The sequence below is a fragment of the Planococcus koreensis genome (assembly GCF_004761975.1).
GTDB classification, from domain to species: Bacteria; Bacillota; Bacilli; order Bacillales_A; family Planococcaceae; genus Planococcus; species Planococcus koreensis.
Genome location: NZ_RQII01000024.1, coordinates 1 through 44,789 on the forward strand (window position 1 = coordinate 1; position 44,789 = coordinate 44,789).

Sequence of the window (44,789 nt, forward strand, 5' to 3'; positions counted from 1 at the left end):
TGTCTCGCAAGCAAGTAAGATCCCTCAAAGACGATGAGGTAGATAGGTTCGGAGTGGAAGCGTGGCGACACGTGCAGCTGACGAATACTAATCGATCGAGGACTTAACCAAAACAACCGTGGGCACGGATTGCCCGTTTCGTTTCAATGTCGTGTATCCAGTTTTGAGGGCGCAAGCACTCAAGCAAAAAATAGTCCAGTGATGATGGCAAAGAGGCCACACCCGTTCCCATCCCGAACACGGAAGTTAAGCTCTTTTGCGCCGATGGTAGTTGGGGGTTTCCCCCTGTGAGAGTAGGACGTCGCTGGTCTGTATTTTTTTTTTGGTCCCGTGGTGTAGCGGTTAACATGCCTGCCTGTCACGCAGGAGATCGCCGGTTCGATCCCGGTCGGGACCGTATTTTTTTCCGAATGAACACAGCCAATGGGCTGTGTTTATTTTTTTTGGTTGGATTAAGCAAACGGCAGAACTTGAATCTGTCTATGGGAGGAAACTTTATGAGAAGAGGAATCAGTTTTGAAATTCCGAACGACTACGGCCGTTTTCTTGGAGATGTCCTGCAACCTATAGAAATCAACGCGTTCCATTGGAAGATTGGCATCGGCGAATCGTATAAGACAGTTAACGATAAACTAGATGGGATGCTTTTCCCAGACAGCCAAGAATCCATTTCAGGGACAGAACTGAAAACCACGTTGGAATCCAACGATTATTATGTTATTTTTGCTGATTTGCAGGCATATCCAAGTAAAGAAATTTCCAGCATCGAAACCTATGAAGAATTTATGGAAAGCGATTGCGAACTGGTTCTGCTCGTGGTGGATTGCAGCTATGTCACCATTTACTGCAAAAATCAGGAGGCAATCATCTCCCTGCAAAAAAATGCCTTAAATAACGGTTTTACCGATATCGAATATATAACCGATGAAAACGATTCAAGAACAAGGCTATCTGTTTGGTAAGAGTGACAGCTTTAAAGCCCTATGTAAGTATTCGATACAGCATTTAACGTAAAAGAGAGCATGAGAGACACACTGGAAAGTGGATTTTTTGATTTCCTGCAGTTTCTTCGCTAAACTATGTAAAGACTCAATAGAGGTGACGGATAAAATGAACTATACAATAGAAGTGAACTCTCCAGAAGAAACGATGGCATTCGCTGAAAAACTGGCCCTTCTCCTGCAGCCGCAGGATCTTCTGACGCTTGAAGGCAGCCTCGGCGCTGGAAAAACCACATTCACCAAAGGCATCGCAAAAGGGCTTGGCATCAAACGCATGGTCAACAGCCCAACATTCACCATTCTAAAACAATACGAAGGCAAGCTGGAACTGAACCATATCGACGCTTACCGCTTAGAAGACAGCCATGAAGACATCGGCTTCGATGAATTGTTCTCAGGCGACGCCGTATCAGTCGTAGAATGGGCGCAATTCATCAGCGAATACTTGCCGCAAGACCGTTTGGACATCATCATCACGCGCAAGTCGGAAGAGGCGCGCGAAATCGCCCTTCACCCAAAAGGCCGGCGCTATGAAACTTTATGCAAGGAGCTAAACTTATGATTTATCTAGGCATCGACACTTCAAACTATCCCCTAGCGATTGCTTTGATGGAAGATCAGACTGTTTTAATAGAAGAAACCACGAATCTGAAAATCAATCACTCGCTGACAGCGATGCCGGCGATTGAGGAAATGATGAAGAAAGCGAAAGTCGCGCCTGCTGATTTGACGCACATTGCAGTAGCGGAAGGACCGGGTTCGTATACCGGCATCCGGATTGGGTTGACCATCGCAAAAACATTGGCTTGGTCGCTGAAAATTCCGTTGCATATGGTATCCAGCCTGAAAGTATTGGCGGCAAATGGCCAGTCTTTCGACGGTTTGGTGTGTCCGGTGATGGATGCGCGGAGAGGCACTGCCTTTACTGCACTTTATGACGGCAAGACACTTGAACCGGTAGTGGGCGATCAGCACAGTGATTTTCGTGAGTTTTTGAATAAAGCCAAAACCATCGGAAAGCCTGTCCTCTTTACAGGTGCAGACCTTGTTATTCATGAAGGGTTGATCCGTGAAGTACTTGGCGGCATGGCGCATTTCAGCGCGCCTCAAAATCGTCTGCCGCGTGCTTCGAATTTGATTGTATTGGCGCAGCAGTCGGATGCGCAGGATGTTCACCACGCAGTGCCTGAATACCAGCGCATTACGGAAGCGGAAGCGAATTACAACAAGCAGCAGGAAGGCCAGCCATCATGAGCGCCGAGCTGACATTCCGTCAAATGACGGTCGACGACATTGATCAAGTTTATGAGATTGAAAAATTATCTTTTACGCTGCCATGGACAAAGGAATCGTTTCGCCATGAAATGGAAAGTAACGATCATGCCTATTACGTCATTGCTGAAACAGAGGAAGGCATTGTCGGTTATTGCGGAATGTGGCTGATCTTGGATGAATGCCACATCACGAATATCGCGATCCTGCCTCAGGAACGCGGCAAAAAATACGGCGAACGCTTGATGGAAGAAGTCATCAGAGTCGCCAAATCAAAAGGCGCCGAACTGATGACACTGGAAGCGCGTGTCAGCAACCATGCGGCGCAGAATTTATACCGGAAAATGGGTTTTCAAAATGGTGGCATCCGCAAGGGGTATTATACCGATAACCAAGAAGATGCCATAGTAATGTGGGTGAATTTTAATGACTGAAGACATTTATGTATTGGGAATCGAAACAAGCTGCGACGAGACCGCAGCATCCGTCGTCAAAAACGGTAAGGAGATCATCTCCAACGTGGTGGCATCGCAAATCGAGAGCCATAAGCGTTTCGGCGGCGTAGTCCCGGAAATCGCTTCGCGCCATCACGTCGAGCAAATTACATTGGTGATTGAAGAAGCTTTAACGCAAGCTGGAATGGCACCGAACGAATTGGATGCTGTAGCGGTGACCGAAGGCCCGGGATTGGTCGGTGCGTTATTGGTCGGCGTCAATGCGGCGAAAGCCTTCGCCTTCGCTCACCAATTGCCGCTGGTCGGGGTTCATCATATCGCAGGGCATATCTATGCCAACCGGCTGGAACAGGAAATGGAATTTCCGTTATTGGCATTGGTGATTTCCGGGGGCCATACGGAATTGGTGTTGATGAAAGAGCATGGCGATTTTGACGTGATCGGGGAGACGCGCGACGACGCGGCAGGGGAAGCATACGATAAAGTCGCCAGAACGCTGAATTTGCCGTATCCGGGCGGTCCGCACATCGACCGGCTGGCGCATGAAAGCGACGGCGCGATCGAATTTCCACGCGTGTGGCTTGAAGAGGGCTCATATGATTTCAGCTTCAGCGGCTTGAAATCATCGGTGTTGAATTACCTGCACAATGCAGCTCAGCGGGGGGAAGAGATTCCGCCTGAGCATATCGCTGCAGGCTTCCAGAACAGTGTTGTGGAAGTAGTAACAGCCAAAGCTGTGCGCGCAGCAGCGCAGTATAAGGTGCGCCAGGTGATTGCAGCGGGCGGCGTGGCCGCAAATAAAGGGCTACGGACTTCTTTGACGGCAGCGTTCGATGAAAAAGGCATCCCGTTCTATATTCCGCCTCTTGCTTTATGCACAGATAACGCGGCGATGATCGCGGCGGCCGGAACGGTCATGTTTGAAAAAGGCATACGAGGAACGATGGCTATGAATGGGCGTCCAGGAATGGAACTCGCTTCCTGGACGTGAAAAAAGCTCGGCAGAAACCCGGATTTTCCGGTTTCTGCCGAGCTTTTTCGTATATAATTGAGCTTTTTTATGCACAATTGATAAGTTGACTGTCAATAGAGAACATTTGTACTTATGCACAAATTGTGAATAAGCTGTTCATAACTCGATGGAAAGTACCCCTTTACCTACATATTGTAGCCTTGACACTGGAAAACTATGTGGATAACAATTAATTCGATTGTGGATAATGTGGAAAAGTCTGTTGATAGTTGATATTGCAATTCTTTCGATGTGTACAACTTTGTGGAAATAATTATTTCGCAAATAGGTATTGACCTAGATATAGAAAAAGAAAAACCGTATACAGAAGTATACGGTCAATTGTTCACTTTTTCTATCTGTTCCTGCAATTCCAGCCATGCGGACATTTTTTCTTCTTGCTGTTCTTTCAAGCTTTCCAATTGGGTCTGCAGAGGCAACACCCGTTCGTGGTCCTGGAATACTTCCGGCAGACAGAGCTGCTCTTCGATCTCGGCAATCTGCGCGTCGAGTTTTTCCATTTCCTGCTCGGTTTCCTCTGTTTGGCGCAAAAGCTGGCGTTCCAGTTTCTTCGCGCCTTTGTCGATCTGGGAAGTGACCGCCGCTGGAGCAGCTTTCACTGCTACAGTGGATTCTTCCGCTTCAAGTGCGGCCAGTTCTTCCATCTCGAGTTTTTTCTCGACGTAATAATCATAGTTCCCGAGATATTCTGTCGCACCGTCTTGGGTCAGTTCAATGACTTTCGTGCCGATGCGGTTCATGAAATACCGGTCATGGGACACGAAGAGGATGGTGCCGGGGTAATCGATCAATGCATTTTCCAGCACTTCTTTGCTGTCGAGGTCCAAATGGTTGGTCGGCTCATCGAGCAGCAGCACATTGGCTTTTTGCATCATCAGCTTGGCGAGCGCAACACGGGCTTTTTCACCGCCGGATAATGTGGAAATCGGCTTCAGGACATCGTCGCCAGAAAACAGGAAGCGTCCAAGGATGCCGCGGATTTCTTTTTCGTTGATCAGCGGGTAATCATCCCAGAGTTCGTTCAATAATAGTTTATTTCCTTTTAAGTTGGCTTGCTCCTGGTCGTAATAGCCGAACTGGATGCCGGTGCCGTAATGGATGTCGCCGGCAAGGGGCTTAAGTTCTTTCATAATCGTCTTCAATAGCGTCGACTTGCCGACGCCGTTCGGCCCGACAAGTGCCATACTTTCCTGGCGGTACAGCTTCAGCGAGATGTTTTTGGCGACCGGCTCGCCGCTATAGCCTATAGCGAGCGAATTGACGGTCAGCACATCGTTGCCACTTTGCTTGTCGATGGTGAAGCCGAAACGCGCGGATTTCTCGCTGCCATCCGGTGCGCCCATCCATTCTGTTTTTTCCAGGATCTTGCGGCGGCTCTGCGCCATCTTCGTTGTCGATGCGCGCACCAAATTGCGCTGGACGTAATCTTCGAGCTTGGCTTTTTCGCCTTGCTGCTTTTCAAATTGCTTCATGTCGAGTTCGTATTGCTTCGCTTTCTCGTCAAGATAGCGGCTGTAATTGCCTGTGTACTTTTTGACGCGGTGGCGGGACACTTCATAAACAAGCGTAACGACCTGGTCGAGGAAGTAACGGTCATGCGAGACGATCAGCAGGGCGCCGGGGTAATTCTTCAAATAATTCTCGAGCCAGCTCAGCGTTTCGATGTCAAGATGGTTTGTCGGTTCATCGAGGATCAAGAGCTGTGGCTTGGACAGCAGAAGTTTCGCCAGCATGAGCCGCGTCTTCTGGCCGCCGGACAAGGATACGACCTTTTTGCCGTAGTCGTCCGCATAGAATTTCATGCCATGGAGGATGGCTCGGGTATCGGCTTCGAACTGGTAGCCTCCGGCATCCTTGAAATCATGCTGGAGCGTGTCGTACTCTTTCATGACCTTGTCGTACAGCTCTGCATCGTCATGGACTTCCTGTTCAGCCATCCGGGCTTCAAGGCGGCGGAGCTGGGCTTCCTGTTCGCGGAAATGCGCGAAGATCGTCATCATTTCCTCCCACACGGTCGCATCGGATTCCAGATCATTCTGCTGTTCCAAATAGCCGATGGTCAAATCTTTCGGCATGATGATTTCGCCGCTGTCATAAGACATCTCACCGGATATGATTTTCAAAAGCGTCGATTTGCCCGCGCCGTTGCGGCCTACCAGTGCAACGCGGTCGCGGTGTTGGACTTCCAGTTTGACGCCTGAGAGGATCTCATCTGCGCCGAACGATTTATGGACTTGGTTTACTTGCAGTACTATCATGCGGGTCACCTCAATTCTACTTCAAGTGTAGCCCATAGGGCGGCTGTCCGCAATAAAGCCAGCTTTACATCTGGAGGTTCCTAATGTAAGATAGTATCGATTTGACAAGACCTCAGGAGGTAAGCTGGCATGCTGCACGAACCAACCAAAATTCCGCAGGCGACGACGAAACGCCTGCCGCTATATTACCGTTTCATCCAGAATTTCGCGAATGCCGGGCAAAAGCGGATTTCCTCCCAGGAATTGAGTGAAGCGATGAAAATCGACTCCGCTACAATCCGCCGTGATTTTTCCTACCTCGGGGCATTCGGCAAAAAAGGCTATGGCTACGATGTCCAGGGCTTGCTCGAATTTTTCCGCAAGACCCTGGATCAGGATGAAGCGACGAACGTCGCGTTGATCGGCGTCGGCCATCTCGGCAGCGCATTCCTCAAATACAATTTCCAGCGCAACCACAATACGAAAATCGTGCTGGCTTTCGATACAAACAGTCCGCTTGAAGGCGAACGGATCAGCGGCATCGACACGTACCATCCGGACCGCATTGAAGAGAAAATCGCTGAATACGGCATCGAAGTGGTCATCCTCACTGTGCCGTCAAGGTCAGCGCAGGAAGTGACCGACCGGCTTGCGAAAACCGATATCAAGGGCATACTCAACTTCACGCCAGTGCGCATTGCCGTGCCGGAACACATCCGCGTGCAGACCATCGATTTGTCCGTCGAGCTGCAGACGCTGATTTACCAAATCAAGCAGCAATGACTTAAAATCTTCACATTTGCAGGGCTTCTCGAAATAGCCAAAAGGGCTCTAATGATGTAGAATAAAGCCATAATACAGGAGGTGCCTCGTATGCCAGGTCCAATGAGTATAATCGTTATTGGTATTGTTGCTTTGCTTGTTTTCGGCCCGAAGAAGTTGCCGGAACTTGGAAAAGCGTTTGGTTCGTCTTTGCGTGAGTTCAAAAATGCTACAAAAGGACTTGTAGATGATGAAGACGATAACAAAGTAGATTTGAAAAAGAAAGAAGAGCAAAAGGAAATACGTTAGGATGTTTGTCCGATGACAGAAAAAGATATGACTTTAGTTGAACATATAGTTGAATTGCGAAAACGGCTCACCATTGTAGTCGTTTTCTTTGTATTAGCGCTCATTATCAGCTTTTTCCTTGCCCAACCGCTGATTCAGTATCTGCAGTATACAGAAGAAGCGAAAAATCTTACCTTGAACGCGTTCAAAATTACGGATCCGCTGATGATTTTTATGCAAGTCACCATGATTTTGGCGCTTATCTTCACTTCGCCCGTGATCATGTATCAATTCTGGGCATTTATCAGCCCAGGTCTTCTTGAAAAAGAACGGCGGGCAACGTTAAGCTATATCCCATTTTCCTTGCTGTTGTTTTTGGGCGGGATCGCTTTTTCCTATTTGGTCCTGTTCCCGTACGTGATCGGGTTTATGCTGAATATCTCGGACAATATGGATATCCAGGAAACCATCGGGATCAATGAATACTTCCAATTCCTCTTCCAGATCACGCTGCCGTTCGGCTTGATTTTCCAGTTGCCGGTCGTGATGCTGTTCTTGACGAGGCTTGGTTTTATCACACCGATGCTGATGACGAAATATCGCAAGTATTCGTATCTCGTATTGGTCATCATCGCGGCGTTCATCACGCCGCCGGACATCGTCTCGCATATGATTGTGACGCTGCCGTTGATCGTGCTGTATGAGTTCAGTATCGTTATCGCTAAAATCGGCTACCGCAAGTTTTTGAAAGCGGAGCAGCAGCAGCAAATCATCGAACAACAAGAAAGCCTTCCACCGAATTAAATCGGGGGAAGGCTTTTTTCGTTATGCAGCTGTTATTGGAGTTTTTCTAGTTCTTTCAAGAACCCCTGGATCTTATCCATATTGAGCTGGATGGCCATGACATAGCCGTTCAGCAGGACGTGAGCGATAATTGGCGTGATGATGCGCTTCGTTTTCTGGTACAGGAATGCGAGCACGAGTCCGGTGGAGAAATACGTCAGCAAGTGCGTCATTTCCATATGGACTAGCCCGAACGCCAATGCGCTGACAGCGGTGGCCACCCAGAAATTCGTGGTTTGGTTCAATGAGCCGAAAATGACCCGGCGGAAGACGAGTTCTTCAAGGACAGGGGCGAATAGGACGATTGCCAGTATCGTGAGCGGCACAACTTCAGCGACGCTGACGAGCGCCATCGTGTTCTCAGAGCCCGGATCGATGCCGATGGCCATTTCAATCATGACCGCGAGAGACTGACCAATCAGCAGGAGCAGGAAACCGAGGACTCCCCAGACGAATGCCATTGGGAGACCCGTTCTTTTGCCTTTCCAGATATCGAAAAAGCGTTTGTCCCGAAGCACGAGAATGAGTGTGGCGACAAAGCCGATGCCCATGGAACTGACGATGAGCCAACCGGTAGTGGTCATCCGTGCTGTTGCTTCGTCCAGGCCCTGGCCCTCGAAATAACCCATAGTTGGTGCGATGAAGAATGCCGGCGCAAGCTGCATCACGATAAAGATGAGCAGGACATAAAGTGGTGTCTTTTTGGTCTTGCGCTTCGCGGTGACACTCAGTTTGCTTTTGCCATTGCGGCTTGTATCTGTCTGCGCTTTTAAATTCAATTTCATTTCAGGTGGATTCCTTTCGTTAATGCGTGTTCCTTCTATTGTAGAACTTTCAAGAGGGGACCGCAAAGATTTGATGTATGGAAAAAAGCGAGCAGCATACGAATAAGGGGAAATGTTGATTTCACATTAAGGTTGGCGGAAGCAGTTGAATCCACATCGACTTTACAAAGTTTACACAAAGTCCTGGTATTATAAATGCAGAGAGAAGCAGTTGAATTGCAGTGATTTTGGAAGTTGGGAAGAAAGGGGAAGGAAGAATGAAAAAACAATTACTGGTTGTGTCTATTATCAGCGTCATTGTGTTTATTGTCTTGCAAGTGAATCGGCTGCTAAACGTCGATTTTGTAGGAGGCTATCAGAGCCAAATCACCACATACGTATACATTTTTATTTTCGCCGTACTGATAGGGGCGATTGTAGGTGCATTCAAAAAAATCTTTGCGCCATTGATTATAATGGCGGCGGGTATTGGGGTAGTGGTACTGGTGACGAACCTGTTTACAGTGGAACTGAATTATTACGCTCACCAAGAGGAACGGGAAGAGATGATTGAAAAACTGGTATCGGGCGAAATAAAAAAAGAAGAACGCGGCAATCCAGGCTTCGCTTTTTACTACACGCCGCAGGAATATTTGAAAGCCAATAAGACTGATTACATAAATGCAAGGATATATTCGGACGAAAAACACGTTGTTTTTTTCCAAAGCGCTGAGAGCCGTTTCCTCGATTTTATCGGATTGACAGAAGGCTTCGTTTATTCAGCGACGGGGGAATTGCCGAGTGGGCGGGAGATGGGTTTTTTGGAATACAGAAAGATTAACGGACAATGGTATTTTGTTTCAAGTGACGAAAAACGTTTCCGAAACTTATGCCCGCTTTTATGCTCGGAAGAAATCATTGAGGCGCCGTGATCTCTGCGCTCGAACATTTTAACGCAATAAAGCAGACGGCAGAAGAACGAAGAGAGAAATGAGTGCAGGGCTTTTTAAAAAAAAGAGAATGTTTTGACTTGCAAAAGAGAGGCGGTTTTATTAAACTGAGAAGTGGGTTAGCACTCGAGTGTTGAGAGTGCTAAGGAAAATTATTTAGATAATCTGAGGAGGGTGTTTCAATTGTTAAGACCATTAGGAGATCGCGTAATTATTAAGCTTATCGAAGCTGAAGAAAAAACTTCAAGCGGGATTGTATTGCCGGGATCGGCACAGGAAAAACCGCAGGAAGGCAAAGTGATCGCTGTTGGCAACGGACTTATCCGCGACAATGGACAGCGCACTGAATTGGACGTCAAAGAAGGCGACCGGGTCATCTTCTCGAAATATGCAGGATCTGAACTTAAATACGAAGGCAACGAATACTTGATCTTGCGCGAAAACGACATTTTAGCTGTATTAGGCTAAGCCATATATTCCCGCAATTTGCGGGCGATACATTAGAACACGTTAACTAGATAGAGGAGGAAACTAAACATGGCAAAAGAGATTTTATTCAGCGAAGATGCACGCAGCCAGATGCTGCGCGGTGTTGATAAATTGGCAGATGCAGTGAAAGTGACACTTGGGCCGAAAGGGCGCAACGTTGTACTTGAGAAGAAATTCGGTTCGCCCCTCATCACGAATGACGGCGTAACGATCGCGAAAGAAATCGAACTTGAAAACCCATTCGAAAACATGGGCGCGAAATTGGTGGCGGAAGTCGCTTCTAAAACGAATGACATCGCAGGAGACGGTACGACAACGGCTACGGTGCTTGCGCAGGCAATGATCCGTGAAGGCCTTAAAAACGTCACTGCAGGCGCGAATCCTGTCGGCATCCGCCGTGGGATCGAATTGGCTGTTGAAAGCGCTGTGGAAGGCTTGAAAGCCGTTTCCCAGCAAATCGAAGGAAAAGAATCCATTTCACAAGTTGCGGCAATTTCTTCTGGAGATGCTGAAGTGGGCAACTTGATCGCTGAAGCGATGGAGCGCGTTGGCAACGACGGCGTTATCACGCTGGAAGAATCACGCGGCTTCACGACGGAATTGGATGTTGTTGAAGGCATGCAATTCGACCGTGGGTACCAGTCGCCTTACATGGTGACAGATTCGGATAAAATGGAAGCGGTCCTTGAAAACCCGTTCATCCTTGTCACTGACAAGAAAATCGGCAACATCCAGGAAATCCTTCCAGTGCTTGAGCAAGTTGTTCAGCAAAGCAAACCGCTATTGATTGTAGCGGAAGACGTTGAAGGCGAAGCGTTGGCTACATTGGTCGTCAACAAATTGCGCGGAACGTTCAATGCTGTAGCTGTCAAAGCTCCTGGCTTCGGCGATCGCCGCAAAGCGATGCTTGAAGACATTGCAGCACTTACGGGTGCGGAAGTTATCACGGAAGACCTTGGCTTGGAATTGAAAACAACGAACATTACACAGCTTGGCCGTGCATCGAAAGTTGTCGTATCGAAAGAAAACACGACAATCGTTGAAGGCGCTGGAGACCAGCAGAAGATTGTTGCCCGCGTGGCGCAAATCCGCAACCAGCTGGAAGAAACGACTTCAGAATTCGACAAAGAGAAATTGCAGGAACGTTTGGCGAAACTTGCTGGCGGCGTAGCAGTCATCAAAGTCGGAGCGGCTACTGAAACCGAATTGAAAGAACGCAAATTGCGCATTGAAGATGCGTTGAACGCAACGCGCGCAGCAGTAGAAGAAGGAATCGTTGCAGGCGGCGGTACAGCGCTTGTCAATGTCTACAATAAAGTCGCGGAACTTCTGGAAACAAGAGAAGGCGACGAAGCAACAGGCGTCAAAATCGTTCTTCGCGCTTTGGAAGAGCCAGTTCGCCAAATCGCAACGAATGCAGGCCTTGAAGGATCGATCATCGTTCACCGCTTGAAATCGGAAGAAGTCGGCATCGGCTTTAACGCAGCGAATGGCAAATGGGTCAACATGCTTGAAGAAGGTATCGTCGATCCTACTAAAGTGACGCGTTCAGCACTTCAAAACGCAGCATCTGTAGCAGCGATGTTCTTGACGACTGAAGCAGTCGTTGCAGACATCCCTGAACCAGCAGGACAAGGCGGCGGCATGCCTGATATGGGCGGCATGGGCGGCATGATGTAAATCATCAACCCTTCCTGAAAACTCTTTCTCACTTAGTGAGAAAGAGTTTTTCTATTTTATCCAATAAAATATTAAATTGATTTCTTCTAAGTGTATTGTAATAAAATGGATCGTCTGTTATTGTATTAATCATATCAGATTACTCGGCATTTAATTTCGAGTATACATAAATTCTTATCTAGAGAAGTGGAGGGACTGGCCCTTTGAAGCTTCGGCAGCGGAACTAATTGGAAACAATCCAATTTGTAACTGTGCCAAATCCTGCAAGTGCCTTAGACAGCACTTGAAAGATGAGAAGAGCCGGACCGTGAGCCCCTCTTCTTAGTTATGGAGAGGGGCTTTTTTCTATTCAAGGGATGGCCAGAAGCAACGAAAAATGAAAAGTAGGGAGAGATAGCAGATGAAAAAGCATTTAATTGGTGTGTTAGGGGTTGCAGCATCCCTGTTGCTAGCAGGTTGCGGAAATGATCAAGCATCTGGAGAAGATGCGAAAGAAGTGCGGGTTGGATTCGGAGTGGGCACGTACGAGCAGCAATTCAAAGAAGGCATTTTGCCCATCTTAGAGGAGAAAGGATACACCGTTGATACGACAACCTTCTCCCAGAATATGCAGTTGAATCCGGCAATGCAAGAAGGTTCAATTGATGCAAGTATTTTTCAGAGTACCGCTTATATGGAAGGAATGAATGATGAATTAAACATGAATATGACAGGTATTGCTTTCGTGCCGAGTGCCCCTCAAGGATTATATTCAGAACAACATCAATCCTTGGATGAAGTGGAAGACGGAACGACTGTAGGGGTGCCGAATGATCCGGTAAACCAGGAAAGAGCGGTGCGTATTCTTGAAGAGTTGGGATGGGCGACTGTCTCATCTGATGCAGGTGTGACTGATTTTAACCTGAAGGGTGTTGAAACAGCCGATTACGATATTGATATCAAAGTATTAGACCCTGCTCAAATTCTAGTATCGCTGCAGGACATTGACTTTGGGGTCGTCAATGGCAATTATATTGCCAATGCTCCGGACCGGAAAATTACAGATGCCCTCAAGATTGAAGATACACCTGAACAGCATCGGATCGTTGTAACGATTGATGAAGAAAATGAAGATGCAGAATGGGCGAAAGATTTGAAAGCAGCATATGAATCAGAGGAATTTAAGGAATACATCGAGTCGAATGAACAGTATGACGGGTTCATCTTGACAGAGGAATGGAATTAATAACTAAGAACGCGGGTTAGAAAAAGAAAGGTGAAGTGTATATGGATATCACAGCAGCTAATACTTTTGAAGAGCGTTTGCAGATACTAACACGTACGGTTTCCTCCTTCTCAGAGAGAGCGGCCGAAAATGATCTTGAAGGAAGGTTTCCATTTGAGAATTTTAAAGAACTGAAAGCAATCCATTATCCTTCATTGACGATTCCGTTGGAGTATGGGGGAGCGGGCATCTCGTTATATGAGATGCTGCGCTGCCAAGAAGTGATCAGCAAGGCAGATGGGTCCACAGGATTATCCATCGGCTGGCATATGGGAATCATTAAAGATCTGGGAGAAAAGAATAGATGGAAAGAGTCTACGCTAAAAACTTTATATGATGATGTCAGAGAAAATGGGACGTTGATCAATAACTGTGCGACTGAAAAACAAACAGGAAGTCCGACAAGGGGAGGAAAACCTTCCACAACGGCTAAAAAGGATGGGTTGCATTGGGTTATTAATGGCAGGAAGACGTTTACAACAATGGCTCCCGTATTGGATTATTACAACGTAACAGCGACGATTGAAGAGACAGGTGAAATTGGATTTTTTCTCATTCCACGGTCAAAAGCGGGAGTAGAAATCGAAGAAACCTGGGATAGTATGGCGATGAAAGGTACAGGGAGCCATGATTTGATATTGAATAACGTCAAGCTTGAGGAAGACTCATTAGTCGAAATTCTCGAACCCGGAAAAAAACAGGCATCTGGATGGCTGCTTCATATTCCGGCATGCTACCTCGGCATTGCACAGGCAGCACAGGATTATGCCATCAGTTTTGCAAAAGAATACTCGCCGAATAGTCTTAACGGTCCAATTATCGAGCTGCCGAATGTGAAACAAAAGATTGGCCAAATCGAATTGGAATTAGTCAGAGCGAGACATTTTTTATATTCTGTGGCGAAGCAGTGGGATGAGTCGAATGAAGAGGAACGATCAAAGATGAATCCGGAATTGGCAGCCGTGAAGGTAGCTGTCACCAATTCAGCAATCACCGTCGTTGATTTGGCAATGAGGGTAGCCGGTGCTCACAGTCTATCGGAAAAGAGCCCATTGCAAAGATATTACCGGGATGTGAGAGCAGGACTTCACAACCCGCCTATGGATGATATGGTTATTCCGTTGCTTGCTGATTCTGCGATTGGAAACCAGGCTGTGAAAAAAACTTTGAGTGAACAAGTGATTAACTAGCAACTAAAAGCTATCCGATTCACTCCACCCTCCAGAAAAACTCGTTCAATTTGATTTTAAAGTAATTCAAGACCTGACCCATTCTTATAGAAAAAATAAAACATCAAAAGAGCGCTGATCCTTTATTGGATTTGTGCTCTTTTTGAGTACGGGCATTCTTCTCGTGCCTTAGGGAACTAGGAACTACGAATGGTTCAACCAATTGATTTGGCGGCTGCAACCGTCAAGGAAATAGGCTAGATAAGTTCAAATTATGTCTGCGCTTACAAAAGTTTGTGCTTATATGACACCTGTCACTAGCCTCCCATAGATGCGTCAGGTAAGTTATCCGTAGCAGAGATTTGCTTCCGTTATGGAATTGCATTTAAAGGAGAATTTTTTTAATGAAGAAAATTGCTTGGATCACGGATACAGCTGCGCAATTGGACGAAGCTTTCATCCAAAAACATCATGTACATGTCCTTCCCCTTAGCGTTGTTTTTGACGAAGGGTCATATCGGGAGTCCATCGACCTTACGCAAAAAGAGTTTTACGATAAATTGCGCTTAGCGAAAGTTTCACCTAAAACCTCACAGCCCGCAATTGGCGAAATGCTTTCTTTGTACGAAAAATTACAGTCCGAAGGATACGATTTGGCGATTGCTTTACACTTATCAAGTGGGCTTTCCGGTACGTTCGAAAGCGCGCAGTCGGCTGCGGAAATGTCCGACTTCAAAGTGTATCCGATTGATTCGAAAATCGGTTCTTTCCCGATGGTGAAAATGATTGAAACCGGCGATAAACTGTTGGCAGAAGGCAAGGGCGTAGAAGAAGTGGTTGCCACAATAAAGGAAATGACAGCTAAATCGCATTTATCGTTTATACCTTCGAGCTTGAACCAATTGCATAAAAGCGGACGGGTTTCCGGTACGCAAGCATTTTTAAGCAATATCCTGAACATTAAACTGGTCATTACGTTTGTCGATGGAAAAACGGTCATGAAAGAAAAAGTCCGTTCCAACAAACGGGCAAAAAACACGGTCATGGATGCACTTCGTGCGGATATGGCGAAAGGCACTGTCCCTGAAGTAGCGGCGATTCATTGCAATAATGCAGCTGACGCAGAAATATGGAAAAACGAGCTTTTGCAGGAGTTTCCAGGCCTGAAAGTCCAAGTGGTGCAGCTTAGTGTGTGCGTAGGCGTCCATGCGGGTGAAGGAACGACAGGCTTAAGCTGGGTCGCTTATTGATTTTTCAGTAGAAATGGTTATGAAAGAGGCGAATCCATAATGGGTTCGCCTCTTTTTAATGGGCTTCTTGAGAAGCGAAAATCTTATTGAACAGCCCGTAGCTGTATATGTTAAAATTTAAGAAATAAAGTAAAATTTTAGTTTAATCAATAGAGAAGCAAAACATGACAATAATCGGGGTGCATGAGGGTGGCAACATTGCAAGAAGTGGAACGGTATAGGAATTTCGATGAATTGGCACAGGATGTGCTGGATCTGGCCAAAGAAATCTTGCCTGAGCAATTGATTTATTTAACCTCTTTCAACGATACGCAGCAAATTATTTTGAAGCTCTCAAACGATGATTCGGGCATTCTGGTAAGGGAAGGAATGGTCATCAACCTGGACGAGACGCTGTGCAACCGGATTGATTTTGATAAACAGCAGCCGTTGATTTATGAGAATGTGCAAAAAGAAATTGCTGCGGGGGAAATGAAGACCGCACTCGAAGGGGCCAATATCAATTCCTATTTAGGGCTTCCGATTTCCCATATCAACGGCGACCGGTTCGGGACCTTATGTGTCGTACATGAAGAAGCAAGCCGATACGACCAGAAAAGCATCGATTTGCTACAGCGGATCGTCCGGATGTTTACCTATTATTTGGAGCTCGAGCGCTGCGCCTATCGGGATTCGTTGACGGATCTCTACAACCGGCATTACCTTTCCAGGTTTTTTGAAACGCCTTCGAAAACAGGCGGGACGATTTTCTTCCTGGATTTGGACGGTTTTAAACAGGTCAACGATGTGCACGGCCATGATACCGGGGACCTGGTGCTGAAGGAAGTCGCTGCCAGACTGCAAAACTACGCGAAAGACCATCATGATGCATTCGTGGTGAGGTTGGGCGGAGATGAATTCATCATCCATTTCGCTTGCTCCGCCGATCAAAAAGCAATCAGTCTGCAAGCGGAACAGGTGCTGGCCGGCTTAAGCTCTTGGGGCAGCGAATACCATCTCTCTACCAGCATAGGCATCGTGGTATATCCAGCAGGCCATGCGGCGGATTTGAACGCGCTCCTGAAAAATGCGGACGCTGCGTTATATCGCGCAAAAACAGCGGGGAAGAACACGTACCGGTTTCATTGAACGATGTGGCTGCGTAAATAAGTTTTTTATTGCACAGAAAAAGAAGTGGAAAAATGGGGGCGCGTAAAAGATGGGCGAAACAAGCCAATTGCAGAAGGTCTACAATCAATCCACTTATAAGTTGGCGAACCACGGTCCACGCAATGTCCATGTTTTAAAAGAAGCCTTCCAAAATGTCGCTGGTGATTTGGAAAGCGATATCTATGGAAAAGGCCGGATTATTGAGGATTTCCAAGAGAAGATGGCTGCCTTATTAGGGAAAGAAGACGCCGTCTTTTTCCCCAGCGGCACAATGGCCCAGCAAATCGCTTTGCGTATCTGGTGTGATGAAAAAGGCATAAAAAAAGTGGCTTATCACCCGCTGAGCCATTTGGAAATTCATGAAGAAGATGGCTTGAAAGAGCTGCATGGCATTGAAACGGTCTTGCTTGCGGACCGCGATCGAGTAATCGATCTGGATGATGTGATGAAAATGGGGGACGGGATTGCGGCCGTCTTGCTGGAATTGCCTCAACGGGAAATCGGCGGGCAATTGCCGAGTTTCGAAACGCTCGAACAGATTTCGCAGTATTGCCGCGAACAGCACATCAGGCTGCATCTCGATGGAGCGCGGCTGCTTGAAGTTCTGCCGTATTACCGGAAGTCTGCCGCTGAAGTCAGTGCTTTATTTGATAGTGTTTACCTGTCTTTATACAAAGGGATTGGTGGAATTGCCGGCGCCATATTAGCTGGCGATCGGGATTTTATCCAGCAATCGAAAGTATGGAAAAGGCGGCATGGCGGCGATCTGATCAGTTTGTATCCGTATATCGTCTCAGCAGATTATTATTTTGATATGCGCGCGCATAAAATGGGGCAGTATTTCGAAGCGGCTAAGGAAGTTGCGGCATTGTTCAATTCTTGCTACGGCATCACCTCGCTTCCGCTTTTTCCAGTTTCAAATATGTTCCATGTCCATTTTTCATATCCCAAAGATCAGATGGAACAGGTTTTAGCCAATCTGGGGCAAGAGGTGGAAGTGGGAATCACCGGACGGTTAACAATGGTTGATGAACATTCTTGTTATTTTGAAATGAGCATGGGGGATCAATATTCTGAGATCCCTAAAGAACTTGTCGAAAGCTTATTTGAAAGACTGGACCAAAGCATGAAACGGCATTTTGATCAGTAGAAATGGATGCCAACCCCTCAACGAACGGTTGAGGGGTTTTTGTCTTTTCAAAACACACTGCTTTCCACAAATGCGCGACTCGTGTAAACTATATAAGGTTAAGAAAAGATGGAATGGCCTTGCCGATTTAATTTTTGTACAACATAGATCTTGGATGTGGGACTGTGCTCTCCTCCTGTAACGAAAGGATTGGAATTTAGCTATGAAAGAGAACTTTTGGCGTGACTTGCCGCGTCCGTTTTTTGTATTGGCGCCAATGGAAGATGTCACGAATGTTGTGTTTCGCCATGTTGTGGCTGAAGCAGCACGGCCGGATGTATTTTTTACAGAGTTTACGAACACAGAAAGCTATTGCCACCCGGAAGGTATTTTCAGTGTGCGCGGACGCCTGACGTTTACGCCGGATGAACAGCCGATGGTGGCTCACATATGGGGCAATAAACCCGAGCATTTCCGTGACATGAGCATCGGAATGGCGGAACAAGGCTTTAAAGGAATCGATATCAATATGGGCTGCCCCGTGCCGAACGTGGCCGCAAAAGGAAAAGGCAGCGGCTTGATCAACTATCCCGACAATGCAGCGGAAATTGTCCAGGCGGCTAAAGCGGGCGGCTTGCCTGTCAGTGTCAAGACGCGCCTTGGCTATACCGACGTGGACGAGTGGAAAGGCTGGCTGACGCATATCCTGGAGCAGGACATCGCCAATTTGTCGATCCACTTGCGCACCAAAAAAGAAATGAGTGCGGTGCCGGCGCATTGGGAGCTGATTCCCGAGATTAAAGCATTGCGCGATGAGATTGCTCCTGATACGTTGCTGACGATCAACGGCGATATTCCCGACCGCAAAACGGGGCAAGAGCTTGCCGAGAAATACGGCATTGATGGCGTTATGATCGGACGGGGGATTTTCCACAATCCGTTTGCTTTTGAGACCGAACCGAAAGAACACAGCACCGAGGAATTATTCGGTCTTCTGCGCCTGCACCTGGATCTGCACGATAAGTATTCCACGGAAACTGAGCCGATTTCGTTCAAGCCGCTGCGCCGTTTCTTTAAAATCTACGTGCGCGGCGTCCGTGGAGCGGGTGAGCTGAGAAACCAATTGATGTACACTGAGACGACCGATCAAGTGCGTACGTTGCTTAATGACTTTGAAAAAGAGCAGAGCCTAGCTGAGGTGGCAGGGAACAGCGGAAGCTGATTCACCACTGGCTCGCAGAAGAAGCGCCAATTCCTTTCACGGAGTTGGCGTTTTTTGATTGAAAACAGCGTACGATATTTTTCGAATTAAAAGCTCATCCGTGCTATAATGAGGAACTTAGGACGATTGCGGCTTTTGCTTAAAAAGAATGGACGGCCCCACGCCTACCAATAAACCACAGAGGTGTAAAAGAATGAATAAACGATGGACGATCGATAAAATCAGAACGTTCGTGGAGAAAAACTCCGACAGCAAATTGCTGTCGACGGAATACCACGGATTTTCGCAAAAACTGCTTTTCAAATGTGCCTGCGGCAATAATTTTGAGAAGACCTTTACGAAATTCAATAAGAACGAGCAGCGCAAATGCGACGTCTGCCAACCGCCAAAAGCACCGCGCGGCGAATAATACAAAAATGAAGCGCCCATTTCCTTACTAAGGAATGGACGCTTTTTTTGGATGCAGAAAACTAGTTTTTACCGTCTTCCGGCGGAACGATCCATGTCAGATGGTGGTCGTCTTCGTCAAACTCGATGATGACATTGGTTACATTCTTAATGCTTTCATAAATCCGTTTCTCGATGTAATCCCGAATGTCATCCGCTTCTTCGATGGTCATCTTCGAATCCACTTCGACTTTCAATTCAATATGCAGATGGTCTCCTTCCTTGATGACATTGAGGTCTTGGATATCGTTGATTTTCGGATGCTGCAGCACTTTCGCGCCGATCCGTGCCTGCATTTTGACATCAGCTACTCCCAGTACCCCAGCTGCATTATCTAGGAAGATGCGGCTCACTACAAGAAGCAGTGCAATCCCGATGATAATGGAAGCGTAGCCGGTCGCGCTGTGGAACGGCGTATAGGTGGAAATTATAATTGCAAGCATAGCCAATAGGGCACCGCCAACTGCTACATTATCTTCCAAAAAAACAAGTTTAGTAGCGGCTTTGGCTCCTTTAATATGCTTATAGCTTTGCGGTATGATCTTAAAGCCTTTTGTTTCTTCTTTCGGAAGGTGTTCCGTGATTTCCTTCATTGCTTTATACAAAACGATCGCTTCCAAAATTGCTGCAAATCCGAGGACGCCGATATTCAGCCAAAACCAGTCTTCGGAATGCACGGCATTGGAAATGTGGTGGATACCTTCGACAATTGTTTCATAAGCCAATACCCCAACTACAAGCACGGCCCCCAGCAGCACCAAGTTGACTAATCGCCCAAAACCGCCTGGAAAACGCTCAGTAGGCTCTTTTTTGCTTAGCGCTGAACCGATAAATACGAAAATCTGATTGGCGGCATCCCCGAAACTGTGCATCATTTCAGCGAACATCGCGACGTTGCCGGTGATCAAATAGGCAATAGTCTTGATAATGGCGACAATAGTGTTAACAATTGCGGCCCATAAAGCTGATTTTGTCCCGAATTTCATCAAACTGAAAAGTTCTCTCAAGGCCACCGGCTCCTCTCTGCTTCACTTATGTTTTTGAATGACATGCTCTTATCTATGTTCCCCATTAGAAAAAATCAAAAACGCAAAGCCGCTATAGGTACCAGCAGTTTCGCTGTCCATGTTGTGCTATTATTGAGAATGATAAAAACAAGTATGCAAAGCTATATGAGTGACAGGAGGTATAAGGATGGATAACAACGATTTACTCATACGATTGCGCTACGCGCTCGATATTAAGAACCACGATATGGTGGAGATTTTCAAGCTTGGCGGCGTCAAGACGTCCAAAGAAGACGTCATGAAAATGCTGACGAAAACCCCTGAAGATTACGACGGCCAGCCCGGCGGCATTGTGGGCGAGGACGAATTCAAGGATTATTTGAGCGTCAGTGACGCAACATTCGAGTCGTTCTTGAACGGCTTGATCATTTTCAAGCGAGGCAAGCAGGAGCCGAAGCCGGGCCAGCCCGACAAGCCCGCTCTGACGAATGAACCATCGAAGAACCTGTTGTTGAAGAAAGTGAAAATCGCACTGCAGCTGACGAGCGAGGATATGCTTGAAATCCTGGCACTGGCCGGCGTGACCGTCACGAAGAGTGAGATGAGCGCAATGCTGCGCAAAGAAGGGCATAAAAATTACAGCGTCTGCGGCGACCGTTATGCGCGTAATTTCTTGAAGGGCCTGGGCCTGAAATACCGCAAGTGAAGAACAAAAGCAAAAACGCAAACCCATTGCCGGGTTTGCGTTTTTTTAGGCTCAATTTAGGTTATTTTGCGTTTCTTCTATATAATGTTCGAGGCGGTCGAACGTTTCGGTCATTCCTTCGACGGCCCCCATATCCGTGACTTTGTGCAGGTCTTCTTCCGAGTCGAACACGGTGCGGCTAACAAGGCGTGTGCCGTTTTCTTCTTCCACGAATTCGTCGATAATTTTCATAGCGGGAAAACCTTCAGCATCGTTGCCTTCTTCATCAGAAAATTTGTCCGTATACGTAAGCAAATGAGGTTTTTCGACTTTCTCATAAACCGCTTTTCCCCAAGCTTCCTGACCGTCTTCCGAGCGCATGCAATAATGCCAGATGCCGCCGGGCCGGACATCCATCTTGTAGTTCTCCGTCGTCCAGCCGTTCGGCCCCCACCAATTCTTCACGTGCTGCGGTTCCGTGTACATCGTATACAAGAGCTCAGCGGGCGCATTGAAAAACCGTTCCATTACCAGTTCGGTGCCTTCGATTCGCGTCGAGGCGCCGTTTGATCCGTTATTCATCGACATCGTTATTCCTCCTTCTGGTTTTTGTGTGCTTTCTCCGTTTCTTCCGGGCAGCAGCGTCCAAGCCATAAGGGAATCTTTTGAATACCTCCATGATAATGAATTTCCGCTTGAATGAAAAGCATATTCGCAATAAATTATGCGAATTCATAGAAAATAACAATTTCTAAATTCCGGTAAAATGATTATGATAAAAAAGGAAGAATTTTTTACAGTGAAGGGGATAACTGGGATGAAATGGCTGCCGACAAGAAAGAATAAGGTGGATGCCTTTTGGCAATGGTTTTCGGACAATGAGGAAAGTTATTTTGAGCTGGCGGAAGAGGAAAGAGAAGAGCTTTTTGATTTGCTGCACCGCAAGCTGAAAAAGGTCAATAAACATCTGGCGTTTGAATTCAGTGCAGAGCCGGAAGATGGCAAGCGCGAGTTCATCATTAGCGCGGATGGGATGGTGGAGGCATTTGACGAGGTCTTCGACTTGCATGAAACGGCACCCCAACTCGAGCGGTTTACAATCATCCCATTCCGGCAAGCGTCTGACGAGGAGTTCAGCGTCAATTGGGGCGATATGGAATTGACAAGGGACGACGTCTATTACACGGCGCTGAAAGATCTGGAGCGCGAGGAAGTCAGCTTGAACCTCTATATCAAAGGGCTGACCGAAGAGAACAATGAAGAGCTGATTCCAGTGGTCTTTATTCTGCTGGATTCGGTCATCGGTGAATACAATATGGGCGTGCACGTCGGCAATATCGAGTTCCGTCCGTTTGAAGCACATCCGAAAGCGCGGCCAATCAAAAACTTGAAGGAATTGTTTCCAGACGATGGCCTGTGAAGGTTTTTGAAATAAAGTGCGTCAACGGATTTTATTTACAGGAGAAAGCATTGTCCATGCCGTATAGTATAAACAAGGCATTTACATGATTTTTTGATCGTTGCTCGGACAGCCGGTACACAGAAGAGGGAAGGGGTGAAGTTGATGCAGCTTATCGTTTTGGCGCTTGGCTTAATAGCTGTGGCGCTGTATGCCTATAAAAAGAAGGGGCCTTCGGAAGGCGGAAGGAAGAGGCAGACTAAGGACGCAGGGGCAAATTTGGCGCTTGTGACAGCAGAGCGGACCAGAGAGCTGCCGAAGCCGGTGCAGAAATGGCTGGCATGGAGCGGTTCCGTTGGCAAAACGGAAGTCCGCAGCATGTACTTGGAGCAGCGCGGGCAAATCAAGCTGAAACCGGAACAGAAGCATTGGACTCCTGCCAAAGCGGAGCAGTATTCAACTTTCGAACCCCCGGAATTTACGTGGAAAGTGGATATGAAAATGGCACCTGGCACCCATATCAGCGGGAAGGATGTCTTCCGCAACGGGCATGGACAGATGCGCATCAAATTCGACGGCATTATGCCGCTTTCGAAGACTGAAAACAATGCCAAGACGAACCAATCGTCGCTGCAGCGCTATTTGATGGAGTTGGCGTGTTGTCCGGCAGCGGCCTTGAGCTCCTATGTCGATTGGCAGAAGGCCGATGAAACGACGGCCACAGCGATGATGGAATTGAACGGTGTTTCCGGTACCGCGGATTTCCATTTCGATATGCAAGGTGAACTGAAATCCGTGACAGCGCTGCGTTATAAAGACAGCGACGAAGGGGCCGAGAAGATGCTGTGCACCGCGAATATCCTGGGTTATATGGATGCAGACGGCATCAAAGTGCCGTCAAAGATCGAGATTGTCTGGGATCTGCCGGAAGGGCCATTTACTTGGTACAAATTCGAAGTCAGCGGCGTCCGATACAATGAGCCTGCGCCAACGGGATGGCTTTGAACAGGGAATGAGTTTATCCGTCAAACGACAAGGGAAAAGACAGGTTATGGAATGCCACAGCTAGCAGGCTGTGGTTTTTATTTGTATCAATCTGAGAGAATGGAAGTGTAAAGGATGAATTATCGGAATATTGGCAAGACGGATTTGAATGTCAGCGAATTGAGTTTCGGCACGTGGGCAATCGGCGGCGACTGGGGCAGCAACGACGACAGCGAATCGCTGCGCGCACTCGATTACGCCATGGATGAAGGCGTGAACTTTTTCGACACGGCTGATGTCTACGGCGGCGGGCACAGCGAAGAGCTATTGGCCAAAGCGACAAAAGGCAAAGGGTCAGATATCATAATCGCAACGAAATTCTGCCGCGCAGGCGATATCCATGACCCTGCGACGTATTCGCAAGAAAGCGTCACGGCTTATTGTGAAGCGAGCTTGCAGCGCTTGGAACGGGAAACGATCGACCTCTACCAGATCCATTGTCCGCCGATCGAGATCTTGCGCGATGGCCGGGTTTTCGAAGTGCTGGATAAACTGAAGGCGCAAGGCAAAATCCGCCATTACGGCGTCAGTGTCGAAACGGTGGAAGAAGGCTTGCTGTGCCTGGAAAATCCCAATGTCAGCAGTCTGCAAGTCATCTTCAATCTGTTTCGCCAGAAGCCGCTCGAGGAATTATTCCCGAAAGCGTCGGAGCAAGGTGTCGGCATTCTTGCGCGCGTGCCATTGGCAAGCGGCTTGCTGACCGGAAAATTCAAAAAAGACGCCGAGTTCGAAGAAGCGGACCACCGCAATTTCAACCGCGACGGCCAAGCGTTCAACGTCGGTGAAACCTTTGCCGGCCTGGAGTTCAACAAAGGCGTCGACCTCAGCAATGAATTGAAATGGATTGCAGAAGGGCGAGGCAATATGGCGCAAGCGTCGCTGAAGTGGATTTTGGAACACGATGCGATTTCATCTGTCATTCCGGGCTTCAAGAATGTGCGCCAAGTAGAAGACAATCTGAATGCACTTTATGCAAAAGCGTATTCAGCCGAAGAGCTGGAACGCCTGTCGGAATTCTACAAAGAAGAAGTGGCTGGAGCAATCAGAGGGCCGTATTAGAATGAGTTTTTACGATGGCGCTCTTCACGCGAGTGGGGGCGTTTTCGTCTGTCTGCATTCAGCCTCCGCACAATATGCAGAAAGTATCCGCTTTCATTTGGAATTAAACAGAAAGTTCTACGTTTTTAGACGAATTCGCTTGACCGGCGCTCTTTATGCAGGTAAGATTTTAAGAATACAAAAACTGCATAGTGAATTCTTATCGAGAGAAGTTGAGGGACTGGCCCTGTGACGCTTCAGCAACCAGCCATTCGTGGTCAGGTGCTAAATCCAGCAGGCACGCAATTGCCTGGGAGATGAAAAGGAACGAGTTTAACGACCGTAAAGCCTTCTTTTTCATGGAAGGCTTTTTTTCTATATACAGGAGGGTGAGCGGCATGAAATTATTGGATGCATTGAAAACGCGTGTGTTGACAGGGGACGGTGCGATGGGGACGCTGCTGTATTCGTACGGCATCGAGTATTGCAACGAGGAGCTGAACCTGCAGCGGCCGGAAATCGTCAGCAAGATCCACCAGGATTACATCAAGGCGGGGGCCGATATCATCCAGACGAATACGTACGGCGCGAATGCCCATAAGCTGGCGCGCTACGGCCTGGAAGAGCAAGTGAAAGACATCAACCTCGCTGCGATCGATATCGCAAAGCGCGCTGCGGCGCCGGGCGGGCAATACGTCTTCGGGACGATCGGCGGCATCCGCGGCATGCGGAAAAGCGATGCCACGATGCAGGAAATCATTGCAATGGTCGACCAGCAGGCGCAGCATTTATTGTCCGGCGATCCGGATGGCTTGCTGCTGGAAACGTATTACGATTTCGAAGAGCTTGCTGCGACGGTCACGCATTTGAAAAGCATGACGGATACGCCGCTCATTGCGCAAGTGTCGATGCACGAGCCGGGCATCCTGCAAAACGGTATGTCGCTGAACGATGCGCTGCACCAGCTTGAAGCGCTCGGAGCGGACATCGTCGGCGTCAATTGCCGCCTCGGCCCGCACCATACAATCCAGGCATTCGAAGAAGTATCGCTGCCGGAAAAAGCATTCCTGTCGGCGTATCCGAATGCCAGCTTGCTCGACGTGGAAGACGGCCGCATTGTCTATGAATCGGAAGCCGATTATTTTGGGCGGGCTGCCTTATTATTGAGAGAAGAAGGCGTGCGCTTAATTGGCGGCTGTTGTGGCACGACGCCGAAGCATATTGAAGAAGTGAAAAAGCGCATGCGCAATTTGGCGCCAGTGACGGAAAAGAAAGTAGTAGCGAGAAAGCCGATCGTCATCCGCGAAGCGGAAGCGCTCGACGTCAAGCCGCTGCATGAAAAAGCGAAGACGGAGCGTACGATTATCGTCGAACTCGACACGCCGCGTCATTTGGACGTTTCGAAATTCATCGAAGGATCGAAAGCGCTGAATACGGCAGGAGTCGATGCCGTGACGATGGCCGATAATTCGCTTGCTTCGCCGCGTATTTCCAATATGGCGATGGGATCGATTTTGAAGTTGCAGGAAAACATCCGGCCGCTCGCGCACATCACGTGCCGCGACCGCAATTTGATCGGCCTGCAATCGCATTTGATGGGGCTTGACGCCCTTGGGATGCATGATATCCTGGCAGTTACGGGAGATCCAACGAAAGTCGGGGATTTCCCGGGAGCGACAAGCGTCTATGACGTTTCCAGCCTGGAATTGATTCAACTGATCAAGAAACTCAACGAAGGCATTTCGTTTTCCGGCAAGCCGCTGCGCAAAAAAGCGAATTTCTCGGTAGCGGCGGCATTCAATCCGAATGTCCGCGTCGTCAGCCGGGCGGTCAAGCGGCTCGAACAGAAAATTGACAGCGGCGCGGATTATTTCATTTCCCAACCGGTGTTCACCAAAGAGAAAATCATTGAAATATACGAAGAAACGAAGCATTTGAGCACGCCGATTTTCCTTGGCATCATGCCGCTCACTAGCATACGCAGCTCGGAATTCCTGCACAATGAAGTGCCAGGCATCAAGTTATCGGAAGATGCGCTTGAACGGATGCGCGCATGCGGCGACGACAAGGACCGGGCGACCGCTGAAGGCATTGCGATAGCGAAGGAATTGATCGATACGGCGGCGGGGCTGTTCAACGGCATTTACTTGATCACGCCATTTTTCCGCTACGAAATGTCCGTGGAATTGATCGATTACATCAGGCAACTAGATTTGCAGAAAGAAGGCGAAAGCAGCCATGTCCAAAACACTTATTGAACAGCAGCTTGAAAAACGAATCCTGATCATCGATGGCGCGATGGGAACGATGATCCAGAACGCCGATTTGTCGGCGGAAGATTTCGGCGGCGAGGAATTCGATGGCTGCAACGAGTACTTGAACATCGTGCGCCCGGACGTCATCGAAGGCGTCCACAAAGCCTATTTGGAAGCGGGAGCAGACATTCTTTGTACGAACACGTTCGGCGGGACTCCTGTGGTCTTAGACGAATATGGGCTTGGCAACCAGGCGGCGGACATCAACCGCCGCGCTGTGGAAATTGCCAAGAAAGCGGCTGCTGCTTATTCCACCCCTGAATGGCCGCGCTTTGTTGCAGGTGCAATCGGGCCGACAACGAAAACCTTGTCGGTGACAGGCGGCATCACGTTCGACGCCTTGCGCGAAGATTTCCATGTACAGGCGAAAGCGCTGGTTGAAGGCGGAGCGGATTTGATCTTGCTGGAAACGAGCCAGGACATGCTGAATGTCAAAGCGGCGACGATCGGCATCAAGCAGGCTTTCGAAGAGTTGGGCAAAGAATTGCCGATCATGATTTCCGGTACCATCGAGCCGATGGGCACGACGCTTGCCGGGCAGAGCATTGAAGCGTTCTATATTTCCATTGAACACGTCAAGCCGCTGTCGGTCGGATTGAATTGTGCGACCGGCCCGGAATTCATGACGGACCATTTGCGCTCGTTGTCTGAGCTGTCCGACGGCTTTGTCAGCTGTTACCCGAATGCCGGGCTGCCGGACGAAGAAGGCCATTACCACGAAACGCCGGAATCGCTGTCGAAAAAGCTGCGTGGCTTTGCTGAAAAAGGCTGGCTCAACGTCGTCGGCGGCTGTTGCGGCACGACGCCTGCGCATATCAAGGCTGTGCGTGAAGCGGTGGTTGGGCTGCCGCCGAGAAAACCTGAGCAGACCGGACACGGCCATGTGCTGGCAGGCATCGAACCGCTGCAATACGACGATTCGATGCGCCCGCTGTTTATCGGAGAGCGCTCGAACGTCATCGGTTCGCGGAAATTCAAACGCCTCATTGTGGAAGGGAAATTTGAAGAAGCCTCAGAAATCGCGCGCGCCCAAGTGAAAAACGGGGCGCACGTCATCGATATCTGCCTTGCCAACCCCGACCGCGATGAACTTGAGGACATGGCGAATTTCATGCACGAAGTGGTGAAGAAAGTCAAAGTGCCGCTCGTCATTGATTCCACAGACGAGGATGTCATCGAAGCAGCGCTGAAATTCTCGCAAGGCAAGGCGATCATCAACTCGATCAACCTTGAAGATGGCGAAGAACGATTTGATGCGGTCATGCCGCTGGTGAAAAAATACGGTGCGGCGGTCGTTGTCGGAACGATTGATGAACCGGGGATGGCGGTGACGCGTGAGCGGAAGCTTGAAATCGCCGAACGTTCATATGATTTATTGGTCAACAAATGGGGCCTCGCGCCGGAAGACATCATTTTCGATCCGCTCGTGTTCCCGGTCGGAACCGGCGACCAGCAATACATCGGCTCTGCGGTCGAGACGATCGAAGGCATCCGTTTGATCAAAGAAAGACTGCCGCGGACATTGACGATCCTCGGCATCAGCAACGTGTCGTTCGGCTTGCCGCCGGTCGGCCGGGAAGTGCTGAATGCGGTTTACCTGTACCATTGCACGCAGGCGGGGCTCGATTACGCCATCGTCAATACGGAGAAATTGGAGCGCTACGCATCGATTCCGGAAGCGGAAATCAAGATGGCCAATGAATTGCTGTTCACGACGACAGACAAGACATTGGCGGATTTCACCGATTTCTACCGCGATAAGAAAAAAGAGAAAAGTGAAGACGACATCCCGAAAAATGTGCCGGACCGCCTCGCTTATTACATTCTCGAAGGCACGAAAGAAGGGCTTATTCCGGATCTGGAGAAAGCGCTCGACATGTACGACACGCCGCTTGATGTCATCAACGGACCGTTGATGGCCGGCATGGCGGAAGTGGGGCGTTTGTTCAACGACAACCAGCTGATTGTCGCCGAAGTGCTGCAAAGCGCAGGCGTCATGAAGGCGGCGGTTTCATTCCTTGAAGGCTTTATGGAGAAAAAAGCGGCGGACGATACCGGCAAAGGGAAAGTGGTGCTTGCGACGGTCAAAGGCGACGTCCACGACATCGGCAAAAACCTGGTCGACATCATCCTCAGCAATAACGGCTTCAAAGTCATCGACATCGGCATCAAAGTGACGCCGGCGACGCTGATCGAAGTCATCAAAAAAGAAAAGCCGGACATCATCGGCTTGTCAGGCCTGCTGGTAAAATCCGCCAAGCAGATGGTGCTGACAGCGCAGGACTTCAAGGAAGCGGGCATCGATGCGCCAATCCTCGTCGGCGGTGCCGCCTTGTCGAGGCGCTTCACGGAAACGAAGATCGCCGCTGAATACGACGGCCCGGTCATCTACGCGAAAGACGCCATGCAGGGCCTGGATCTGGCCAACCGTTTGCAGAGCGGGGCCGGAAAAGCGGTGCTGCTCGAGGAATTGGGCGCGCAGCAAGAAAAGCGCCAGGCTTCGGAAGCGGCGAAAGCTGCCAAACCGGCTGTTGCGGTAGCGGAAAAACCAGTGAAAACCGTACGCGAAGACGTGCCGGTCTTTGTGCCAGGTGATTTGCGCCGCCATGTCTTGAAAGAGTATTCGGTTGCGCATTTGTATCCGTACGTCAATATGCGCACATTGATCGGCCATCATCTCGGCTTGCGCGGCTATAGCGATAAAATGCTGGTGCAAGGCGATCCGCGCGCAGTTCAGCTCCACGAATTGGCGACCGAGTTCCTCGGCTCCGGCATCTTGAAGCCGTCCGGCATGTACCAGTTTTTCCCGGCGCAGTCAGACGGCGAAGATGTCGTTATTTACGATCCGAACGATGCCAAAACCGAAATCGAACGCTTTACCTTCCCGCGCCAGGCATCCGAACCATTCCTGTGCCTTGCCGATTACTTGAAGTCCGTCGACAGCGGTGAAATGGATTATGTCGCGTTCATGCAAGTGACAGCGGGGCATGGCGTCCGTGACGAAGCGAAACGCTTGAAAGATGCCGGCAAGTTTTTGGAGAGCCATGCGCTTCAGGCGACGGCGCTGGAACTCGCGGAAGGCTTTGCTGAGCGCATCCACCAGGAAATCCGTGACCAATGGGGTTTCCCGGATGGCACTGACTTTTCGATGCGCGACCGCTTTGCGGCGAAATACCAGGGGCAGCGTTTCTCGTTCGGCTACCCGGCCTGTCCAAATCTGGAGGACCAGGCAAAACTGTTCGGTCTCATCAAACCGGAAGACATCGGCGTCCACCTGACCGAAGAATTCATGATGGACCCGGAAGCGTCCGTTTCGGCGATTGTCTTCGCCCATCCGGATGCCCGGTATTTCAACGTCGAATAAATCAGGTGAGGGAGTGCGGACAGTATTCCCTGGATTTTGGACAGTATTTGGACCTGTACGGACAGTAGTTGCAGCCTTGCGGACAGTATTTTCAATATAGAAGGCAATTTAGCCGAAAATACGGAAAAACAAAAGAGCTGAATACGAAACTTTTGGCGTTCCGTAAATAGCCCGAAAAACAAGAGCCTCAGCTGTCTAGTTGAGGCTCTTGTTTGCAGCCAAAGCCATTTTCTCGATAATGAAAAATGGGGAAATGGGCGAAGGTTTAAAAACGAAGAAAAGCTGGAACTTTGGTATATTAAAAAAAAACGATGGATAGAAGAGGGGGATTAAAGATGGAGAAAGTCCGTTGGGGCATTATCAGTACAGCGAATATTGCACAGAGCCAGTTCATACCCGCTATTTTCCGCGCCGAAAATGCAGAGGTGTCGGCGATTGCCAGCCGCAGCAACAAAGTCCATGCCATTGCATCGCGTTTGGATATACCGAAAGCATACGAAAGTTATGAAGAGCTAGTGGCTGATCCAGCGATTGACGCGGTTTATATCCCGCTCCCTAACCATCTGCATAAGGAATGGGTGCTCAAAGCGGCAGCGGCAGGAAAGCATATCCTTTGCGAGAAACCGGCTGGATTGACTGCAGCGGACGCCGAAGAAATGATCACGGCGTGCCAGGCGGCAGGGGTGAAGTTCATGGAAGGCTTCATGTATCAGCTGCATCCTCAGCATGAACGGGTAAAGGAGATCATGGCTTCTGGAGAAATCGGTGATGTGAAACTGATCCGTTCAAGCCATTCTTTTTACCTGGAGAATCGGACAGGTGATATCCGAATGGACAAAAAAATGGGCGGCGGTGCTTTATACGATCTTGGCTGTTACTGCATTCACGCAGTGAGGCATCTGTCGGAAGCCGAACCGGTGAAAGTGCATGCAGTTTCCGAAATTGATGAGGCTGCTGGAATCGATTTGTCGGCAAACGTCAATTTGGAACTCGACAACGGCATGTCGGCGATTTTCGACTGCAGCTTTGATATGGCCAGCCGAAACGAATACGAAGTAATTGGAACTAAAGGGACCATCAAAGTACCTTATGCGTTTCGTCCGGATACCAACGCAGGAATGGGTGTCATTCTTGTCGAAACAGCAGGCAATTCGCGGAAAGAAGAAATTCATGGAGACCTTTACCGCCTGGAAGTCGAGCATTTCTCTTCGGCAATATTAACCGGTTCACCGCTTGCAGTCACCGCGGATTCAACCATCCGCAATATGCGCATCCTCGAGGCTTGCCTTACAGCGAATAGATCCACGAACGCAGTTTCTGTGGACATTCGTTGAACGGTCAACGCTGATTAATGAAATAGGCGCTATCGGACAGTATTTCTCGGATTGCGGACAGTATTCGGGTACATCCGGACAGTATTTGCTGCCGTGCGGACAGTATTTCCAATATAGAAGGAAATCTATGCAAAAAAAGAGCGGCTCAGTGATTGAGCCGCTCTTTTTTGCGTCAAATTAGCTTGATTAATTCGACAAACCTAGCGGTGGGAGCGATAAAGCTGAGTGTGATAAACTTATGCCATCAGGAAATGTCAGGAGTGGGATTTGTGTTTGCTTTGAATATACTCGACTACTCGCCGATTGACGAGGGAGCGGCCGCGCGCGATGCGCTGCTGCAGACAATTGAACTGGCCAAGCTCGCAGACCGGCTCGGCTACCGGCGCTTTTGGGTGGCGGAGCATCACAAGGTGCTGTCGGTCGCCGGCAGTTCACCGGAAATGCTGATGATGCAATTGGCGGCTTCGACAGAGCGGATCCGCATCGGGTCGGGAGGCGTCATGCTGCCGCATTACAGCTCCTATAAAGTGGCGGAGAATTTCCGCATGCTCGAAGCGCTGCATCCGGACCGCATCGACCTGGGCATCGGCCGTTCGCGCAGCTACAAAGACGTCAACCAGGCGCTCAATGAAAGCAAAGGCATCAAAGTATCTTACGAACAACAGATCCAGGATTTGCAGAAATACTTCACCGATGACACGGAAAGCACGCACCGCTTTCGCCAGCTGGTGGCGACGCCGATTACTGAAACAGCCCCTGAGATCTGGCTGCTTGGCACCGGCCACGGCAGTGCCGCCATTGCGGCAAAGAACGGCCTCGCTTATGCGTTCGCCCATTTCGCGCGTCCCGCTGCTGACGGTGCGGAAGCCGTCGCGGCATACCGGGAAAAGTTCCGCCCGTCGGATTTATTGGCAGAACCGCATGTCGCCATCGCTGTTTTCGCTGTCGTCGCCGACACGGCAGAAGAAGCGGAGAAGCTGGCGCAAGCGCTCGATTTGTGGCTGCTGTTTGTCGAATCCGAGACGCCGCCTCCGTATTACCCGTCCAGCGAAACCGCTGAACGACGCGGTTTCAGCCGAAGCGAGCGCGAAAAAGTGGAGAAAAACCGCGAACGCATGATTATCGGCGATGCCGAAACCGTGAAGGCGGAAATCGTCCGGCTCGCGGAAGTATATGGCGCCGATGAAGTCACCGTCATCCCGAATGTATCAGGCGCAGCCAACCGCATGAAGATGCTGAGTCTGCTCGCGGAGGCGTTTTCTTTATCAGTGGAATAAAGCCTCTCATCATCTGAAACCTTTTTGGGTTATCCGCGTATTAAGTTTCAAACCGGCAAAGGGGCGGCGGCTGATGAAGAAGAAAAGGTGGAGAAAAGACAAGAAAGATCGAACGTGGATATGGGATGTGGCCGAGTTCTTTCTCGGAATAGCGGAAATAATCCTCTATATTCCACGGATCATCATTCGGATGGTGCGTGATATCAATTGAAAAAGCGTACAAAGCGGCTTTCCGCTTTGTACGCTTTTTTGATGACTGAGACTCGCGATGATTACAGTTTCGCGAAATCCGGGTCTGCCACTTTCACCAATTGCTTGCCGACATTGCTGCCTTGGAATAAGCCGAGGAATGCCTGCGGCGTGTTTTCAAAGCCTTCAACGATCGTTTCTTCGTATTTCAGCTTGCCAGCTTGCAGCCATTGGCCAAGTTCCGTCGCACCTTTTTCAAAATCTGCCGCGTAATTGCCAAGCGTGAAGCCTTGCATCATCGAGCTCGTTTTGATGAGCGACGTCTGGATGCGCGGGCCGAGGTCCTTGCCTGCAGCATTATAGGAAGAAATTGCTCCGCACAACGGAATGCGTGCATTGCGGTTCAATAAGCGCATGACGGCATCCGATACGTCTCCGCCGACATTGTCGAAATAGACATCGACGCCGTCCGGCAACGCGTTAGCCAAGTCTTCCACAAAGCTGTCTTTTTTATAATTGACCGCGGCATCGAAGCCAAGCTCGTTGATCAAGTAATCGATTTTTTCATCCGAGCCCGCGATGCCGACTGCTTTCGCGCCTTTTAATTTCGCGATTTGGCCGACAATCGAACCGACGGCGCCCGCAGCACCTGAAACGACGACCGTTTCACCTGCTTGCGGCTTGCCGATGTCGAGCAAACCGAAATAGGCGGTTAGGCCGGTCAGCCCCAAAACGCCGAGGCGTGTCGTGATCGGTGCAATCGATGGATCGACTTTTTGGAGGCCATCCGCTTTTGCAATATTGTATTCTCCCCATTTGAGGTTGCCGTTGACGATGTCGCCTTGCTTGAATTGCGGCGACTTCGAAGCGATGACTTCAGCGAGCACGCCGCCAGTGATGGCTTCATCGAGCTGGAATGGTGCGATATAGGATTTTGCATCCTGCATGCGGCCGCGCATGTACGGGTCGACCGACAAGTAAAGCGTTTTTAACAGGATTTCGCCGCCTTGCAGCGCGGGGACCGTTTGTTCCACGAATTTGAAATCGTCGTCTGAAGGCATGCCTTCTGGACGGTTGACCAAGTGGATCTCTTTATACGTTATAGGTGCCATGTAAAACACTCCTTCTAATTTGTCTGTAGAGGAGCTTACCACTGCTTTTAAAAGGAATCAAAAATTACACACCGGCGAGCCTGTATTCTTGTAGTTGTCCTAATCCTATGATATTTTGATATACCTATAGACAAAAGAAAAGAGGAATTCACATGAATCCAAACTATAAATCTTTATTCGAAGAAATCACCTTGCCGAACGGTGTTGTTTTGCAGGACCGCTTAGGCGTTGCACCCATGACGACTTATTCAGGAAATCCCGATGGTACGGTGTCCGACGCAGAACTTGAGTATTATAACCGCCGGTCAAACATTGGCGGCTTGTTCGTTTCAGCCTGCATCGCCATCTCTGAAAACGGCATCGCGTTCCCGAACCAATTTATCGGGTTTGATGACAAAGCATTGCCGCGCTTGAAAAAGCTGGCAGATGAAATGAAAGCGAATGGCAGCAAAGCGATTCTGCAGATGCAGCACGGCGGCCGCCAAGGCCAGCCGGATTTGATCGCTGCGAACGAAACAGTGGCACCGAGCGCAGTGGCAGGGCCTGAAGGCAAACCGACGCCGCGGGAATTGACGGCTGCTGAAATCGACGACATCATCCGTGATTTCGGCGAGACGACGCGCCGCGCGATCGAAGCCGGATTTGACGGCGTGGAAATCCACGGCGCGAACACGTATTTGATCCAGCAATTCGTTTCCGCGACATTCAATCAGCGCGAAGACAAATGGGGCGGCAGCCTGGAAAACCGTTTGAGTTTCTCAATGGCGGTATTGGACGAAGTGAAGAAAACGGCTGCGCAATACGCAGACGACAGCTTCATCATCGGCTACCGCCTGTCGCCTGAAGAAAACAACGAAGACTCGGTCGGCTACACGATTGAAGACACAAAAGTGCTCGTTGAGAAATTGATTGAAGGCGGCATCCATTACGTCCACGTGTCTTTATTCGAATTCAAGAAACAGCCGCGCGGTGCAGCAGAACAAGGCAGCATCGTTGAAATTCTGTCGAAACAGATCAATGGCCGTGTGCCGTTTGTCGTGGTCGGCAGCGTCAAAAAGCCGGAAGATGCAGTGGCAGCGCTCGAAGAAGGTGCCGATGTCGTCGCAATGGGCCGCCAAGCGCTGGTTGATCCGGAATGGACGGAAAAAGTGAAGCAAGGCAAAGAACAGGAAATCCATGAAACGATTCCGCAGGAGATGGTCGGCAAACTCGACATCCCGGAATCGATGTGGAACGCCATCACTTCATACGGCATGGTAACCGTTGAAAAATAAAAGATAGAGACTGCACCGGAATCGCCAGCGTATGCTGTAGGATTCGGTGCAGTTTTTTTGTTGGGAAAACCCTCCACAAGGATTGAGCATGATAGTTTACACGCTGTCCCGGGAACTGTAGAGTTTGAAAAGAGCAATAAAAAGAAATCACACCTTAGAAACGGAGCTGGAAGAAATTATGGCAAACACGAAAACAGCAATCATTACAGGTGCAAGCAGCGGCATCGGGCAAGCTACAGCGAAGGAGCTTGCCAGAAAAGGCTATTCGGTGATGCTCGCGGCACGCCGCGAAGATCGCCTGGTCCAATTGAAGCAGGAAATCGAAGCGATGGACGGCACCGCCGAAATCAAAGTGACGGACGTAACTTCAGCAGATGAAATGCAGGCGCTCGCAGATGCCGCGATTGAAAAGTTCGGCCGCATCGACGTCCTCGTCAACAATGCTGGCTTGATGCCATTGTCGTTCATGAACAAACGGAAAATCGCCGAATGGGACCAGATGGTCGACGTCAATATCAAAGGCGTGATTTATGGCATCGCAGCCGTGCTTCCGCAGATGGAAGAACAGAAATCCGGCCACATCATCAACGTGGCGTCGGTTGCCGGCCATGACGTGACGCCGGGCAGCGCCGTATACAGCGGAACGAAATTCGCGGTGCGCGCGATCACGGAAGGTTTGCGCCAGGAACTCGATCCGGCGATGGACATACGCGCGACGATCATTTCACCGGGAGCGGTCGCAACCGAACTGTCGACACACATTACCGACCAAGACATCCTCGACATGTTCGCGTCCGGCGGCGAGATGAAATTCCTGGAGGCGGTAGACATCGCCCGTGCAATTTCCTATGCCGTCGAACAGCCGGCGTATGTCGATGTCAATGAAATCCTCATCCGCCCGAGACAACAGAAATAACTCCTGTCTTGTGATTATTATGCCTGCCTGGCTTTAAGCTGGGCAGGCATTTTACATGGAGTTAATGATTGCGGAGAAAATCGTTCTCCTATAGTATTCAATAAAAAGGCAGTGTACAAACTGAACGCAGTCGGAGGTCTCAAATGAAATCGTTGCTCACAAAAATTGAATTGGCGCTCGGCCAATTATCGGCAGCGGAAAGGCGGATTGGCGAATATATTATCCAACAGCCCGATGCCATCCCGCATATGACCACCAAAGAACTGTCGGAGAAATCCGGCGTCAGCGAAGCCACCATTATCCGTTTCTGCAAATCGATCGGCATGGGCAGCTTTAAATCTTTCAAGCTCGCACTTATGAAGGATTTGGCATTGAGCGACACGAATCTGACCGATTTCTCGGTGCTTCAGCAAAAAGATTCCCCTTATGATTTATTCCATAAAGTGATCCACGTCAATAAATCCGCCATCGAATCCTGCGCAGATTCAATGGACAGGAAAGAGCTGATGAAAGCGGTGGACGCGTTGAAGGCCGCACAGAAAATCGTCTTTTTCGGCGTCGGCGGTTCTTCAACCGCAGCGGTGGATGCCCAGTACAAATTCATGCGGCTTGGCTATCAATCGATCACGTCGCTCGATTTCCATTACATGCTATCGCTGATTCCCCACTTGACGGAAAACGACGTCTTCGTCGCCATCAGTACATCCGGCCAGACGAAAGATGTACTGGAATTGGCACGGTTCGCGAAGAAAAGAGGGGCGAAGGTCATCGCCATTACCAATTTGAATAAATCGCCGCTTTACAAAGAAGCGGACATCCGGCTGTGCACGCCGAATGTGGAACAGGATTTCCGGATCGGCAGCACGTCGTCAAGGATGACGCAGCTGACAGTTGTCGACACGTTGTATATGAGCGTTTTCCATCATCTCGGCGAGAACGTCCTGCAGCAGTACTACGACGCCCGCAAGGAAATGGAAAGTTTGAGAAGATGAAAAGAGCTGATCCTCCAGCTCTTTTTTATTTTTCTGTTATTTGAAATTAAGATTCATAAATATAATAAAATATATTGACATGAAATTTCTTAAGGGTACAATGAAGTCAAGAAATAACCAAATAAAGGATGAGCCGATGCTAGAGAATCTGTCTACGGAAAAGAGAAACCATGACACAATGAAATTGGATGGCATGTCGACGCTGGAAATTCTTCGGGCGATGAACCGCGAAGACGAAACAGTGCCTGGCGCAATTGCTGAAAAAATGGAATCGATTGAACAGGCGGTGCAGGCTGCCATTGAGTCATTTCAGGCGGGCGGCCGGCTGATTTACATCGGTGCCGGGACCAGCGGCAGACTGGGAATTCTGGATGCGGTAGAATGTGTGCCGACGTTCGGCGTCTCGCCGGAAGTGGTGAAAGGATTTTTAGCCGGCGGAATGGACGCATTCACAATGGCGAAAGAAGGAGTCGAGGACAACCCGGATCTCGGCAAGCAAGAATTGGAGCAGGCGTCGTTGATGAAAAATGATACGGTCATCGGCATCGCGGCAAGCGGCAGAACGCCTTATGTCATCGGCGCCTTGCAATATGCCGCTGAAGTGGGAGCGAAGACCGTGGCGCTTTCCTGCAATACAGGCGCAAAAATCAGCCAGTATGCACAAATCGCCATTGAAATCGAGACCGGGCCAGAAATCCTGACCGGTTCGACTCGCCTGAAAGCTGGAACCGCGCAAAAGCTCGTATTGAACATGATTTCAACAGCTTCGATGATCGGCGTCGGCAAAGCCTACGGCAATTTGATGGTGGACGTGCAGGCAACCAATGAAAAACTGATTGAACGTTCGAAACGCATTATTATGGATGCCACACAAGTGGATTACGAAACAGCCGAACTTTATTATCAAAAAGCGGATCGCCATGTGAAAACGGCGATTGTCATGATTTTGCTGGAATGCACCAATGGGGAAGCCATTGAAAAGCTGGAAGCAGCAGATGGTTTTGTAAGAAAAACTTTATAAACATTGGGAGAGCGGGGGGAAAGTATGAAGAAAGAACAAAGAATGGCTCAGGATATTCTCAGCAATGTCGGGGGAAAAGAGAATATCCGAAATATTGCTCACTGTATGACGCGTCTGCGTTTATCGCTAAAAGACGAAAGCAAAGCCAATATCAATGACTTGAAAAGAATAGATGGTGTCATGGGTGTTGTTGAAGACGATACGCTTCAAATCGTCGTAGGGCCGGGGACAGTCAATAAAGTAGCGGCAGAAATGAGCAGCCAAACCGGGCTGGCAGTCGGAGAAGAAACGGATGTCGATGAAAGCAATCTGAGCTTCAGCGAAAAGGCCGAATTGGACCGGGAAAAGATGAAGCAAAAAAACAAAACACCGTTCAAGCTGTTTTTGCGCAGAGTCGGCAATATCTTCATTCCGCTGATTCCAGGTTTGATCGCTTCCGGGATTATCAACGGAACGGCGAACTTCGCGAAAAACGCCGGGGTTGATGAAACCACAACGATCATGCAGATTTTATTGCTGCTCGGAAGCACTGTTTTTGCGTACCTAGCCATTTTAGTCGGCTGGAACACCGCCAAAGAATTTGGCGGCACACCGGTACTCGGCGCGATTGCAGGCGGGATTTTATTCAATCCATTGCTTGCGGATATCGTGATTTACGGGGAACCACTCGTTGTCGGGCGCGGCGGCTTGTTCGGCGTCATCTTGGCTGCCTGGTTGATGACGTTTGTTGAAAAGAAAGTGCGTTCGGTCATGCACAGTTCGATTGATATTCTCTTTACACCATTGATCACGATTTTAGTCGTCGGCTTTATTGCCTTATATGCCATCGTTCCAGTGGCAGGCGTATTGACGGACGTCATCACGACCGGCTTGATCGCTGCATTGGATGCAGGTGGAGTTATCGCAGGCGGCGTCTTGGCCGCATTCTTCCTGCCGCTTGTCATGCTAGGGCTGCACCACGGCTTGACGCCAATCCATTTGGAATTAATGAATTCATTCGGCAGCACCGCGTTATTGCCGATTTTGGCAATGGCAGGCGCCGGCCAAGTCGGGGGCACCATCGCCATCTACGTGAAAACGAAAAATCAGCGTTTGCGCAACATCATCAAAGGCGCGTTGCCAGTCGGCGTCCTCGGAATCGGGGAACCTCTGCTTTACGGCGTCACCTTGCCGCTCGGGCGGCCGTTCATCACCGCTTGTATGGGAGCCGCGTTTGGCGGAGCGTTCCAAGCCGTCATGCACACCGCTGCACAAGGCATCGGCGTATCCGGCATCTCGTTGATCCCGCTGATCGCTGACAGCAAATACATCTGGTACTTCCTAGGGCTCGTCGTTTCCTACGTATTCGGCTTCATCTTCACATACACGTTCGGATTCAAAGAACGCATGGCTGAAGGGATCTAGGTTTTAGAACTATGTAAGATGAATTAATGAATATTTATATTCGATATTACGCAAAATAGCTACGCTTGCCGCGGGCGAGCGCCAAGCCTCCTCGGTCGCTTCGCTTCCTGCGGGGTCTCGGCTGTCTCGCTTTCCCGCAGGCGTCTCCGCTATTTTGCTCCATATCGAGAGATATCTTAGCGAAGGCGCGTCAACGGGCTAGACAAGGAGATGGCCAAATGGAATTTGGACCATTTCCTTTGCGACGAGCTTGCGCAGGAGCAATCGTCTTTGCACTGCCCAAAGCGTCCGGAGCAATGTTTATTATGCTACTTCTTTAGTTCAAATTATTGAGTAAAAAAACTAAACAACACACCAAGCTAAAAGGGAGGATCCATTCTCCCTTTTTTAATTTATCCAAAAGGAGAGAGTAGAATGCGCGGAATATCAGTTTACTTGGGGGAAGGCTCGGCAACAGAGCTGGAGCCTTATATTGAAAAAGTACGGAAGCTTGGGTTCGCATCCATCTTCACTTCTTTGCACATCCCGGAAGAGGACCCGTCCCTTTACGAAGAGCGGCTCCGGGAATTGGGGGCGCTGGCCCGTAAATACGATATGGAATTAATGGCGGATATCTCGCCCAAGTCGCTCGGCCATCTGGGGTTTACTTGGGCAAATGCGGAAGGGCTTGTGGATTGGGGCGTCAGCGGATTGCGGATCGATTACGGAATCGACGAAGCGGTGATTGCTGAACTATCGGGTAAGATGAAAATCGCTTTAAATGCCAGCACGCTGACAAAAGAGGGATTAGCTAAGCTGAAGGCTGCGGGGCTCCGTACGGAAGCGGTTGAAGCGTGGCATAATTTTTATCCGCGGCCGGAAACCGGTTTGGACACGCAGGAATTTTTCAAGGTGAACGAATGGCTAAAGGCAGAAGGGTTGTCGGTGATGGCGTTCGTTCCAGGAGATGGCAAGCTCCGGGGTCCTTTGTTTGAAGGCTTGCCGACATTGGAAGGGCATCGCGCCGTTTCGCCGCTCGCCGCATATGCGGCATTGGAAAAGAGCGGGCTCGTCGATAAAATCCTAGTCGGGGATATCACGCTCAGCGAAGGCAGTTTGGCGCAATTTGCCGCTTACGAGGAAGGCGTGATCCAATTGCGTGCAGAGAGCTTGACGGAAAACGGCGAAGTGCTGGAAATTGCGAGCCGAGTCCATACGAACCGCCTGGACGCGGCGCGGGATGTCGTGCGTTCGATGGAATCCAGGGAATACGGCTTGTTCGGAACGCACCGCCTCCATCCGGAAGAGACCATCGAAAGAACAAAAGGCAGCATAACAATCGACAATGAGCGCTATGGCCGCTACCAGGGAGAACTGCAAATCACGAAAAGAAATCTGCCGGCCGATGGCAAAGTCAATGTGATCGGCAAAGTTTGCCAGGAAGATTTGGCATTGATTGAACACATTCGTTCTGGAGTTAAATTTCAACTGGTATGGGTATAAAGGAGAACTTTAATTTCTTAAATTCATGTTACCAAAGAAGTGTTCCAGGAATTGGAATATGAGTAGATGTGACGCAAGAAAAATTCGGGAAGCGAAAAATCACTGCCAAAGACAGCGCTATTGGGGCATGGGAAACGATTGAATTGTCAGATAATATTAGTTTGTAAAGGTAAATAAATACAATTAAAAATTATGGGAGGAAACAAATGAAAAAGAATGCGAAATTGAAAGTTCTGTCATCCGCTTTGATTTGCTCGCTTGTCTTGACTGCGCCGCTGGCTTCACCGGCCTTGGCGGAATCGCCGAAGCAATGGGATCAGCCTGGTCCCATGTCGCCCGTGCTGCATCCAGGCTCTGTAAAAGGAGCGGGAATGATTCAAGCACCGCTCGACCGTTTCGACCAGGCTGTTGAAAGCGCTCTAGCGGCTAAGTCGATGCCTGGCGCTGTTGCGTTTGTCGCGAGAAACGGCCATATTGCGAAGCACGATGCCTACGGCTTTGCATCTTTGTATGCCGACGGTGCGGGAACGCTGGTGGACAATCCCGTTGAAATGAAAAAAGATACGATTTTCGATCTGGCTTCCATCAGCAAAATCTTTACGACAACAGCCGCGATGAAACTTTACGAAGAAGGGCATTTCCAATTGGACGATCCAGTAGCGATGCACCTTCCGCAGTTTGCTGAAAACGGCAAAGAAAAAGTCACCATCCGCCAGCTCATGACGCATACTTCAGGATTTACCGCTTGGGTGCCGTTGTACCAGCAAGGGGAAAACCGGGAGGACCGCATCGAATACGCGCTGCGCCACAAGCTCGCGAATAGCCCCGGCACCAAATATACCTATAGCGACTTGAACCTGATCACACTCGGCGCGCTGATCGAGAAGTTTTCTGGGAAGCGCCTCGACGAATTTGTGAAAGAGGAAATCACCGAGCCGATTGGCATGAAAGATACGATGTACAATCCTCCGGCTTCGTTGCAAAATCGCATAGCAGCAACAGAATACCAGCCGGCGCTTGGACGCGGAATGGTGTGGGGAGAAGTGCACGATGAAAATGCCTGGTCGTTGGACGGAGTTGCGGGCCACGCTGGCGTCTTTTCGACTGCCTCTGATCTGGCGAAATTCGCCCATATGTTTTTGAACAACGGAAAGTATGGCGGGAAACGAATCTTGGAAGCTGAAACGGTCCGCTTGCTGGAAACCAACCAGATTCCGGAGTTCCCTGGCAATGACCACGGGCTTGGCTGGGAATTGAATCAAGGCTGGTACATGGATGCACTCGCGGATTCATCGGCATTCGGCCATACCGGCTATACGGGGACCAGCATCGTCATCAACCGGAAAAACAACACGATCGCCATCTTGCTGACCAACCGGGTGCACCCATCGAGAACGACCATTTCCACGAACTTCATCCGCAGAGACTTTGCAAGAGCAGTGGCGGACGCGATACCGGCTCCGATTTCCAAACATACGGATGCCTGGTTTGCGGGCTACGGCGATAAATTGAACAATGAAATGCAAATCGCTGTCCCTGAAGGTGCATCAACGGTGTCATATGATACTTGGCACCGGCTGGAAGCAGACTCGGATTTCGGTTTTATTGAAACTTCGAATGACGGCGTGAATTGGAGCCAAGTGGCAGAACCAATCACAGGCAACAGTGAAGGCTGGGAAAGCACCGAGCTTGCATTGCCGGCAAATACCACGCACCTCCGTTTCCGCTACCAGACAGATGGATCGGTCAACGGGCGCGGCTGGTATGTAGAAAATATCCAAGTCGATGGCACCGAAGCCGAACCGCAGCCAGCTGGAAACGATTGGACCGAACGCAGTAATTAAGTTAAAGGGGGATGGAACATGAAGGGATTTCGTAAATATCTTGTATTGCCGCTATTGATTGCCGTTTTGGTGATTTCTTCACTGGCAACAGGCGGAGCAGCGAAAGCGCAATCGGCAGCTGCAGATTTGATTATTGTGCAAAATGTTCCTGAAGTGGAAGTGGAAGTGGACGGCGCAAGTGGGGAATTTACGCTTAAAGCGCTGCACGTCTATGAAGACGGCCATTTCACCGGAACTTCTGAAAATTTGGAGTGGAGTTCTACCAATAAATCAGTGGCTTCAGTAGATTCCGAGGGAACAGTAACGGTACTTGGGAAACCCGGGAAAACGTTCATCACAGTAAGCGATGGCAGTTTTACGGATGAAATTGCCGTGCAGGTGAAACCGGATCCGGCAGCCAAAACCGCCAAAGGGAAACCGCCAGTGAAATCAACGGTGATCAAAGGGGAAGGCGACCGCTATAACGTGGTCGAAAACGCAGTGGCAGGCATGTCGATGGAAGAAAAAGTCGGCCAGATGCTGATGCCTGACTTCAGGAACTGGAGCGGCAAGAACGTCACCGCCATGCTTCCGGAAATCGAAAAACTTGTGAAGCAATACCATTTGGGCGGCGTTATCCTGTTTCGGGAAAACGTTGTAACGACTGAACAAACGACGAAACTGGTCGCCGACTACCAGAAAGCTGCCGAAAAATACGGCATGCTGATGACGATTGACCAAGAAGGCGGCATCGTGACCCGCCTGCAATCCGGCACGGATATGCCAGGCAGCATGGCATTGGGCGCGACCCGCTCTCCGGAAATCACGGAAAACGTGGGGAACGCGATCGGTGAAGAGCTTGCTGCACTGGGCATCAATATGAACTTTGCGCCATCGTTTGACATCAATAACAATCCGGATAACCCGGTCATCGGTGTCCGTTCATTCGGCGAAAAGCCTGAACTTGTGGCGGAACTGGGTGTCGCTTATACGAAAGGGCTTCAAGCTTCCGGCACAGCCGCGACAGCGAAGCATTTTCCCGGGCATGGCGATACCGCAACCGACTCCCATATCGGCTTGCCGGAAGTGCCATATGATCTGGAAAGGCTGAAGGCGGTCGAATTGTATCCGTTCCAAAAAGCGATGGATGCAGGCATCGACGCCATTATGACCGCACATGTGACATTCCCGAAAGTGGATGGCACAAAAGTCATTTCGAAGAAAGACGGCAGTGAAATCACATTGCCAGCAACGTTATCCCATAAAGTGTTGACGGAATTGATGCGGGAAGATATGGGCTATGACGGCGTCATTTTAACAGATGCTTTGAACATGCAGGCCATTGCCGATCATTTCGGGCCGGTTGACGCCGTGATCCGTGCGGTCAACGCCGGAAGCGATATCGTTTTGATGCCGGTCGGGCTTGAAAGCGTCGCAAACGGTTTATACGAAGCAGTGCGCTCGGGTGAAATTTCCGAAGAACGGATCGAAGCTTCTGCGAAACGCATCCTCGCTTTGAAACTGAAGCGCGGAATCGTGAAAGAAGAAACGCCGCAGCCATTGGAACAAAAAGTAGCGAATGCCCTCCAAGTGGTGGGCTCGGTAGAACATCAGCAAGTAGAGCGCGAGGCTTCTGAAAAATCCATTACGCTCGTGAAAAATGAAGGCGTCCTGCCGCTTGCACCGAATCCGCAAGATGCGCTTGTGGT

40 protein-coding genes, 1 tRNA gene, 2 rRNA genes and 2 riboswitches are annotated in these 44,789 nt (G+C 49.4%); of the genes, 38 read left to right on the forward strand and 5 right to left on the reverse strand.

All coding sequences use genetic code 11. The annotated features are described in order from the left end of the window. The 8 genes from EGV91_RS17240 to tsaD form a co-directional block, all read left to right on the forward strand. Window positions 1-111 (forward strand): 23S ribosomal RNA (locus tag EGV91_RS17240); the annotation flags it as partial. An 83-nt stretch (window positions 112-194) separates the two neighbouring features. Next, window positions 195-310 (forward strand): 5S ribosomal RNA (gene rrf / locus EGV91_RS05550). Between the two features lie 14 nt (window positions 311-324). After that, window positions 325-397: transfer RNA gene (locus EGV91_RS05555), tRNA-Asp, on the forward strand. Between the two features lie 100 nt (window positions 398-497). Continuing rightward, window positions 498-962, forward strand: a complete 465-nt coding sequence (locus EGV91_RS05560; protein ID WP_158290569.1) for a DUF2691 family protein — start codon at window positions 498-500, stop codon at window positions 960-962. Between the two features lie 148 nt (window positions 963-1,110). Further along, window positions 1,111-1,563, forward strand: coding sequence for a tRNA (adenosine(37)-N6)-threonylcarbamoyltransferase complex ATPase subunit type 1 TsaE (gene tsaE, locus EGV91_RS05565; protein WP_135501495.1), 453 nt, complete (start codon window positions 1,111-1,113; stop codon window positions 1,561-1,563). Beyond that, entirely contained in the window at window positions 1,560-2,255 is a 696-nt protein-coding gene (tsaB, locus tag EGV91_RS05570) for a tRNA (adenosine(37)-N6)-threonylcarbamoyltransferase complex dimerization subunit type 1 TsaB (protein ID WP_135501497.1), read from the forward strand. Before tsaE ends, tsaB begins: the two co-directional genes overlap by 4 nt. After that, entirely contained in the window at window positions 2,252-2,707 is a 456-nt protein-coding gene (gene rimI, locus EGV91_RS05575; RefSeq protein ID WP_135501499.1) for a ribosomal protein S18-alanine N-acetyltransferase, read from the forward strand. Before tsaB ends, rimI begins: the two co-directional genes overlap by 4 nt. Next, on the forward strand, window positions 2,700-3,719 hold the full coding sequence (tsaD, locus tag EGV91_RS05580) for a tRNA (adenosine(37)-N6)-threonylcarbamoyltransferase complex transferase subunit TsaD (protein ID WP_135501501.1): 1,020 nt from the start codon (window positions 2,700-2,702) through the stop codon (window positions 3,717-3,719). Before rimI ends, tsaD begins: the two co-directional genes overlap by 8 nt. A 359-nt stretch (window positions 3,720-4,078) precedes the next feature. Here the strand turns inward: tsaD and EGV91_RS05585 are convergent, their stop codons facing one another. Further along, window positions 4,079-6,019: an ABC-F family ATP-binding cassette domain-containing protein gene (locus EGV91_RS05585; protein WP_135501503.1), complete on the reverse strand. Its 1,941-nt coding sequence runs from the start codon at window positions 6,017-6,019 to the stop codon at window positions 4,079-4,081. 129 nt (window positions 6,020-6,148) lie between these two features. Here EGV91_RS05585 and EGV91_RS05590 point away from each other — a divergent pair, with 129 nt between their 5' ends. The 3 genes from EGV91_RS05590 to tatC all read left to right on the forward strand — a co-directional run bounded on the left by EGV91_RS05590 (window position 6,149) and on the right by tatC (window position 7,852). Beyond that, window positions 6,149-6,781, forward strand: coding sequence for a redox-sensing transcriptional repressor Rex (locus EGV91_RS05590; protein ID WP_135501505.1), 633 nt, complete (start codon window positions 6,149-6,151; stop codon window positions 6,779-6,781). 90 nt (window positions 6,782-6,871) lie between these two features. Continuing rightward, on the forward strand, window positions 6,872-7,069 hold the full coding sequence (locus EGV91_RS05595) for a twin-arginine translocase TatA/TatE family subunit (RefSeq protein WP_135501507.1): 198 nt from the start codon (window positions 6,872-6,874) through the stop codon (window positions 7,067-7,069). Window positions 7,070-7,081: 12 nt separating this feature from the next. After that, entirely contained in the window at window positions 7,082-7,852 is a 771-nt protein-coding gene (tatC, locus tag EGV91_RS05600; RefSeq protein ID WP_135501509.1) for a twin-arginine translocase subunit TatC, read from the forward strand. 32 nt (window positions 7,853-7,884) lie between these two features. On the opposite strand, the gene EGV91_RS05605 is transcribed toward tatC, so the two are convergent. Then, window positions 7,885-8,676, reverse strand: a complete 792-nt coding sequence (locus EGV91_RS05605; protein WP_135501511.1) for a CPBP family intramembrane glutamic endopeptidase — start codon at window positions 8,674-8,676, stop codon at window positions 7,885-7,887. 257 nt (window positions 8,677-8,933) lie between these two features. On the opposite strand from EGV91_RS05605, the gene EGV91_RS05610 reads away from it, so the two are divergent. The 10 genes from EGV91_RS05610 (at window position 8,934) to EGV91_RS05655 (ending at window position 19,366) form a co-directional block, all read left to right on the forward strand. Continuing rightward, entirely contained in the window at window positions 8,934-9,587 is a 654-nt protein-coding gene (locus EGV91_RS05610; RefSeq protein ID WP_135501513.1) for a hypothetical protein, read from the forward strand. A gap of 201 nt (window positions 9,588-9,788) precedes the next feature. Next, complete coding sequence (gene groES, locus EGV91_RS05615; RefSeq protein WP_135501515.1) at window positions 9,789-10,073, forward strand: co-chaperone GroES; 285 nt, start codon at window positions 9,789-9,791, stop codon at window positions 10,071-10,073. Between the two features lie 69 nt (window positions 10,074-10,142). Further along, window positions 10,143-11,774 carry a chaperonin GroEL gene (gene groL, locus EGV91_RS05620; protein ID WP_135501517.1) on the forward strand — a complete coding sequence of 544 codons (1,632 nt, stop codon included), beginning with the start codon at window positions 10,143-10,145 and terminating at the stop codon, window positions 11,772-11,774. A gap of 171 nt (window positions 11,775-11,945) precedes the next feature. After that, window positions 11,946-12,071: riboswitch (SAM riboswitch) on the forward strand. Between the two features lie 103 nt (window positions 12,072-12,174). Beyond that, the gene (locus EGV91_RS05625; protein WP_135501519.1) at window positions 12,175-12,999 is read left to right on the forward strand and encodes a MetQ/NlpA family ABC transporter substrate-binding protein; all 825 of its coding nucleotides are present in this window, start codon (window positions 12,175-12,177) and stop codon (window positions 12,997-12,999) included. Window positions 13,000-13,040: 41 nt separating this feature from the next. Beyond that, the gene (locus EGV91_RS05630) at window positions 13,041-14,228 is read left to right on the forward strand and encodes an acyl-CoA dehydrogenase family protein (RefSeq protein ID WP_135501521.1); all 1,188 of its coding nucleotides are present in this window, start codon (window positions 13,041-13,043) and stop codon (window positions 14,226-14,228) included. Between the two features lie 383 nt (window positions 14,229-14,611). Next, a complete protein-coding gene (locus tag EGV91_RS05635; protein ID WP_135501523.1) occupies window positions 14,612-15,457 on the forward strand; it encodes a DegV family protein in 846 nt (281 codons plus the stop codon). Between the two features lie 189 nt (window positions 15,458-15,646). Beyond that, on the forward strand, window positions 15,647-16,585 hold the full coding sequence (locus tag EGV91_RS05640; protein WP_241666112.1) for a sensor domain-containing diguanylate cyclase: 939 nt from the start codon (window positions 15,647-15,649) through the stop codon (window positions 16,583-16,585). A gap of 70 nt (window positions 16,586-16,655) precedes the next feature. Then, window positions 16,656-17,756, forward strand: a complete 1,101-nt coding sequence (locus tag EGV91_RS05645) for a threonine aldolase family protein (RefSeq protein ID WP_135501527.1) — start codon at window positions 16,656-16,658, stop codon at window positions 17,754-17,756. A gap of 202 nt (window positions 17,757-17,958) precedes the next feature. Then, on the forward strand, window positions 17,959-18,957 hold the full coding sequence (locus EGV91_RS05650) for a tRNA dihydrouridine synthase (protein WP_135501529.1): 999 nt from the start codon (window positions 17,959-17,961) through the stop codon (window positions 18,955-18,957). A gap of 193 nt (window positions 18,958-19,150) precedes the next feature. Further along, complete coding sequence (locus tag EGV91_RS05655; RefSeq protein WP_135501532.1) at window positions 19,151-19,366, forward strand: hypothetical protein; 216 nt, start codon at window positions 19,151-19,153, stop codon at window positions 19,364-19,366. A gap of 61 nt (window positions 19,367-19,427) precedes the next feature. On the opposite strand, the gene EGV91_RS05660 is transcribed toward EGV91_RS05655, so the two are convergent. After that, the gene (locus tag EGV91_RS05660; RefSeq protein WP_135501534.1) at window positions 19,428-20,411 is read right to left on the reverse strand and encodes a cation diffusion facilitator family transporter; all 984 of its coding nucleotides are present in this window, start codon (window positions 20,409-20,411) and stop codon (window positions 19,428-19,430) included. 187 nt (window positions 20,412-20,598) lie between these two features. Between EGV91_RS05660 and EGV91_RS05665 the strand changes: the two genes are divergently transcribed. Beyond that, entirely contained in the window at window positions 20,599-21,117 is a 519-nt protein-coding gene (locus EGV91_RS05665; RefSeq protein ID WP_135501536.1) for a YehS family protein, read from the forward strand. Between the two features lie 51 nt (window positions 21,118-21,168). Here the strand turns inward: EGV91_RS05665 and EGV91_RS05670 are convergent, their stop codons facing one another. Continuing rightward, entirely contained in the window at window positions 21,169-21,684 is a 516-nt protein-coding gene (locus EGV91_RS05670; protein WP_241666113.1) for an SRPBCC family protein, read from the reverse strand. Between the two features lie 229 nt (window positions 21,685-21,913). Between EGV91_RS05670 and EGV91_RS05675 the strand changes: the two genes are divergently transcribed. From EGV91_RS05675 to EGV91_RS17100, 8 genes are all read left to right on the forward strand, one after another. Next, a complete protein-coding gene (locus EGV91_RS05675) occupies window positions 21,914-22,516 on the forward strand; it encodes a hypothetical protein (protein ID WP_221300880.1) in 603 nt (200 codons plus the stop codon). 144 nt (window positions 22,517-22,660) lie between these two features. Continuing rightward, window positions 22,661-23,500: a DUF6920 family protein gene (locus EGV91_RS05680; RefSeq protein ID WP_135501538.1), complete on the forward strand. Its 840-nt coding sequence runs from the start codon at window positions 22,661-22,663 to the stop codon at window positions 23,498-23,500. Window positions 23,501-23,614: 114 nt separating this feature from the next. Next, entirely contained in the window at window positions 23,615-24,598 is a 984-nt protein-coding gene (locus EGV91_RS05685) for an aldo/keto reductase (protein ID WP_135501540.1), read from the forward strand. Window positions 24,599-24,794: 196 nt separating this feature from the next. Beyond that, window positions 24,795-24,901: riboswitch (SAM riboswitch) on the forward strand. A 74-nt stretch (window positions 24,902-24,975) separates the two neighbouring features. Beyond that, window positions 24,976-26,835, forward strand: coding sequence for a bifunctional homocysteine S-methyltransferase/methylenetetrahydrofolate reductase (locus EGV91_RS05690; protein ID WP_135501542.1), 1,860 nt, complete (start codon window positions 24,976-24,978; stop codon window positions 26,833-26,835). Next, on the forward strand, window positions 26,816-30,256 hold the full coding sequence (metH, locus tag EGV91_RS05695; RefSeq protein ID WP_135501544.1) for a methionine synthase: 3,441 nt from the start codon (window positions 26,816-26,818) through the stop codon (window positions 30,254-30,256). Before EGV91_RS05690 ends, metH begins: the two co-directional genes overlap by 20 nt. 335 nt (window positions 30,257-30,591) lie before the next feature. Continuing rightward, window positions 30,592-31,590 (forward strand): Gfo/Idh/MocA family protein, encoded by a 999-nt coding sequence (locus EGV91_RS05700; RefSeq protein WP_135501546.1) that lies wholly within the window; start codon window positions 30,592-30,594, stop codon window positions 31,588-31,590. Window positions 31,591-31,859: 269 nt separating this feature from the next. Continuing rightward, window positions 31,860-32,867, forward strand: a complete 1,008-nt coding sequence (locus EGV91_RS05705; RefSeq protein ID WP_135501548.1) for an LLM class flavin-dependent oxidoreductase — start codon at window positions 31,860-31,862, stop codon at window positions 32,865-32,867. Between the two features lie 73 nt (window positions 32,868-32,940). After that, window positions 32,941-33,078, forward strand: coding sequence for a hypothetical protein (locus tag EGV91_RS17100; protein ID WP_158290570.1), 138 nt, complete (start codon window positions 32,941-32,943; stop codon window positions 33,076-33,078). 61 nt (window positions 33,079-33,139) lie between these two features. Here EGV91_RS17100 and EGV91_RS05710 read toward each other — a convergent pair whose 3' ends face one another. Continuing rightward, window positions 33,140-34,168, reverse strand: a complete 1,029-nt coding sequence (locus tag EGV91_RS05710) for an NADP-dependent oxidoreductase (protein ID WP_135501550.1) — start codon at window positions 34,166-34,168, stop codon at window positions 33,140-33,142. Window positions 34,169-34,320: 152 nt separating this feature from the next. Between EGV91_RS05710 and EGV91_RS05715 the strand changes: the two genes are divergently transcribed. The 8 genes from EGV91_RS05715 to EGV91_RS05750 form a co-directional block, all read left to right on the forward strand. Beyond that, window positions 34,321-35,442 (forward strand): NADH-dependent flavin oxidoreductase, encoded by a 1,122-nt coding sequence (locus tag EGV91_RS05715; RefSeq protein WP_135501551.1) that lies wholly within the window; start codon window positions 34,321-34,323, stop codon window positions 35,440-35,442. A 178-nt stretch (window positions 35,443-35,620) separates the two neighbouring features. Next, window positions 35,621-36,358 (forward strand): SDR family oxidoreductase, encoded by a 738-nt coding sequence (locus EGV91_RS05720; protein ID WP_135501553.1) that lies wholly within the window; start codon window positions 35,621-35,623, stop codon window positions 36,356-36,358. 143 nt (window positions 36,359-36,501) lie between these two features. Beyond that, window positions 36,502-37,350, forward strand: coding sequence for a MurR/RpiR family transcriptional regulator (locus EGV91_RS05725; protein WP_135501555.1), 849 nt, complete (start codon window positions 36,502-36,504; stop codon window positions 37,348-37,350). A 136-nt stretch (window positions 37,351-37,486) separates the two neighbouring features. Next, a complete protein-coding gene (gene murQ / locus EGV91_RS05730; protein WP_135501557.1) occupies window positions 37,487-38,371 on the forward strand; it encodes an N-acetylmuramic acid 6-phosphate etherase in 885 nt (294 codons plus the stop codon). Window positions 38,372-38,395: 24 nt separating this feature from the next. Then, window positions 38,396-39,775: a PTS transporter subunit EIIC gene (locus tag EGV91_RS05735; RefSeq protein WP_135501559.1), complete on the forward strand. Its 1,380-nt coding sequence runs from the start codon at window positions 38,396-38,398 to the stop codon at window positions 39,773-39,775. Window positions 39,776-40,189: 414 nt separating this feature from the next. Continuing rightward, complete coding sequence (locus EGV91_RS05740; RefSeq protein WP_135501561.1) at window positions 40,190-41,257, forward strand: DUF871 domain-containing protein; 1,068 nt, start codon at window positions 40,190-40,192, stop codon at window positions 41,255-41,257. Between the two features lie 206 nt (window positions 41,258-41,463). Continuing rightward, window positions 41,464-43,101 carry a serine hydrolase domain-containing protein gene (locus EGV91_RS05745; RefSeq protein WP_135501563.1) on the forward strand — a complete coding sequence of 546 codons (1,638 nt, stop codon included), beginning with the start codon at window positions 41,464-41,466 and terminating at the stop codon, window positions 43,099-43,101. 18 nt (window positions 43,102-43,119) lie between these two features. Then, window positions 43,120-44,789 (forward strand): glycoside hydrolase family 3 N-terminal domain-containing protein (locus EGV91_RS05750; RefSeq protein WP_135501565.1); only part of this gene is annotated, 1,670 nt, incomplete at its 3' end.

Excerpts from the sequence above, each read along its gene's own strand:
- EGV91_RS05560 (WP_158290569.1), top strand. The coding sequence starts at position 498 with ATGAGAAGAGGAATCAGTTTTGAAATTCCGAACGACTACGGCCGTTTT.
- tsaE (WP_135501495.1), top strand. The coding sequence starts at position 1,111 with ATGAACTATACAATAGAAGTGAACTCTCCAGAAGAAACGATGGCATTC.
- tsaB (WP_135501497.1), top strand. The coding sequence starts at position 1,560 with ATGATTTATCTAGGCATCGACACTTCAAACTATCCCCTAGCGATTGCT.
- rimI (WP_135501499.1), top strand. The coding sequence starts at position 2,252 with ATGAGCGCCGAGCTGACATTCCGTCAAATGACGGTCGACGACATTGAT.
- tsaD (WP_135501501.1), top strand. The coding sequence starts at position 2,700 with ATGACTGAAGACATTTATGTATTGGGAATCGAAACAAGCTGCGACGAG.
- EGV91_RS05585 (WP_135501503.1), bottom strand. The coding sequence starts at position 6,019 with ATGATAGTACTGCAAGTAAACCAAGTCCATAAATCGTTCGGCGCAGAT.
- EGV91_RS05590 (WP_135501505.1), top strand. The coding sequence starts at position 6,149 with ATGCTGCACGAACCAACCAAAATTCCGCAGGCGACGACGAAACGCCTG.
- EGV91_RS05595 (WP_135501507.1), top strand. The coding sequence starts at position 6,872 with ATGCCAGGTCCAATGAGTATAATCGTTATTGGTATTGTTGCTTTGCTT.
- tatC (WP_135501509.1), top strand. The coding sequence starts at position 7,082 with ATGACAGAAAAAGATATGACTTTAGTTGAACATATAGTTGAATTGCGA.
- EGV91_RS05605 (WP_135501511.1), bottom strand. The coding sequence starts at position 8,676 with ATGAAATTGAATTTAAAAGCGCAGACAGATACAAGCCGCAATGGCAAA.
- EGV91_RS05610 (WP_135501513.1), top strand. The coding sequence starts at position 8,934 with ATGAAAAAACAATTACTGGTTGTGTCTATTATCAGCGTCATTGTGTTT.
- groL (WP_135501517.1), top strand. The coding sequence starts at position 10,143 with ATGGCAAAAGAGATTTTATTCAGCGAAGATGCACGCAGCCAGATGCTG.
- EGV91_RS05625 (WP_135501519.1), top strand. The coding sequence starts at position 12,175 with ATGAAAAAGCATTTAATTGGTGTGTTAGGGGTTGCAGCATCCCTGTTG.
- EGV91_RS05630 (WP_135501521.1), top strand. The coding sequence starts at position 13,041 with ATGGATATCACAGCAGCTAATACTTTTGAAGAGCGTTTGCAGATACTA.
- EGV91_RS05635 (WP_135501523.1), top strand. The coding sequence starts at position 14,612 with ATGAAGAAAATTGCTTGGATCACGGATACAGCTGCGCAATTGGACGAA.
- EGV91_RS05645 (WP_135501527.1), top strand. The coding sequence starts at position 16,656 with ATGGGCGAAACAAGCCAATTGCAGAAGGTCTACAATCAATCCACTTAT.
- EGV91_RS05650 (WP_135501529.1), top strand. The coding sequence starts at position 17,959 with ATGAAAGAGAACTTTTGGCGTGACTTGCCGCGTCCGTTTTTTGTATTG.
- EGV91_RS05655 (WP_135501532.1), top strand. The coding sequence starts at position 19,151 with ATGAATAAACGATGGACGATCGATAAAATCAGAACGTTCGTGGAGAAA.
- EGV91_RS05665 (WP_135501536.1), top strand. The coding sequence starts at position 20,599 with ATGGATAACAACGATTTACTCATACGATTGCGCTACGCGCTCGATATT.
- EGV91_RS05670 (WP_241666113.1), bottom strand. The coding sequence starts at position 21,684 with ATGTCGATGAATAACGGATCAAACGGCGCCTCGACGCGAATCGAAGGC.
- EGV91_RS05675 (WP_221300880.1), top strand. The coding sequence starts at position 21,914 with ATGAAATGGCTGCCGACAAGAAAGAATAAGGTGGATGCCTTTTGGCAA.
- EGV91_RS05680 (WP_135501538.1), top strand. The coding sequence starts at position 22,661 with ATGCAGCTTATCGTTTTGGCGCTTGGCTTAATAGCTGTGGCGCTGTAT.
- EGV91_RS05685 (WP_135501540.1), top strand. The coding sequence starts at position 23,615 with ATGAATTATCGGAATATTGGCAAGACGGATTTGAATGTCAGCGAATTG.
- EGV91_RS05690 (WP_135501542.1), top strand. The coding sequence starts at position 24,976 with ATGAAATTATTGGATGCATTGAAAACGCGTGTGTTGACAGGGGACGGT.
- metH (WP_135501544.1), top strand. The coding sequence starts at position 26,816 with ATGTCCAAAACACTTATTGAACAGCAGCTTGAAAAACGAATCCTGATC.
- EGV91_RS05700 (WP_135501546.1), top strand. The coding sequence starts at position 30,592 with ATGGAGAAAGTCCGTTGGGGCATTATCAGTACAGCGAATATTGCACAG.
- EGV91_RS17100 (WP_158290570.1), top strand. The coding sequence starts at position 32,941 with ATGAAGAAGAAAAGGTGGAGAAAAGACAAGAAAGATCGAACGTGGATA.
- EGV91_RS05710 (WP_135501550.1), bottom strand. The coding sequence starts at position 34,168 with ATGGCACCTATAACGTATAAAGAGATCCACTTGGTCAACCGTCCAGAA.
- EGV91_RS05715 (WP_135501551.1), top strand. The coding sequence starts at position 34,321 with ATGAATCCAAACTATAAATCTTTATTCGAAGAAATCACCTTGCCGAAC.
- EGV91_RS05720 (WP_135501553.1), top strand. The coding sequence starts at position 35,621 with ATGGCAAACACGAAAACAGCAATCATTACAGGTGCAAGCAGCGGCATC.
- EGV91_RS05725 (WP_135501555.1), top strand. The coding sequence starts at position 36,502 with ATGAAATCGTTGCTCACAAAAATTGAATTGGCGCTCGGCCAATTATCG.
- murQ (WP_135501557.1), top strand. The coding sequence starts at position 37,487 with ATGCTAGAGAATCTGTCTACGGAAAAGAGAAACCATGACACAATGAAA.
- EGV91_RS05735 (WP_135501559.1), top strand. The coding sequence starts at position 38,396 with ATGAAGAAAGAACAAAGAATGGCTCAGGATATTCTCAGCAATGTCGGG.
- EGV91_RS05740 (WP_135501561.1), top strand. The coding sequence starts at position 40,190 with ATGCGCGGAATATCAGTTTACTTGGGGGAAGGCTCGGCAACAGAGCTG.
- EGV91_RS05745 (WP_135501563.1), top strand. The coding sequence starts at position 41,464 with ATGAAAAAGAATGCGAAATTGAAAGTTCTGTCATCCGCTTTGATTTGC.